Origin of the sequence: Pelagibacterium lentulum (assembly GCF_003992625.1) — a bacterium.
Classification (GTDB): Bacteria; Pseudomonadota; Alphaproteobacteria; order Rhizobiales; family Devosiaceae; genus Pelagibacterium; species Pelagibacterium lentulum.
Genome location: NZ_RZMW01000048.1, coordinates 173015 through 230685, shown reverse-complemented (window position 1 = coordinate 230685; position 57671 = coordinate 173015). Strand labels below are relative to the sequence as shown.

Sequence of the window (57671 nt, the reverse complement as noted above, 5' to 3'; positions counted from 1 at the left end):
GGAGCCTGCACGACACCTTCCGCGGCACCTTTCAGCCGTTCTACCATCCCGGCACGATCCTGCTCCTGGGCTTCGTTTTGGGCGGATTGGCAACGGGCCGTGCGTCACACCTCCTGCCGGCGGCTGTCGCGGCGGCTGCGCGTGTCCTTCCTGTGGCCGCCGCGTTGCTGGCCATGCTGGCGATGGCACGGCTGATGGTCCACTCGGGCATGATCGCCACACTCGCCGAGGGGGCCGCCAGCAGCGGCGCGGTCTGGCCACTGCTGGCACCGGCAGTCGGTGTGCTCGGCACCTTCGTCACCGGCTCCGCGACGGCATCCAGCATCCTGTTCGCTCACTTCCAGCTGACGACGGCGGGCGCGCTGGCGCTGCCCGCGACGACGATGGTTGCAGCGCAAGGGTTCGGAGCCGCCATCGGGAACATCGTGGCGCCACACAACATCATCGCCGGCGCCGCTACGGTCGGCTTACACCGCCGCGAAGGTGATATCCTTGCCCGGACAGCCGTCACCTGTGCCACCTATGCGGTCGCGGGCGGGCTTCTGGTTATGGTCCTGGTAACGTTTGCAACTGTGCCACTGTGAGCGCTGCTCTGTTGGAGCGGTCGCCTATGACCTTGGGCCGAGACCGGTTGGTGCGCAATTCTGCCCGTGTGAAGCATCGGCAAAAGGCCGCAGAACGAAGAACAAGTGACGCGAGGCAGCGGCCACAAGGGCATGAAGGAGGCCGAGGGAATCCCAGTCCCCTTAGAAACACCGACAGGCATTTTTGCGGCTTTGCGCCCCAATTCTGGACATTCACACGGCCAACTTGATTCCCCGAAAGCGGCAGGTCCACTAAGCGAGCTACAACGTCTTGATGGCGGTGGGTTCCGGCCCAACAGCTTTTGGCGCGTTTGCGGCCAAATCTGCCGTCCTTCTCGCAGATTTGACTTCAGACGACGGCGTTCCCGACCTCTATGTCGAGCAAGCCCTAAAGGCCAGTGAGGCGCAGGTGTGAATCGGGATACCGTGCACCTGCTACGGGTGTTGTGACCTTGCTGTCAGTTAATTCTTGCAGCTCTTCCGACTTGAGGGTTACGCCCAGGGCGCCAACGTTCTCCTCGAAGCGATCTAGCCTTCGCGTACCGAACAGGGGCACGATCCAAGGTCTCTGGGCGAGCAGCCACGCCAGCGCCACCTGAGCCGGTGTCGCCTCGTGCGCGTCACCAATGCGGCGGATCAAGTCAACCAGAAGCTGATTGGCTTCACGCGCCTCAAGGGCAAAGCGCGGAATGTTGGCGCGGAGATCATTGCTGGCGAATGTCGTGCTGTTGTCGATCTTCCCGGTCAGGAAGCCCTTGCCCAAAGGGCTGAACGGCACAAGTCCAATCCCAAGTTCCTCCAAGGTGGTCAGCACTTCGCCTTCCGGATCCCGAGTCCATAGTGAATACTCGCTTTGAAGTGCTGCCACCGGCTGCACCGCATGTGCCCGGCGGATCGATCCCGCTCCTGCTTCCGACAATCCGAAATATCGCACCTTGCCCTGGGCGATCAGGTCCTTGACCGTTCCAGCGACGTCCTCCATCGGCACGTCCGGGTCAACGCGGTGCTGATAATAGAGGTCGATGTAGTCGGTCCCAAGGCGGCGTAAACTGCCCTCGATTGCCTGCCTGATCTGTTCGGGCTTGCTGTTCACCCCGCCGCGATGTTCGCCGGTCTGCTGGTCGATATCCCAGCCGAACTTTGTAGCGATGATGACCTTATCACGCATACCTGCGAATGCCTCGCCGACCATTTCTTCATTGGTCCAGGGCCCATAGACCTCAGCAGTATCAAAGAAATTCATGCCGCGATCGACCCCTGCCCGCAGCAGAGTAATCATCTCCGCCCGGTCGGGAATATCACGGGACTTCCCGTAACCCATGGCACCGAGGGACAACGCAGAGACTTCAAGACCTTGACCCAGCTTGCGATAATGCATGTTCGTTTCCTTTCAGTTGATCGGCTGACGGAGCCTCGTCATCAACCGGAACGCCTCGACAGGCAACACGACCGGCGTCAGTAATAGTACGAATGGGCGCCCGAAGCTTCCCTTTGAGAATTGTGCGCTGAGATGCCCGTCAAGGGACGACCGCAGCTTGTCAAAAGGTTCACGTCGTCTGGTGCAGGGCTCTGCGACCGGATGATAACGGGCCCTCCTGGTGTTGATTTCCGCCGAGGAGTGACCCAGTGGGTGAGATTAGGCACAACGTGTCTTCTTGAAATCAAAGTTCCTGAGCAGTGGGCCTGAAGAGAATCTCGTTGATGTCAACGTCTTCTGGCTGGCTGATGGCAAAGTCCACCAGCCGAGCGAACGTCTCGGCCGGAACGCCAACTTGGCCGACATAGTCCTGGTTTGCCTTCTGAACATCCTGCTCGGTGATGTGGTCAAGCAGTTCGGTCTTTACCGCACCGGGAGAAATGATTGTGGTGCGAATGTTGTATGGCTTCACTTCCTGCCGGAGTCCCTCACTGATGGCGCGCACGCCAAACTTCGTGGCAGAATAAACGGCGGAACCACCGAAGAGCTTGTGTCCCGCGATGGACGACAGATTGATGATATGGCCCGCCTTTTGCTCCTTCATGTAGGGAAGTGCGGCAGCAATGCCGTAGAGCACGCCCTTCAGGTTGACGTCGATCATCTGGTCCCATTCGTCAACCTTGAGCCGCTCGAGGGGGGACAGTGGCATTATGCCTGCATTGTTGATTAGCACGTCAATCCTACCGTAAATCTTGACGGCTGTGTCCACCAGCTTTAGCAGGTCCGCCCGTTTTGTTACGTCGGTCGCCACGGCAATTGCCTTGCCGCCGGCCTCGGTGATTTCGGCCGCGAGCGCCTCCAGGCGGTTTACACGCCGCGCGCCCAGAACGACGCTTGCGCCCTTTGCAGCGAGGTAGCGCGCTGCGGCTTGGCCCATGCCGCTGGAGGCGCCGGTGATGACGATGACTTTTCCAGTGGTGCTGTCGTTCATTTTTCTCTCCATGGAGGATGTATGGCACTCTGGCTTCCGGCCACGCCAAGGGGATGGCCGGATCAGAAGTGCTGTGATTGAAGTTCTTGGCAGTTGTGTTTGCGGTGAACGCGGTCACCTCCGGCGCATCATGGACGCTATGTCCGGAGTGACGCTTGTGGGCGCCGGCAATGCTGCCGGGTCATTCGAGGTGCGTCAGTTCAACGGTGACGTCGCCGGAGCGATCGAAGATCGATACATCGCCCGTGACCTGCCCGAGGATGATGATCCCCGGATTGGGGACGCTACCGGCGCTGTAATAGATCACGAAGTGATTGGAACTCCACAGACCGAGCGTGCCGGTCGAAAAGTCCCGCTGTCGCGGAAGTTCGGGCAAGTCTGACGGCAGAAATCCTGTTTTTTCCTGACGCAGATGGTCGCGCATATCGATGGTCAGCGGCAGCATCTCCAACAGGGCATCGGCGGCTTCGTTATCGGCAAGCGTGGCGGTCACCTCGCCCCAATCAGACGAGATACGAATCTGTTCTTGTGCCATGGCAGCTCCAGTCAATCCCAGGGCGAAAGCGGCAGCGCCCAATGTTGATTTCCACATGTGACATTCCTTTGTTCAACGGATATGGGCGGGTATGGTTCGTGCTCGCGCACACGACACTCAGCATTGCTCAGGCCGCGAGATGCTCGCCAAAGAACTCGGCCAACCGGTCGAAGGGGATCACGTCCATCTGGTCGTACAGATCGACATGGTCAGCGCCCTCAATGATCATGAGCTCTTTCGGCTCGGCAGCGGCGGCGAAGGCGTCCTCGCTGAGGTAAAGCGAATGCGCCTCGGAGCCCGCGATCAGTAGCATCGGGCGGGGCGAGATTTCCGCGACATAGGTCAACAGTGGCATGTTCATAAAGGACAGCGGATTGGTCACCGTCCAGCCGCCGTTCGAGTTGACCGAGCGCGGGTGATAGCCCCGCTCAGTCTTGTAGTAGGCATGATACATGCGGATAACAGGATCATCGATGCCGTCCAGGCTGTTGGGCAGACCACCGGCCATTGCAGGCTCACCCGTCTCGGCATCCGTCCAGCGCTGACGACTCATCTGCTCGAGGCTCTCGGCCCGCTGCTCGTCCGTCAGGCTGTCGTAATAGCCACGCGCCATGACGCGTGACATGTCATACAGGCTGGTCGTGGCCACTGCCTTGACGCGCTTGTCGGCCGTAACAGCGTTCAGCGCCATGCCACCAAAACCGCAGATTCCGATGACGCCGATCCGCTCGCGGTCAACAGCGCTGTGCAGGCCAAGGCAATCGACCGCGGCCATGAAGTCCTCGGTGTTGATGTCGGGCGAGGCCACGTCACGGACGTCGCCGCCGCTTTCGCCAACAAAGGAGGGGTCGAAGGCCAGCGTGACGAAGCCGCGATCGGCCATGGTCTGGGCATAGAGACCGGCAGACTGCTCCTTGACGGCACCGAACGGCCCGGCGACGGCCAGCGCCGGCAAGGCTGCATCCCCGCGATCGGCAGGAACATACAGATCGCCTGTGAGTGTGACGCCATAGCGGTTCGTGAAGGTGACCTTCTCATGAGTCACAGCGTCACTGCGGGGAAAGGTCTTGTCCCATTCGTCGTTGGTCTGCGCCCGAGCGGGCGCGGCACCCATCGAGGCAAGCCCTGCGGCGGCGAGACTTGCGCCGGTCATCATCAACAGCGTCCGACGGCCCGCATTGGGCAGGTCGTTCGGTGCATGAACAGTTGCTTCGGTCATGTCATTTGCTCCTTTTTAGCAGATGTCGTGATGTGGTGAAAGTCAGGCGAGCCGGTATCGTGATGGCTCATGATTGACTCCTCTGGTGAACCAAGGCGATCAGAGCGCAAAGGGACGAACCGCCCAGGAGCACTGCCGCGAGGCCGAATGTGACCTGCCAGTCGAGCGCATCGAAAATCAGTCCGCCAATCGCCGCGCCGCCCATTATCGCAAGTTGGATCGTCGCAACCTGGAGCCCACCACCGGCCTCGGCATCGGGTCCGAGCGTCCGGGCAAGCCAGGTGCCCCAGCCGACAGGGGCGGCCGTTGCAAAGAAGCCCCAAAGGACAATCAGCACGCCGGCGCCGACTGGCAGTTCCGGCAAGGCGATCATCAAGATTGCAAGCACCGCCATCACAGCGGGAATGGTGATCAAGATGCTGTAGAGACGCGTCCGCAAAAGGCGACTGATCGTCCAGGTCCCGACGAGGCCTGCGAGCCCCAGGGCCAGGAAGCCAATCGAGAGCATCGGGACGGAGAAACCTACCACTCCCTCGAGATATGGTCGCAAATAGGTGAACAGAGCAAATTGGCCCATGAACATCAGAAAGATTGCCGCCATCCCGAGTGCGACCTGTCGGCGCAAGAGCAGACCGAGAGGATTGGCGCGCCGAATCCCGCGAGGTGGTAACGGCGGCATGTGTATCCTCTGCCAGACAAGGGCGAGCACGGCGACCGGAACGATTAGCGCAAAGGCACCGCGCCAGCCGATGATGTCGCCAAGCCATGCGCCCAGAGGCGCCGATATCGTGGCGGCGATCGCATTGCCCGCGTTGAGCGCTGCCAGCCCCTGAGGCACTTGATCAGTTGGCAGAAGGCGCATCACAATAGCAGTCGACATCGACCAGAACCCGCCAATGGCAATGCCAAGCAATCCGCGACCGATCATCAGCACGGGATAGCTCGGCGCGAAGGCGACAATCAGGGTCGAGACGATCAGAAGGACTGCGAAACCAGACTGCACCTGCTTGCGGTCAATGCCGCGGGTCAGTCCGGCGATCGTGAGGCTGGTGATCACCGCGAAGAGACCGGAGATCGAGATCATCTGACCGGCCTGTCCCTCGCTGACGCCAAGTTCGCCCGCAATCGGGGTCAACAGGCTGACAGGCATGAACTCCGACGCAATGAGTACGGCGACACAGAGCGCCATCGACATGACAGCACCCCAGGCGGAGCGCGTGTCGGTTGTTTCAGTTGGAAGTGTCGTGGTCATTCTGCGCCTCGCTTCCGGCTGCAGTGCCGACTTTCGATGGGGCAGAGATAGCAGTAACCGGACAAATGTATTAGACGTGCAAATACGATTGCATTAATCGATAGGCGGCATAAGTGGTCTAGCAACATGGGAGCAGGGTATGGCGCGAGGGCAGTTCAACGACCTGTTGTGGTTCCTTGCCGTTGCCGAGGAGCGCAGTTTCACGCGCGCTGCTGCCAAGCTCGGCATCGCCCAGTCCACGCTCAGCCACACCATCAAGCGCCTCGAGTCTCAGATGGGCATCCGGCTCCTGACCCGCACGACGCGTAACGTCGCGCCGACGCAGGCGGGAGAGCGCCTGCGCCAGGCACTCGCGCCGCGCGTGGAAGAGATAGAGGCAGAGATCGCCTCGCTGACGGAGTTTCGCGACAAGCCGGCCGGGACGATCAGGATAACGCTGTCCGATCACGCACATCACAGCTACGTCTGGCCGAAGCTGCGACCCGTGCTTATCAACTACCCCGACATCAAGCTCGAACTGAACATCGACAATGGGTTTCGTAACATCGTCGAGGAAGGTTTCGACGCGGGCATTCGCCTTGGCGAGAGCGTCGAGAAGGACATGATCGCCGTCCGGATCGGTCCGGATTGGCGCTTGGTGGCAGTCGCGTCTCCCGGATACCTGAAAACGCATCCCGCGCCGGTTCACCCGCAAGAGCTGATCGGACACACCTGCATCAACCACCGGCACCTCAGGGCCGGCAGCCTTTACGCCTGGGAATTCGAGAAGGACGGGCAGAATCTTCGCGTCCGCGTCGATGGCCAGCTCGCCTTCACCGCCTCGCAGGCAATGGTTGATGCCGCGCTGAACGGCTACGGCATAGCCTACATTCCCGAGGATTTAGTCGTACAGCACATCGCGGCAGGAGACCTGGTGCAGATTCTTGACGACTGGTCACCGTTCTTCTCGGGTTACTACATCTACTTCCCGAGCCGAAGGCAGAACCTGCCGGCTTTCAGGGTCATTGTCGACGCCCTCCGGTTCTAAGCGACCTAAGAGTTGCTGGGTCCGGGGAGGGAGAGAATTGACCTCAAGGTCTTTTCTTCCTGGACCGATAACGACAGCCTTTCCGGTCTGGTCAAAGCCGCTATCCAGCAACTATCCCTGCTTGCCCGCGATGGCGCGGATCGACGTCATCTGCTCGCAATAGCAAGCGTTGCGATTGATTCTTAGCCAAAGCCGTTACTTGCCGATGCGTGCTGACAGCACCCCACCAACGTCGGCTCGACGAGCCTAGATCAGGAAGCTGTCTACAAACTTGTAGCCAGGACTGCTTTCAGGAACTCGTTCTTAACGCCTGAAAGGCAGCAATGGCGTCGTCTGCTGAACGGGGGGTTTTTGAGACTTTTGGCCAAAACCAGACCGACTGCTTTCGGCCCCCTTTTGGACGTTCGACCGTAGGCACATGGTTTGCTGCCTTGCCCTATTTCAACGCGCAGGCTACTGGCACTCTAAGGGGATGCCCGACGCAAACCCGCCCTGCTCCATGCACTTGCCCTCTTGGGAGCGCCTCTGATCAAGAGCTGACGAGGCTGAACGAAACGCATCCTTGAACTAAAGTACCGTCAGAACTGGAATACGGTGACGGCACTTTTCTCACGAGCACGACTCCGCGCGAAAATACCGTCGAAAGTACCGTCCGATTGATCTGCTGCCCTATATCAAACACGGCCTCGGTTTATAGCGATTCATTCAAATCAGTAACTTAGGAAGCCGTTGACTTCCGTTGACGATGCGGGCCATCGGTGATTGGAACAAGACGCAAATCGTTGTTTCTTCTGCGAAACACTACGATGGAGTTCTCCAGGCTACGCTAACCCCCTACTCCCACTCGATTGTTCCCGGCGGCTTTGAAGTCACATCGTAAACGACGCGGTTGATGCCCTTGACTTCGTTGATGATGCGCGTGGCCGTGCGACCGAGCACATTCATGTCAAACGGGAAGAAATCGGCTGTCATGCCATCGACCGAGGTGACTGCACGCAGTGCGCAGACGCTTTCATAGGTGCGCCCATCCCCCATCACGCCCACGGTCTGAACCGGCAGCAGGACTGCGAATGCTTGCCAGATGGTGTCGTAAAGCCCGGCCTTGCGAATCTCTTCGAGATAGATCGCGTCAGCCTGGCGCAGAATGTCGAGCTTTTCGCGCGTGACGCCGCCCGGCAGCCGGATGGCCAGCCCCGGTCCGGGGAATGGGTGGCGACCGACAAAATGTTCCGGCAGCCCAAGTTCGCGACCGAGTTTGCGCACTTCGTCCTTGAAAAGCTCACGAAGCGGCTCAACAAGTTCCATGTTCATGCGTGCAGGCAATCCACCAACATTGTGATGGCTCTTGATCGTAACGCTTGGCCCGCCGGTGAAGGAAACGGACTCGATCACATCGGGATAGAGCGTGCCCTGGGCGAGGAACTTTACCCCGCCGATCTTCATGGCTTCCTTCTCGAAGGTCTCGATAAACAAGCGCCCGATGATCTTGCGCTTGGCTTCTGGCTCTACCACGCCTTCGAGTTCGCCTATAAATTCCTTGGAGGCATCTACATGCACCAGCGGAATATTGTATTGATGGCGGAACATGCTGACGACTTCATCAGCTTCATTTTTCCGGAGCAGACCATGATCGACGAAGATGCAGGTGAGCTGATCGCCTATCGCCTCATGGATCAGGACCGCAGCCACCGATGAGTCCACGCCCCCGGAAAGCCCGCAAATAACCTTCTGATCGCCCACCTGCGCACGGATGGCCGCAATAGCCTGCTCGCGATAGGCAGCCATGGTCCAGCTTGCATCGCAACCGCAGATCTTGTGGACGAAATTGGCGTAGAGCTTTGCGCCGTCCGGCGTATGCACGACCTCCGGGTGAAATTGCACCCCATAGAACTTGCGATTCTCGTCGGCGATCATCGCGAAGGGGGCGCCCGGAGACGTGCCGACGACTTCAAAGCCCGCCGGTATTTTGGACACCTTGTCGCCGTGGCTCATCCAGACCTGATAGGAATGATCGAGCTCCCATACGCCATCGTAAAGCGCGCAGTCCTTTTCGATCTTGACCTCGGCCCGCCCGAATTCACGGACATAACCCTGCTCGACAACTCCATCGAGTGCCACGCACATGGCTTGCTGTCCGTAGCAAATGCCGAGGACCGGCACACCATACTCGAGTAGCTTTGGATCAACCTGCGGCGAACCGTCATCAATGACGCTGGCCGGGCCACCGGAAAGAATGATGCCTTTGGGTTGAAGGGTTTCGAGCGCCGCGACAGCCGCGCTGAAGGGGTGAATTTCGCAATAGACCCCGGTTTCGCGCACCCGGCGGGCAATAAGCTGGGTAACCTGCGATCCGAAATCAACGATGAGGATTGTGTCTGAAGGCGCGTGGTTCTGCATGGCGAGGCTTTAATCGGAATCGCGCGTTCAGGCAATGGCAAGCTGCACCGCAGAATAAATTTCCTGACGCTGCAACCGATCCCGCCTTGTCGCGTTCTCTGGGCACATATCAAAAACGGGTCCAGCGCAGTCCCTCGTCCCTTCCTGCGCGTCCCGGACAAAAGGCCAAGTGCGTCCCATGCCCCTAAGGCCTTTTGCTGCCACCCTGGATGTCCCTCGCATCCGGGGTGGTATGGTTTGAAGGCGTCGCAGTTAAAATATATTTCACATAGACTTCTATCAGTTCAGAACGGCAAGCGAACCGTTGAGCAAAGTGGCAAAAGTTACCCACCCAGCATATGGCACAAAGCACAACGCAGCCATCTTATCGCGGGACCAACTGACGAGGATGAAGCCGACAATAGCACCGAGCATGGGTATGATAATTGCCAAGGCGCCCCATAGCATCTGCGCCTGAAAGAAGGTTGGTGACCATGCCCAGTTCAACAGAATCTGACCAATCCACAAAGCCATCGCGATGCCGATGGGCTCGCGCAACGCTGTTCGCCAGCCGGCTATCGCAATCAGGATATATAGGAAGAACCAAACCGGCCCAAACACCCAGTTCGGCGGATTAAACGGCGGCTTTTCTAGCGCCTCATACCATGCGCCGGGCGCGGTTTGCGTTCCGATCAGTGTGCCCACGCCAAGCACCACCATCAAAAAGGCAATAAGGGCTATCAGTGGACCCGGTTTACGAAGGGAATCGAGCGTTGCTTCCATGTCGGTTTTAACGCCCGAACGTGATCGTTGGTTCAGTCGCCCACGCAATCGCGCGTAAAATCGAGGCTATATGTCATTTCCCCGCTGTCTGCCGTCGCATAATGAATGTCGACCGCATTCTCATCATCGGCCCACTCAACATCGACCTCTTCAAAGACCGGACGCTCAGCAGCGATATCGAGACCACATCGGATCTGCACCCTCGGCCCCTCCACGCTCGGCAATTCAAGAATTGCCTGATGGACGCAGGATTCCTCAAAGCAGACCTCGAAAAGATGAAGCGTGCGCTCGGTCGATGGGGAACTCGAGGCATGGCGTGTCGCCGGTTCCGGTATTGCGGTCCAAATAGCCCATCCAATTGCTGCAAAAATTGCAAAGACGACCGCAATGCCAGCAAATATCGCTCCGATTGCCCAACGCGCATTCATCAGCGTGCCCTCTCCAGCAACGCGCAATAGAACCCATCGGTGTCTGTTGAGGCGGGCGTCAAGGTCAAAGTCTTGCCGTTGTTGCTGACAGGTCTGGCCGAAGAACGTGCAAACAGTTCATCCCAGCGCACGACCAGATTGCCGAGTGCAAAGTCCTCGTGGCGTTTCAGGAACGCCTCGATTTGATCGTCGTTTTCTTCGGGCAAGATCGAGCAGGTAATGTAGATCAACGCGCCGCCCGGCCTGACGAACCGAACGGCCTCATCGAGTACGGCAGCCTGTTCTGCCATACGCGCCTCGAGTTGATCCGGTGTGAGCTTCCACTTGGTATCTGGCCTGCGTCGCCATGTGCCGGTGCCGGTACAAGGCGCATCTACGACCACCCGGTCCATCCGCGCAGCAAGGTCATCAAGCGCGCCGGCGTCAGGGTTGCGCACCTGAACATTGCGCACGCCGTTACGCTTGAGCCGTTCATGGATCGGTGCCAGCCGGTTTCGGTCCGCATCATAGGCGAAAATTTGACCGGAATTGCCCATTGCGGCGGCCATGGCCAGCGATTTTCCGCCAGCACCTGCGCAAAGATCCAACACCTGCTGTCCCGCCTTGGCACCCGAAAGCAGCGCCACAAGCTGACTGCCTTCGTCCTGTATTTCGAACCAGCCTTTCTGGTAGCCCTCGTCCGCCTGAACGTTTGCCGTTCGCGCATCACGGGGACCGGACACAATGCGCAAGCCTTCGGGAGCAGTCGCACAACTGAGGGGTGCGAAGCGGGCCAGCGATTTTTTTACACGATCGGCGTTGGATTTCAGGCTATTGACGCGCATATCGAGTGGCGGGCGCGTCGTCATGCCCTGCCCTTGCGCGATCCAATCGCTGCCAAAGCCTCGCGCCAGCGAGGCGGTCAGCCATTCGGGAACATCGGCCTTGATGTGATCCGGGGCGCCATCAAAAGCGGAGTCAGAACAAAGGCTTGCTGCCTCTGCCTCCGAAATCGATTCAGGGGCGAAACGATCGGAGCTAAAGTCCTGATTCAAGGACTTCAGATCCTGATGCCAGTCATTGACCACGACCGAAAGCACGAGCGCGCGCGGACTATCGCTTCCCATCCTGTGGGCGTGGCTCGCCCGCTTTCTCAGCGCGTCATAGACGAGATTGCCGATGGCGGCGCGATCCCCTGCCCCGGCAAATCGATGATCGAGTGCCCAGCCCTTTAGTGCTTCGGATGCAGGGCGCTTGCGCCGCTCCATATCTTCGAGAATTTCGATTGCGGCCGCTATCCGCCCTGGTAGCCGCATCAGGCAAATCCCGCTATCATCAGGCGCACGCCCAGTGTCAGCCACAGCGCGGCCATAACAACAACCCCCACAGCATAGGCCTTGAAGCGGTTGAAAACGTGATTTTCCGTTACGTGGATATAGGCGTGAGCGGCGCGGCTGAGGACAAATATCCAGCACAACGCCACTTCCCACCACGTCGCGCCGAGCCAGAGGGTCAGGCCGCCCGCAACGAAAAGCAAGACGGGCAACTCGAACTGGTTGGCATAGGCGTTTGCCGCCTGCTTTGCGTCATTTGGCCAGTTGGACGTATCAAGTGCAATGTCTCGCACCTTAACCTCGCCGCGCATGACGCGCGGAATGCGGCGCTGATAGAGCACGGGAATGATCGCAAAAACGATCAAACCCTGTGCCCATAGCGCCAGCGCCAGAGCTAGGCCGGTGGCCGTCATCAGTTTCCTCCACGATAGTTCGGGCTTTCGCGGGTGATTGTCACATCGTGGACATGGCTTTCGCCGAGCGCCGCACTGGAAATCTTGACAAAGGTAGCCTCGCGCCGGAACGTTTCGAGGTTCTTTGCTCCGGTATAGCCCATGGCTGCCCGTAAGCCGCCTGCAAGCTGATGCAGGACCCCACCAGCAGGCCCCTTGTAGGGCACCTGCCCTTCGATGCCCTCGGGAACGAGCTTCATCTGGTCGTTGACCTCCTGCTGGAAGTAGCGATCCGCCGAACCGCGTGCCATGGCACCCACCGACCCCATGCCACGATAGGACTTATAGCTGCGACCCTGATAGAGATAAACTTCGCCGGGGCTTTCGTCTGTGCCTGCCAGAAGCGAGCCAACCATGGCGCAGGAGGCGCCACCAGCCAGAGCCTTTGCCAAATCGCCCGAAAACTTGATACCCCCGTCAGCGATAACCGGCACGCCCTGCCTGCCGGCTTCCTCGGCGCAGGCCATGATGGCGGCAAGCTGCGGAACGCCAACACCTGCGACGATGCGGGTCGTGCAGATCGAGCCCGGTCCGATGCCGACTTTGATGGAATCCGCGCCCGCGTCGATCAGCGCCTTTGCGGCTTCGGCCGTTGCAACATTGCCTGCAACGATGCGGGTAGAATTGCTCTCGCGCTTGACGCGCTCTACGGCCTCGGACACGCGAACCGAATGGCCATGTGCGGTATCGATCACCAGAAGGTCGACGCCAGCATCGATAAGCATCATGGAGCGCTCAAAGCCCTGATCGCCTGTGGTTGATGCTGCAGCAACTCTCAGCCGACCCTGGGCGTCCTTGATGGCTTCTGGGTGAAGCTGGGCCTTTTCGATGTCCTTGACGGTAATCAGCCCGATGCAATTCTGGTAGTCGTCGACGACCAATAGCTTTTCGATACGGTGGTGGTGCAGAAGCCTCTTGGCTTCATCCTGGCTTACGCCCTCACGCACCGTGACCAGTTTTTCGCGGGTCATGAGCTCGGAAATCTTCTGAGCGGTATTTGAAGCAAAGCGCACGTCACGGTTTGTCAGAATGCCGACCAGCTTGCCATTGTTGCGGCCGCCCGTTCCCCCGTTCGAGACCACCGGAATGCCCGAAATCCTGTACCGATCCATCAGCGCGTAGGCATCGGCCAATGTCGCATCTGGCCCGATGGTGATGGGATTGACCACCATACCGCTCTCGAAGTGTTTGACCTGCTTGACCTGCTCGGCCTGCTGCTCGGGAGTCAGGTTGCGGTGAATGACGCCCATGCCGCCAGCCTGCGCCATGGCAATCGCCATCTTGGATTCGGTCACCGTATCCATGGCTGAGGACAGAATCGGCAGGTGGAGTTCGATGTCCTTTGTCACCCGCGAGCGAATATCGACATCGGTGGGCAGAACGTCGGACCGGGCCGGCTGAAGCAAAACGTCATCGAACGTAAGCGCGGCATCACCAGTGATAGAGGAAATAATCTTCGCCAAGGCCAGACCCTTTCGTGCCCTTCATCAAAATCAGATGAATGTGAATGGTTATTGACCGGTCGGGGAGACTCAACCCGCCGGTTTGGGTTGGCGAGGGTCAATAACACCGGAAAGCAGGTTTGGGAAGTGGGAGACGCGTGATCAATTTGCGATACGGATCCGCCTCACTGGCTTTACTCTGCCTCACGGACCGCATCGCTCCGCGCATGACAGCGCTAGGTCGGCGCCTATGCGCTACGCTGGCCCTCCGGCGGGGCGCGCGAAGGCACGGAGGTTTGCTGTTCACATATCGCGTCAGGCGGCTTCTTTTGCCTTTTCACGCGTAATCCAGCCGCCGTCGCGCCATTCGCGCACATCGATCACGATTTCACCCTTGTCGATATCGATCACATTATAGGCGTTGGGTTCGCCGCGCAGGCGCGTGGAGGTCGATGACGCGGCTTGTGCAACAAGAATTAGAGCGACAGCGGCGCGGCGCACGCCTGTCGGCATATCCTCGGCCACTTCCTCCGGGGCATCACCATGCTTTCTGACGTAAGCGAGATGGAAATGGCCGGATAACACAAGGCGCACGCCGATCCGCGCAAAAGTCTCAAGCGCGAGGTCGGCCCGCTTGACCCGGCGCTGATGCCGGGCCATCGGCTCCTCAGGATGCATAAGGGGATGATGGGCAACGACGACCTTGACCGTATCCTCGGGCACATTGGCAAAGCGCTGTTCCAGCATTTGCAGCTGACTCTTGCTGATTGTACCATCGGACCAGTTCAGACTCGCCCTCGCTCGGCGTGACGTCCGAAGGCCGGACAGCGCAACATTGTCATAGACCGCAAAAGGCTCAAGATCGGCATCGATATAGCGCTTGTAATGGCCATAGGGATTTATGAAGCGCTTGATCAGATTGCGTTCGGGCACATCGTGGTTGCCGGGGACCGCAAAAACCGGCGCCGGCAAGGTTTTGATGAACTCGCGTGCCTTTTGAAATTCCTTTCGACTGCCAATCTGGGTGAAATCGCCACTGACCACGATCAAATCGGGCTTTTGCCCGGTAATCTCATTGGCAAAACTTTCGACCACGGCATCGTCATGCTTGCCAAAATGCAGATCCGACAGGTGAACCAGCCGCATATGATCAGACCTCCCCGGCTTGAAGTTCGTTGAACGTTGCTCGTGGTTCATCAGGCGCCGGTGGCGCAAGCACAGTGAGACTGCGTGGCCGAATAGCAAAGTTGAGCGGCGTGGCGATGCTCTCCACCTCGCCATCGATCATTACTTGAAGCCGGGGCTTTTTCGACCTGATGGAAACGGCCTGCACCGCCTCGATCTCCAGTTCCTCATCCTGCTTCCAGTTGCCGATCAACATGCCTGCGGCCAGCTTTATCATCTTTCCCAGAGTAAGATGCCGCAGAACATAGAGCGTCAGAAATCCGGCATTGAGCCTTTCGCGCGAGAAGAAATGCCCCGGCGCTTCGTCATAGGCATTGGAAGCAACCGCAAGTGCCTGCACTCGCTCGATACGTGTTTCGCCCTTGCTTGTGGTTATCTCCAGCGCGAAGCGCCGCGCGCGCGCCACGCGTCGGACGAAATAGCTTAAAAATCCCAGTAATGCACGAAAGCCGCCGCCACGAATACGCTCACGACCTGCGGCCAGATCCGGGATCAAGCCAATGACAACCTTATGCAGAAACGGTTCGCCATTGACGGTGCAGACGTCAATATGATGCTCGGTCATGGTGGGCAAAGCATCGAGCCATTCATTGATATCAAGCGGGATACTAAGATCTCGCGCAAGGAGGTTGGCAGTGCCCAGGGGCAGGATGGCCATGGCCTTGCCACTCTCATGCATTGCGGCACCAAGGCCTGTGACCGTGCCATCGCCTCCTGCTGCAACAACAACCTCGGTATCGCTCGCAAGAGCGCTTTCGACACGTTCGGCAAAGCCTGCCTCGGGGTTTTTTTCGATTACCACATCAAGCCCGCGCGCAACAAACGCGTCGTAAAGCATTTTTTCGGTGATCCCGGCGGCCTGCACCGTTCCCGATTGCGTATTGAGAAACAGATGATAGCGCCGCGGCGTCATGGTACCCCCAAATGATGCGCTTTATGATTTTGCCATTTGTCTGGCCTATGGATCAACGCGTCAGACGCCAATTAGTTCGATTTTCTCTACTAAATGCAAGATGGCAAGCGGGTATTTGCCAAAGCCGTACTCAAAGTTCACTATAGCGCAAACGACTCACAGATTTGCCCGGACTGGCCCAGTTCCTTGACCCGTATTGTTCCGCTTGTGCTGGCGGTCGCCCTGTTCATGGAGAACATGGATGCGACCGTTATCGCTACATCCCTGCCTGCAATCGCAGCCGACATCGGCACTACGCCGGTGGCCCTCAAACTTGCTTTCACCGCTTATTTCGTGGCACTGGCGATTTTCATTCCCATCAGCGCATGGATGGCAGACAAATACGGCGCCAAGCGCGTCTTCATGGCTGCCATCGTGATTTTCGTTCTCGGGTCGGTCGCCTGTGCCTTTGCCGGGTCGCTGCATGAATTCGTATTCGCCCGCTTTTTCAAGGGAGTCGGCGGTGCGATGATGAGCCCGCTCGCGCGGCTTATCCTGTTCCGTTCGACCCCGCGCACCGAACTGGTCAATGCCATGGCGTGGCTGACAATTCCTGCGCTCGTCGCGCCAACGGTCGGGCCGCCGGTTGGAGGGTTTTTGACAACCTTTTTCAGTTGGCACTGGATATTTTTGATCAACGTACCGATCGGGCTTGCCGGACTTGTGATGATCCAGCGCTTTTTGCCTGAGATTGAATCCGGACCATTGCGCCGCATGGATTTTCCCGGCTTCATTCTCGTTGCAATTGCGTTTGCCGGAACCCTGTTCGGGCTGTCGCTGCTGAGCCTGCCGGTACTGCCGCTGTGGGTGGCCATCGTTTCGACCGTTGTTGGGCTCAGTGCCGGTGTTGCCTATTGGCTTCACGCGAACCGAACTGAAACGCCGCTGCTCGACCCGAAAATGTTCCGCGAACCCGCATTTCGCGCGTCTATTGTGGGCACGGCCATCTTTCTTGTCGGGGTGGGTGCCATTCCGTTTCTGCTGCCGCTAATGCTCCAACTCAGTTTCGGCATGACCCCGTTTGAATCGGGCATGATTACCTTTATCGGGGCGCTCGGAGCACTGATTACGAAATTCTTCGCCAAGTCGATCTTTTCGGCGTTCGGTTTCAGAAACGTCCTTTTGATTGGCGCTGTCGTTTCAGCAATCGCCATTGCCATAAAGGGCACCTTCACGCCCGAAACGCCGGTGGCGGTGATGATGACGGTAATCCTGTGCGCGGGGCTTATCCGCTCATCCTATTTTACCGGCCAGCATGCTCTTGGGCTTTCCCAGATCAAGGAGAGCGAAGCGGGTCAGGCCACCGCCATTTCAACAGTGGTCCGCCCTCTGGCCACGGCACTGGGTGTCGCGCTCGCAGGTGGCGTTCTGGAGATCAGCGCGCACAGGCATGGCGGGCAAATCCAGCTTGAAGACTTCCACATCGCCTTTTTTGTCGTGGCAATCGTTTCGCTATTTGCCGCCCTGCCCTTTTTGCGCCTGAGCAAAGATGCAGGCGCCGCGGTTTCGGGCCATCTTACCAAAGAGCAACGCGAAGCGGCGCTCGAACGGTCCCGCAGCGAAGGCAGCGAAGGACGCGCGCCAAGATTTTGAATGCCTAATCCTGCCGCGTACCTTTGAACCCGCGCGCCACCAGGTAGGTCTCCGCTGAATCGGACCGGCTGGCAGGTGGTTTTGCGTGAAAAGTCGATGTAAAATTGCGCTTGAGCATGCCGAGGATTTCATGCTCGGTGCCGCCTTGAAAGACCTTGGCGATAAAAGTGCCGCCCGGCGCCAGAACGTCGAGCGCGAAATCTGCGGCGATTTCGACCAGCGCGATAATCCGCAAATGGTCGGTCGGCCGGTGGCCTGTAGTCGGCTCAGCCATGTCGGATAGAACGATATCGGCCTTGTGTCCGCCAAGCGCTGCGATGAGCGCCTCGGGAGCGTCGTCCTCGGTAAAGTCCTTTTGCAAGAGCCTGGCCCCGGGAACAGGGTCCATCTCCAGATAATCAATGCCGATAACGGTCGGGTTTTCCGGGTCGGACTTGACCGCCTTTACCGCAACCTGGCACCAGCCGCCCGGCGCCGCACCAAGATCGACAACACGCATACCGGGCTTGAGCAACTTATATTTTTCGTCAAGCTCGATAAGCTTATAGGCCGAGCGCGCACGATAGCCTTCGGCGCGTGCCTTGGCAACATAGGGGTCGTTGAGCTGGCGCTGCAGCCAGAGGGTCGATGAGGTTTTGCGCTTGCGTGCCGTCTTCACGCGGGTTTTCAGGTCGCGCTCGCCCCGGCGGCCGCTCCCCTTGCCGGTTGGTTTATTTGGCATTGCGCATGCCTCCGCGTCTTGTACGGCGGTTGCGTGCGCGCAGCCACACCCTGTCTTCCGACATCATGGTCACCAGAATACCTTCGCGCAAACCACGATCTGCGACGCGAATACGTTCGCATGGCCATTCGCGGCGGATTGCCTCAAATATGGCGCAGCCGGGGATTACAAGATCCGCGCGCTCACGCCCGATACAGGGATTGGCCATGCGGCGCTCATAATTCATCGACAGCAGCACGCGCATGGTCGCGTCCACATCCTCAGCGCGCATCCATAGCCCATCGACCTTGGACCGCTCATAGCGCTCAAGCCCCAGATGAAGGCCTGCAAGCGTGGTTACAGTTCCCGACGTACCAAGGAAATGCAGTGGATGGGACTTGAGCATCTCGCGCAACTTGTCCCGCCCGCGGAAATGGCGCAACTGATCGCGCACATGGGACACCATGGCCTCGAAAATCTCCGGCGTCACGTCGATGCCGCCGAACTTTTCAGCGATGGACACCACACCCACGGGAAGCGATTGCCAGGACCGGATAGAGGCTGCCGTCTTGCCCTGGTTCTTGGGGCGCCCGCCACGAAAATCGAGCCAGGCCAGCTCCGATGAGCCGCCGCCGATGTCGAAAAGCAGTGCACCGGGTGCTTGCGCATCGATCAGATCGGCGCAGCCGGTGACAGCGAGTTGGGCTTCGGTCTTGCGATCCACGACCTCAAACTGCAGCCCGGTTTCCCGCTTAACGCGACTGAGAAACAAGGCCGAATTTTCCGCCGAACGGCACGCCTCGGTTGCGATAAGACGCGCCTTCACCCCATCGTGGAGCGCGAGCTTGTTGCTGCACAGCTTGAGCGCTTCGATGGTGCGTTTCATGGCCTGTTCGGACAAGCGCCCCGATTGGGACAAGCCTTCGCCAAGCCGCACAATGCGCGAAAACCCATCAAGTACCCGAAAGCCGTTTTCGGATGGGCGCGCAATCAAAAGGCGACAGTTGTTTGTGCCAAGATCTAGGGCGGCATAGGTCGCGACGCGACGCTTTCGCCCTTCCTTCGCCAGTTGAGCGGGAGTCCGCCTTTGGCCTGTATTGGGCCCATTACGGGCCTTTGCGGCAACCTCGGCGCCACGCAACGGCTGGCTTTCGCCAGCGGCGCGAAGGCGCGATTGATCGCCCGCAACAGGCGCGGCAACGGACCGATCGATATCGGTCAAGATTCTTTATCTCCAGCCTGCCCGGTCACATGTCCGAAGCATTGTGCCACCAGCAAAACCAGAGGTTCTTCCCGGCGGCAAGTGCCCGACGCTTTGCGCCCCTGGCAGAATTGTTTCAGTTTCGACGTCAAGTGTAGAGCAAGGCTGCCCACCGCGCAATCTTTGCGTAGCAACGACTTACTCGGCGTCAATGTTCTCTTAACCCTGGAGCCATTGTTTCGCCACTTTGCTGCAGTTTATCCAGCGCCCGGCAGGGAGGGGCGCAAATACAAGGGACCTCTCCGGCTGCGAGTGCCTGATAGTCCTGCGAGGCGCTCCAGACTTGCCAAGACGGAAATTCGTCCGTTTCCGCCGTGTTGTTGGAACACGCGCATTTTCCATTGCGCAAGGGATACACTTGATTGACCCGATAGTGCGCACAAAGCAAATGTGGGATTAATTTGACTGTGTTACGCGTATTCTTGATTGCTGCTGTTGCAGCAGTGTCCAGCCTGTCTTTGCCCAGCGTTTCGATCGCTCGCGACGCGCAAACCGTTATCAATGTGATGATGGCCGAACTGGGTAACCGCCGCCCGTCGGGATGTCCGGGCCGCTGGTGCGCCTGCTACATGGATACGGTGCTGGTGCGCGCCGGACTTCAGCCTCGCGGTTCCAATCTTGCCCGCGACTTTGCCAATTATGGCGCAGAGACTGAACCGGCAGCGGTTGGGTCAATCATGGTGATGTCAAATCACGTCGGGGTTGTTGTCGGCGAATGCGAAAACGGTCAGGTGATGATCGTTTCGGGCAATTATTCCAATCAGGTCGCGCTTGGCTGCTATAATGAAGGCCGCGCCATCGCCTGGCGCGCGCCGATCTGAGCTGAGCCAAATAAAAGAACAAACCGCACATGAGTTGCCATTTATAGGCTTGAAATCGCCATCATGTGCGGCTAAACAGGCGCCAGTTCGCAGGCGGCCCTGACCGCTCGGCGCTGCTGGGGAATAGGTTAACGGTAGACCCACGGACTCTGACTCCGTTAGTCCTGGTTCGAATCCAGGTTCCCCAGCCAATTCTTTTTCCGCAATAAAATCAGCGTCTTAAAAAGGCCCCGCATCCGCAGGTTGCCCAGCACCATTCAGGATTTGATTGATCATATATCTGACTCGAGCTACCGGCGGCTGGTAGCAATTCTATTGCGCATAACAGCGGCTGCTTTTCCCGCAGACACCAGCTTTCAAGAAGCTAGGGTTTCTTTTCGATCAGCGTAAGATTGCCGAAGAAAGCTGCTGGCGACGGCCGACCCGGAGGGTCGATACGACGGGGCCAGCCCAAGTGGGGGCATAGCCCTCCACTTTTTCCGATGCTGTTCAATCGTACCGGATGCGCGGATCGAGCACTGCATAAAGCAGATCGGTGATCAAATTGACCACAATGATCATGCCAGCGGTGAGCAGCAATATCCCCTGGATCATCGGATAGTCCCGGCGCATCACTGAATCCACGACCAGCCGACCAATACCGGGAAGGTTGAACACCACTTCGACAACGGCCGAGCCGGCCGCAAGCGATCCCACGGCAAGGCCGATGATGGTCACGATGGGGTTAAGTGCATTTCCAAAAGCATGCTTTCCCAGCACCACCGGCACCCTGAGCCCCTTGGCTCTGGCCGTCTGCACGTAGTCCTGCCGCATAACTTCAAGCATGGAGGCGCGCGTCATCCTCGCAATCAGCGCCGCCTGGGAATAGCCGAGAGTGATGGCTGGAAGAACCAGACTGCGGAACGCTTCCCACGGATTGGCCGTATTGAAACCCTGTGCAGGCATCCAGCCAAGCGTTACCGCAAACATCAGAACCAGCAACATGCCTAGCCAGAAATTGGGCATCGAGACGCCCACAAATACAAAGACCGTAGCGAACTTGTCCACCATGCCGTTGGGACGAAGGGCGGAAAACAGACCTACCGGAATACCAATGGCAATCGCGATAACGAGCGAGAAAAATGCCAGCCAGAGGGTCACAGGAAGAGCGGCGAGAAAACCTTCCAGAACGGGCCGGTTCTGATGGAAAGATACACCCAGATCGCCCTGCAATACCTGCCCGAACCAATAAACGAAACGCGTTGCAATGGGCTGATCGAGTCCGAGCCGTTCGCGAACCCGCTCGATTTCCGAGGGCGGAGCATCCGCTGACACATAAAACATCGCCGGATCTCCCGGCGAAAGCTGAACAAGAAAGAACGCAATCGCGCCCACAATCAGCACAATCGGAATGGTCCCCAAAAGGCGACGGATCAGATAGGAAATCATAGTGCAATTCTTCCCGGTTCGTGCGGCAGGGCCCAATCTGGTTTGAGGGCCCTGCCGCCAGATTCAAGCTCTACCTACTGCTCGCGCCACACATTCCAGAATGCAGCCGTGCTGTCATTTTCAGCAATGTTGCGCAGGTCAGACCTGGCGCCCATAATCACGAACACGTCGCCCATCCACATCTCGTTGTTGAACTCGGCGTGCAGGTCGTAAAACGCCGAGGCGACGGCTGCGCGCTCGTCCTGGTCCTCGAGATTGACGGCTTGCTCAAGCAATTCGTACCAACCATCAGGGATACCCGGCCAAGGCTCACCGTTGCGGTCAACCCCGCTGGAGTCAAGATAGGCCAGCCCTACAAGCGAACCGCCACCGGCACCTTTGATATCCCACGCATTGAGGTCGCGCCGCACGGTTCCGAATGTGGCGCTATCGAGATTTTCCATGCGTACATTCAGGCCCAGATCGCGCATGTACTGGTCCATGGCCGGGGCCATTTCAGGACCAGTTGCGCCACCCGGAACAACGAGAAATACGATTTCCTCGCCCTGATAGCCAGATTCCTCAACAAGCTGCTTTGCCAGTTCCATGTCCACGGGGAAGTGGTGCGATTGATCCACCCATGGCCATTGCGGCTCCTGGAAGCGTGGCGTGTTGTTGGCGCGCCAGTACTCGTCCGGACCGAACCCCCACATCATTTCTTCGGTATCGATGCCGGCCCGTATTGCGTCACGCAACAAGGGATAGTCTGCAAACACACGGTTTGCGACGTTGAACTTGAAATAGACACGGTTGCCCGGAGCCGTGGAGACTATATTCACATTCGGATCGTCGATTAACCGTTGCGCTTCATCGCCGGGCACTTGCAGGATCAAGTCGACCTGCCCTGCCAGCAACGCAGAAACACGAGTGGAATGATCGACGATGTTGATGACATTGATCTCATCAAAATATGCGCACCGTGGGCCGGCATTGTAGCTCGCCTCCCCTTCATGCATGGTATAGGCATCAAAGCGCCGCAACGTCGTGCTGACTTCCGGGATAATTTCATGCACCATGTACGGCCCTGAGCCGACAACATGCTCTACCCGATCGGCGCGTTCGGTTCCTAATTCCTGTGCAATGGAAGCGGGCATGATCGCCCAGCTTCCCGACATGGCGGCGATGGACTCAAGCAGAGCGCCATAGGGCTTGCTCAGATGAACGGCAACCGTTCCGGCATCGATCGCTTCAACCGACTCAACATCAGAGAGCTCGAAATTGCGCGAACCGACTTGCTGGAAACGCTCCCACGAGGCCACGACGTCATCCGCGGTCAGCGGATCACCGTTATGGAAGGTGACACCCTCGCGCAGGGTAAATGTCCAGGTCAAAAGATCGTTGCTGATCTCCCATGAGGTCGCAAGGGCAGGCTGGGGCACAAGATTGGCATCGAGCGCAACGAGTTGCTCATAGACGGCATGGCGCGGTGCTGTTGGCTCCTGAGTAATCATCATCTGATCCAGGGTCACGAGCGGCAGCGGGCTCGCGACGTTCAGAGTACCACCGTATTGCCCTTCGTCGCAGGCAGCCTGCACAGCACCACCCCAAACGGCAGTCGCCATTACCGCCGCGGCAAGCGCGCTTCTGCGGGCAAAGTGTCTCGATCTTTTCATGATAACCTCCTTTTTATTGCGTCACACCCTCATGTAACTGCGTTTCATAATGCGGATATAGACCGCAAAGCGCAAGGGACTTATGTAATAAAAATCCGAATTTAACGGAAATTCCGTTGAATTTACCCTCGCTTCGTGAAACAATTATGCAATTTGTGTACCTAAATTACATTACGCAATCGCTCGAACTACACCGCGACCTGAGACGCCAGCACCTGATCCCAATGCCAGCACCGAACTGACTGATCGTTCGACGCATTTTCGAGTGGCGGCTCGTGTTCCCGGCACTTCTGACTGGCAAAGGCGCAACGTGGAGCGAACCGGCAACCCTCCATGTCCTTGAGAGCAGCCAGTGTCGGGACCAGGCCGGGTATGGCGGAAAGTTCGCCGCGCTGCGTGGTCAGGTTTGGCGTCGATCGCATAAGCCCAAGTGTATAAGGATGGGCGGGAGACGCAAACAATGTGCGGACTGGTGCCGATTCCACGATCCGCCCCGCATACATTACTATGACGCGGTCAGCCATTTCAGCGACGACGCCCAGATCATGTGTGATCATAAGGACAGCCGCTCCGGTTTGATCGCGCATGTCGCGCATCAGTTCCAGAATCTGCGCCTGAATCGTGACATCGAGTGCGGTTGTCGGTTCGTCGGCAATCAACAGCGCGGGATTGGCGAGCAGCGCCATTGCGATCATTACGCGCTGGCGCATGCCGCCGCTCAGTTGATGGGGGTAAGCCTTGAGCCGCGACTCGGGATCGGAAATCCCGACACGCTTGAGCATGTCGAGCACCAGTGCCCTGGCCTCGCGCTTGCTCGCCTTGGTGTGGCGCAGGATCACTTCGGACAACTGGTTTCCCACATTCAGAATGGGATTGAGCGCTGTCAGCGGCTCCTGAAAGATCATCGCAGCACGGTCGCCTCGAACATCCTCGATCTCCGATTGACTCATTTCCAGAAGATCGTCGCCATCGAGCAAAATACGCCCTCCCACGATCTCGCCGGGCGGATTTGGAACCAGCCGCAAGAGCGACAGAGCCGTCACGCTTTTGCCGCAGCCGGACTCTCCCACAAGCGCCACGGTTTCCCCAGCGTGGATATGAAAGCTGACGCCATCGACCGCCTTGAGAACGCCGGCCCGGGTGATAAAATGGGTCTCCAGGTTTTCGACTTGTAACACCTTGGCGTTGTTCTGATCTTGAGAACCGAAGCCTGTTGCAGAGTATGTCATCTGTTATTCTCCATGCGCGGATCGAGCAGATCACGCAGCCCGTCACCGAGAATGTTGAGGCCCAGCACCGAAATCATGATGAAAATTCCGGGAAAGGTGGTCATCCACCAGGCATTGTTCAGGAAGGCCCTGCCATCGGCCAGAATATTGCCCCAGCTTGGCGTTGGAGGCGGCGTTCCGGCGCCGATATAGCTTAACCCAGCTTCTGCAATGATCGCCAAAGCGAGAATGAAGGTCGCCTGCACCATAAGAGGCGCAAGGGTATTGGGCAGAATATAGCGGAGGATGATCCTTGTATCGCCTAGCCCGATAGCCCGCGCCGATTCCACGTAGGTCTCTTCGCGCACACTAAGAACCTTGCCACGCACCACACGGGCGGTATGAGGCACAAAACTCACGGTCAGAGCTATGATGACATTTTGCGCACTGGCGCCCAGCGCCGCAATGATCGCGATTGCCAGTAGGATCGACGGGAACGTCATGACGGCATCCATGAAGCGCATCATGGGGCCGTCCATGCGGCGATAATAACCGGCAATCAGCCCGATCAACGTGCCAAAGAACGTCGAGAGAATTACAACCGCACTGCCGACCAGAACCGAAATTCGTGCTCCGTAAACAATACGGCTATAGACATCCCGGCCGTTGTTGTCCGTACCCAGCCAGTTATCAAAGCTGGGCGGCAGCAATCTATCACTCATGCGCACCCGCAACGGATCGTGCGTCGCGAGCAGCGGCGCTGCGATGGCCAGGATAACAATGAACAAGACCAGTGCCCCGCCAAACAGGATACGGCCATTCAGCCCATAAAGCCGATTGAGCAAACTGACCCGTTTGCTGGTTTGCGCTGTTGCACTCACATTGGCCTCCCCATTCTGCATTTGGGCCTTGCGTCGATACTGTTGCTGACCCGATCCGGGTTACTGGCCTGCCGCCGGTACATTTGGCCCTACTCCCTTGAGATCGATTTTTTCGGCGAAATGGCACGCAACCTGGGTACTTGTGCCATCGGGGGCGGCGATCGGGCGCAATTTGGGCGTCTCGACCCGGCACCTGCTTTCGGCAAACTGGCAGCGGGGATTGAAAGCGCACCCCGGCGGCGGGTTTGACGGACTGGGCACATCGCCCTCAAGGATCACTCGTCCGGCCCGCTCGAGACTAGGATCCGGAACCGGAATGGCAGAAAGCAGGGCGGATGTGTAGGGATGGCGCGGAGCAGCGAACAGCTTCGCCGTCTCGGCCATCTCGACAATCGAGCCCAGATACATGACCGCAACGCGATCGCTGATGTAGCGCACGACACTCAAGTCATGGGAGATGAACAGATAGGTCAACCCATTGTCGCGCTGCAACTGCGATAGCAAGTTGAGCACCTGCGCCTGGATTGATACGTCAAGTGCGGAGATCGGCTCGTCGCAAACGATGAATTTCGGTCGTACGGCGAGGCCGCGCGCAATCCCTATCCGCTGACGCTGACCACCGCTGAATTCATGGGGATAACGGTTGCGGTTGGCTGGTGAGAGCCCCACGGTCTCCATCAGACGATCGACCTGCTCATCAATCTCGCTTCGCCCTTTGGCAAGCCCGTGAAACGCAATCGGCTCGGCAATAAGGTTGCGCACCGTCATGCGTGGATGCAGGGACGAAAACGGGTCCTGAAAAATGATCTGCATTTCCCGGCGCATCTCCCGCAACTGACGGCGGTCAAGCTTGCGGATATCCTTACCTTCAAAACTGATATCGCCGCTCGTCGCCTCAAGAAGTCGCAAAAGCAATCGCCCTGTCGTGCTCTTCCCGCACCCGGACTCGCCAACCAGCGCCAAAGTCTCGCCGGATCGGATCGAAAGTGTAACATCTTCGACCGCACGGACTTGCCCTACGACTCGGCGAAGCACACCGGCCGTTATGGGGAAGTATTTCTTGAGCCCCGTGACGCGTAGCAGCTCGTCGCCAGACTTGCCCGGCATCTGCCCCATCGGGTTTACCTGATGTCCCTTTTCGATCAAAGAATCTCCTCCACCATGCCTGCGCCCCGCATGTAACTACATTTCATATAGACGTGAGAATGCCTCCCGTTCAAGTCAAAAATGTAACTGCATTACACATTGATCACATTTGCCAGGCGTGTATCGAACCACTCCCTCAACATAAAGCGTAGCATTGGTGCGCGTTCGGCGCACCTGCCCCCGCGCGGACAGCCGCACAGCGCTATACTCAAAATCACCCCTGACTCGTTCCGCCTTATCAGCATGCGGGGAAACATGGACACGTGAATGAGGGCAATCCGTACCCCGTTCTCTCCCCCACTAACCGCGAACTAGGCTTGGGAAATCTTATGAAATGCGCTTCCAAACGCTCCCGCTGCCAATTACCGCCTTGCCGGAAACGGCAAATTGGACGCCTTTGCATGTGGCCGGCAAGCACAGCTCCCAGCCCTATCGCGGCGCGATGAATCGGCCCTGAGTAGCGAAAATGTGTTGGTCCCGCTCACAATCGAGGCACAAAGGGCATTCATGTAACTTAACTTCACCTGGCCGTCCCACGAAGGTGCTGAAGCCAGCGCAACATGTAATCCGACTTCGTATACAAAGAGCAGTTCCGCGAATTATGCTGGAAGATTCCGGCGTTTCATGTCACCTATGTAGCTTAGTTTCAAGCTAAGGGACAATAATGAGTCAGCCGATCTCAACCAATGCGCGCCGCCCGCACCTGGGCGATCGCGGGCGCGCCGAGGTAGCCGACGTCATCTCTGCTCTAGAGCGCCGCGACGGCAAACTGCCGGCGCGCGAACAAAAGGTCGCCGACTATGTTAAGACACATCTGGGCGATGTCAGTACCATGACGATTGCCCAACTTGCTGGCTTGGCCGGAGTTAGCACGCCGACTGTCGTGAGATTTTGCCGCTCGCTTGGCTGTGATGGATTCCGCGAGTTCAAACTGCGCCTGGCTCAGAATCTCGCCGTCAGCCTGCAATATCTCGATGCCAATCTCAGTCATCATCCGACCGGAACCGAAGCAGCCATAGATAATGTGCTCTCGGGCATTTATGCGTCGGCCAATGTCATGCGAAAGCAACTCGACCATGCACAGATGGAAGCGGCAAAGACAGCAATCCTCGATTGCCGGCAATTGGTAACTGCCGGGCTTGGTGGAGGATCTTCGATGGCCGCGGCCGAAGCGGCCAATCGCTTATTCCGGCTGGGTGTTATCGCCAGTTGCGTAAATGATAGCTACATTATGCAGATGCGCGCTGCCACGCTTGGCAACGCGGATGTATTGTTGCTATTTTCCGCGGTTGGCGAGACCGACTCTGTTATAAGTGCTGCCAAGATTGCCCGCAGCTACGGCGCTGCAACCATCGCCATCACCCATTCGGGCTCTCGACTGGCAGCTGCGGTTGACATCCCGATAACCATTCATCTGCCCGAAGATCCCGATATATTCAAGCCGACCGCCATCCGCTACGCCTTCATGATCATCCTTGATGCCCTGGCGCTTGCCGTAGCTCGCGACCGGCCGGAACACACCAGCGAAAACCTTCGTCGGCTGCGGGCGTCATTAACGGCATATCATGGCCGGACCGGCCCGCAGCCTCTGGGCGACTGAACGGGACGCGCCTGGAGCAAATCCGGATTAATAGACGGGAATGCAGAGCGGCCGTTGGTGGACGGGATCGGTAATGACGCGCGCGCTAATTCCGAACACGTCTGCAATCGTTTCTTCGTTCATAAGAACGCCGGGCGCGCCTCTCGCAACCATCCTGCCCTCCTTCATGAACACGAGCGTATCTGCATGGCGCGCCGCAAGGTTGAGATCATGAAGCACCAGGATGATCGTGCGCCCATAAAGTGCATTGAGATGGGCAACGAGCTTTAGGCACTCGATCTGATGGGCCATGTCCAGGTGATTGACTGGCTCGTCAAGGCAGACAATGCCCGTTTCCTGCGCCAAGACCATTGCAATCCAGACGCGCTGGAGCTGCCCACCGGACAGTGAACCAATACGCCGATGCCGCAAATGGCTGACGCCGGTGCCATCCATCGCGCGGGCAATCGCTTCGCCATCCAGCGCATTCCAAGGCTGCAGCATCGACTGATGCGGATAACGCCCCAGACGCACAAGATCTTCTACAGTCATGTCTTCGGGCGCCGACGGACTTTGAGCCAGCAATCCGATCTGCCGCGCCAGAGCCTTGTGCCCGATGCGCGCGATATCGATGTCATCGATAAGCAGCCGCCCCGCCTGTGGCCTGTGAAGCCGCCGGATGGCGCGCAACAATGTCGACTTGCCGCAGCCGTTCGGGCCTGCCAGCACGGTGATCTTGCCTTCTTCAATGGGCAGCGACAAAGCGTCGATGACTGTCGTCTGATCGTAGCTTAGCGACAACTTATCAATATGAACGGAAGTCTTGGTCAAATCACCCATTGTGAGCCTGACTGCGCATGAGAAGATAAAGGAAATAGGGAGCGCCCACGATTGCAGTCACTGTACCCGCCGGCACTTCAAGCGGAGTGAACAGCACGCGGACAACGAGATCGGCACCGATCAGCATAATGGCGCCAATAAGAATACTGCCCAGGAGTGAAGCGTAAACATTGCGTCCCACCATCAATCGCGCCAGATGCGGGGCAATCAACCCGATAAAGCCAATGCCGCCGACAAAGGCCACGGCACATGCCGTGAGAAGGGCTGCGAGAGCAAAAATGCCGAGGCGGTAAACGGGCAGATCAAGCCCGACGCTACGCGCTGAGCTTTCGTCAAGGTCTGCTGGGGGCAGGCTCCGGATTGCAATGAGAACGAGTATGAGGACCGGGATGAGAACGGCTGTAACGATATGGATTTCGTTCCAGCTTGCCTCATTGACAGCACCCGCAATCCAGCGGGCTGCTTGTGTGGTCCGGTAAATCGGCCCGACAATCATCAGCACTACGGTTATTGCCTTGGCGATGGCGGCGATGGCAATGCCGAACAAGAGCAGTCTAATAGCGGATACCGATTGTCTTCCTGCCAGGCCAAAAACCAGGCTGATCGCTGCAATGGCGCCCAAAGCCGCTGCGAGCGGCTGATATGTAATGGGGATCGAGAGCTGGTTGCTCTCGTTGGAAAACAGGGTCAGCATCAGCACGACGCCAAGTGCGGCACCATCGATTACCCCCAGAACCGCGGGCGATGCCAGTTCGTTGCGCGTGATCCGCTGAAGCAGGAAACCGGCAGCCGCAACGGCGCCTCCGGCCAAAGCCGCCAAAACGACACGCGGCAACCGCAGATTCATGATGATGATCGTCTGCGTTCTTTCGCCGAGTCCCGCAAAGGTTAGGGCAACCTGTTCGGGCGGTATCCAAGTGGAACCGAACGCGACCCCGAGCACGAGGCTTGCCAAGAAAAGCAGCAATAGTGTCGAAAGCAGTAGTGGCATTCGGGCGCCGGGATGAGCGAGACTTATCATGCCGCACGCCTCTTCAAAAGCGCAAGAAGCACGATACCGCCGACAACGGCGGTGATAGCGCCCACCGGCGCTTCCGAAGGATAGATCACGAACCGCGCAGCAATGTCGGCCAGTGTGACATAGATCGCGCCAACGAGCGCTGCCACGATCAGTTGGCGGCGGTGCCGCAACCCTGCAAGGTGGCGCGCGGCATGAGGCACAACGAGTCCCACGAAACTAACCGGCCCTGCCATCGCGACAGCCGCGCCCGTCAAAAGGGAAATGGCAACGAAGGCCCCTGCCCGAACAAGCCCCAGCGGCACCCCCACGCCCGCCGCTGTCGTGTCATCGGCCTGTAAAGCGTCAAGCGCCGGAGCTAAAATTGCGGCCAGAACGGCCCCGGCGGCGACAAAAGGGATGCCGTTGGCAACAAGTGAGATCGGCCTATCGACGACGGCCCCGGCCAACCAGAACAAAAGCTGCTCGAAGACGGCTTCGCGGGTCGTCAGGATGACCTCGACAAACGCATGCCCCAGCCCCGCAATGGTGACACCGACCAGAACGATCTTGACGGGCGAAAGGCCGCCTGCCCCGGCTGCAATTCCAAAAACCAGCAATCCCGCGGCCAGCGCGCCAAGCGCCGCCGCAAGCGAAAGTCCAGGAAGGGACGTCACCCCCAAGGCAAAGCTCGCAAGAACGACAGCCAGCGATGCACCTGCATTGAGTCCCAAGGTATCGGGTGAAGCGATGCGGTTGCGGGCAAGCGTCTGGACGACAACCCCCGCCATTCCCAAAGCCGCTCCGACCAATGGAGCCATAAGCGCACGGGGCAATCGCAGATTGGTAATGACAATGGCAGCCTCGCTGGCATCGGGCCGACTGAATGCTGTCCATATCTGAAGCGGTGAATAGGCTTTGAGACCGATCATCAGGCTGGCCGCAATGGCAAGCGCAAGCATTGCCGAAAGCGCTACATAGATGACTGGCATCCGAAAGGTGCGATCGGGAGCGGCGTGCGCGGTCAAAGCTATGGTGGTCACGGGCGAACCTTAAAGTGGATATTGACACTCACCATTTAATGGGTGCATCTGCAAATCATTTTCTGACTAACAATGTCAAGTTAAAGGTGCTCCGATGCTCAACTTCCGCTTTACTCTTGCCGGGCTTGCGCTGGCCGCTCTTATGTTGCCTTCTGCGTTACAGGCGCATGAAGTATCCCATGCAATGGGAATCACTGACGTCCCGGACAATCCGCAGCGCGTTGTGGTTTTGACCAACGAGGGAACCGAAGCGGTTCTTGCACTTGGCATTACCCCTGTCGGCGCCGTGCGGTCATGGCTGGGCGATCCCTGGTACGATCACATCGCCGAGGCGATGGCCGATGTTATGGTTCTCGGCGAGGAATCGGCGGTCAATCTTGAATTGCTGGCAGCACTCGAACCGGACCTGATTCTCGCCAACATGTCGCGTCAGGAAGGCATCTATGAGCAGCTTTCGGCGATTGCACCCACAGTTGTCTCAGAGCGGTTGCGCGGCGACTGGCGGATCAACTTCACCCTATATGCGGAAGCGCTCGGAAAGTCGGAGGACGGCGCGGCGGTTCTCGCCCGATATGATGCCCGTATTGCCGATCTGTCCGAAGCTCTCGGCGAAAGCCTCGAAGAAGAGATCTCACTGGCGCGCTTCATGTCCGGCCAGACCCGCATGTATTACAACGACACCTTTGCCGGTCTCGCGCTCAGGCAGCTTGGTTTTGCAAGGCCTCAAACCCAGGACAAGGAAGAGTTTGCCGATGCGATTACAAAGGAGCGCATTCCCGAACTCGAAGGCGACCGACTGTTCTACTACGTTTATGAAACCGGCAACGATGAAGGCAATGCCCAGGCGCAGGACTGGCTGAACGATCCGCTCTGGCTTGCCCTGGATGTTGTCAAGAATGGGAACGTACATCCGGTATCGGACGCCATCTGGAATACCGCCGGCGGCGTGATCGCCGCCAACCTCATGCTGGACGATATTGCCAGCATTTATGGCGTTCAAGACTGACAAGGTTCCGCAATTGCCGCATGGCCACCCTGAGCTGGGTGGCCATCGCCTTGCTGTGCAAGTGCGCTTTGTTACGCGCTGATCAACCCCGAACGCGTCACCCCCTTTCCAGAGGGCATGGTGGACGGTAATGACAGTGAAACTGGGTTAAACCAGATCGTTGAAGCGAGCTTTCCCCGTCTGGCTAGCGACGGCGTGCTATGGGTTAATGCGATATATCCGCTCAGCGTTGCGATGCAGCAGCTTGGCCTGCTCATCCTCCGATGCACCGGCAATCAGTTGCCGCGTGGCCGTAACCCAGTCCGTCAGCGACGCTGTGGTGGTGCAGACCGGATGGTCACTGCCCCAGACCACACGGTCCCAGCCGAACGCCTCGATTACGTGTTCGACAAAGGGGCGTAGCGTTTCAACGCTCCAATCCTTGCCAGCATAGGCGATGACGCCAGAAATCTTGGCAGCGACATTGGGGCGGCGCGCCATGTCGGTGATGTAGGCCCTCCACGGATCGAGCGCTTGCGCTTCGACATCGGGCACACCGCAATGGTCGAGAATGAACTGGGTGTCGGGATGCGCGTCGGCCAGCGCCATGCCCAAGGGTAATTGCCGGGCCAGGAGGCATAGATCAAAGCTCAGATCGTGACGCTTCAGATGCGTCAGATTTTCCACGAAAAGCCGCGTTTGCGATACTTCATCAGGCACCACATGCAATACGCGACGAATACCCTTTACATTCCCGATTTCCATCAGGCGTTCGAGTTGTGCAGGAAAGTCCTTATTCTCAGGCCGAGCCGACGAAATTGCGCCGACGACGAATGGGTCAATGCCTGTCACAAAGGCAGTTTCGGCTTCGATGTCGCTTTCAGCCACATCGACTTCCATATGCAGCGCCGACTCAATGTCCAGCCCGCGTGCCTCGGCCAGATAGCTCTCGAGCGTGAAGTCATTATCCAGACCCCCTGCTCCCTTGACCCATGGATAGGAAATCCTATCGCGATAGATCAGATGCAGATGCGTATCGAGAATGCGCATATTTCCCCTCCCGGTTTGACACTTGTTGCTTTTGCACCGCCCTATAGAGTTGCAGCGTTGACGGCACTAACATGTCATGATTACATACGAATTAAAGTTTCATATATGCACAACAGTGTAAAGTCATCGCGCGCCGCATTCGGGAGGAGCATCGATCGTGCAGGCACAGGCAAATCTTTCAGGCTGACGGTCTGTGCGAATTTGGCTGTCATTCTCCTTACAATATCGCGGTTGTTTTACGCTGGTGCGCGAACCAGTTCACAGTCAAAGGCATAAAAGATGGGAAGACTTGAGGGCAAAACAGCCTTGATAACGGCCGCGGCGCAGGGAATCGGCCGCGCTTCGGTCGAACGATTGGCGCAGGAAGGTGCGCGTGTCATTGCCACCGACATCAATACTGCCGCTCTCGCCGAGCTTGAAGGCATTGTAAATGTGACAACGCGCAAGCTCGATGTCCTGAGCGCACAAGATGTTGCCGCTGCTGCCAGTGAAATCGGCCGGATCGACATTCTCTTCAATTGTGCGGGCGTGGTTCACGGCGGCACAATATTGGAGTGCCCCGATGCCGATATCGAATTTGCCTATGACCTCAACGTCAAGGCCATGATCCGCACCATAAAGGCGTTTCTGCCTGCCATGCTCGAACATGGCGACGGCACGATCATCAACATGTCCTCAGTGGCCTCGTCGGTTAAAGGCGTGCCGAACCGGTTCATCTATGGCACCACAAAGGCCGCTGTTATCGGCATGACCAAGGCTATTGCCGCTGACTATGTGGCGCAGGGGATTCGGTGCAACGCGATCTGCCCCGGCACGGTGGATTCCCCGAGCCTGCAGGAGCGATTGCGGGCGCAAGGCGACTATGAGCAGGCGCGCGCTGCATTCGTTGCACGTCAGCCCATAGGACGGATCGGCACACCCGAAGAAATCGCCGAACTGGTACTGTATTTGGCTACGGCCACCTATACGACCGGACAAGCGCTCAATATCGATGGCGGCTGGACCATCTGACACGATCGACGCTCGATTTCACATCATCTGAAAATGTTCTGAGGAAGAAACATATGAAACTGCTTCGCTACGGGGCCAAGGGCTCGGAAAAGCCAGGCCTGCTCGATGCTGACGGCAATGTGCGCGACCTTTCCGGTATCGTTGCCGATATTTCCGGCGACGCACTCACTCCTGAAGGGCTTGCGAAGCTGCAAGCAATCGATCCGGCGAGCCTTCCGCTTGTCGAGGGCAAGCCGCAAGGCGGCTTGCGCGTTGGCCCCTGCGTGGGCCAAGTCGGAAAATTCATCTGCATTGGCCTGAACTATGCCGACCATGCCGAAGAATCCGGCCTTCCTGTTCCGCCTGAACCGGTGGTGTTCAACAAGTGGACCAGCGCGATCGTCGGCCCCGATGATGATGTTGAAATCCCGCGCGGCTCAAAGAAAACCGATTGGGAAGTCGAACTCGGTGTCGTGATCGGCAAGCCGGGTCGCTATATCGCGGAAAAGGACGCCCTCTCGCATGTGGCAGGCTATTGCGTTGTCAATGACGTGTCCGAACGCGAGTTCCAGATCGAGCGCAGCGGCACCTGGGACAAAGGCAAGGGCTGCGATACGTTCGGCCCTATCGGCCCCTGGCTCGTGACGGCGGACGAAGTTACCGATCCGCAGAACCTCAAGCTCTGGCTGGAGGTCGATGGCAAGCGCTATCAGGATGGCACAACGGCGACCATGGTGTTTACGGTTGAAAAGATCGTTTCCTATCTCAGCCAGTTCATGAGCCTGCAGCCGGGCGACATCATCTCCACCGGCACACCTCCAGGCGTTGGCATGGGCCAGAAGCCCGAGCCGATCTACCTCAAGCCCGGACAGGTGATGACGCTCGGCATCGAAGGGCTGGGCGCACAGCGCCAAAAGGTCGTGGCTGCTCAATAGCGGTTACAGTCTGTACGACTCCGAACAATTTTGCTTTAGAAATTACCGTAACCCGCAAGCGCTTCGCTTGCGGGTTATTTCTTTCACTAACATTTTTTAATATATATATCAATATGTTACGTAAAAACCAGGCAGAACCATGCACTGTTGACATAGCACGCGCCTATCGTTACGAATGTTCGATAATGAACATTGTGCATCGCCTAGAGGCATGATGATCAGTAATGCTCACGCCCAGGCGCCGGGGAGGTCGATAGACATAGCGGTGATTATTGTGGATTGTGAGTAACGAGGAGCGCGCCGAATGCGAGGCGCAGATTTAGAACCGGGAGGACATTGCTTATGTCATTTGCTTTTACCCGCCGTGGACTGATGGCTTCCGCCGCTGGCCTGGCCCTTTCCGCCGCTGTCGCAGGCACAGCTCTGCCTGCCTTTGCGGATACCGTCACCCTGCGCATGTCCGCAGTGCAAACCCCAACCGACGTCCGCTCGGTCGTGATCGAAGAAATCTTCGCGCCGGCTATCGCGGACTTCGCGACCTATGAGCCACACTATAACGGGACGCTTTTCCGCCAGGGCACCGAACTTGAAGCCATTGCTCGCGGCAACCTCGAAATGTCGATCACCTCGGCGCAGGAGCTCTCCAACTACTTCCCCGAGTGGAGCATGTTCACCTCCGGTTATCTGATGCGTGACGGTCGCCACCAGATCAACGTGTTCCAGAGTGATATTGGCGAGGAAATGTACCAAATTGTCGAGGACGCGATGGGCATCAAACTGCTCACCGTGATTTATCTCGGCCAGCGCCACGTAAACCTGCGTGGCGACCGTGAGGTGACTACACCAGAAGATCTTTCCGGTGTCATCCTGCGCATGCCCGACGCCGACTCCTGGCAGTTCCTGGGGCGGGCCCTCGGCGCAAATCCGGTGCCTATGGCTTTTGGCGAAGTTTACACCGCACTGCAGACCGGCGCCATCGATGGGCAGGACAACCCCCTGCCAACTGTACGTGACTCCCGCTTTTATGAAGTCACCGACCAGATCGTTCTGACCAGCCACCTTGTGGACATGAACTTCCTTTCGATCAGTGCCGATGTCTGGAACAGCTTTACGCCGGAACAGCAGGACGTCATGCAGCAGGCTGCCTATGACGCAGCGGAAGAGATCTACGTACGTCAGAGCGGACTTGAAAACGAGTTGGCAACGTACTTTGAATCCCAAGGGCTTCGTGTTTACACGCCTGACGTCGATGCGTTCCGCAGCCACGTACAGGCCCTTTACCTTGATAGCCAGTATGCTCAGGACTGGCCTGAAGGCATGGTAGATCGGGTTAACGCGGTTCCCGGCGAAGAATAAGACATGAAGCTGCGGTCCATTTCCAATTGGCTGCAGAACAGAGCAACGGACGTGGCGGTGGCAATGCTCACCGTCATGTTCCTGTCGTTCATACTGCAGATCTTTTTCCGATACGTGATGAGAAACCCGTTGGGGTGGACACAGGAAATCACCCTGACCATGTGGCTATGGCTGGTTTTCTGGGGCGCAGCCTTCATGCTGAAGGACCGGGACCATATCAGCTTCGACATTCTATACTTGGCCGTCAGCCAGAAAGTCCGGCGCATTTTCGCGCTGGTTTCGGCCGTGGCGCTTGTAGCTGGCTTCGTCGCTTCACTTCCCGCAACCTATGACTATGTTGAGTTCATGTCGATCCGGCGCAGTTCGTCCCTGCGTATACGTCTTGATATTGTCTTTTCCGTCTATCTGATTTTTGCCGTTGCGATCATCGCGCGCTATAGCTTGCGGGCCTTTTCCCTGGTCCGCGGCGCTGACCCCGATGCAGATGCCGGGCCGGAGCCGAAAGTATGACCTTACCGTTTTTTCTCTGCCTGCTGACCTTGCTCTGCCTGGCAGCAATCGGCACGCCGATCGGGCTGTCCATGATCGTCAGCGCCGTTGTCTATCTGTTCATGCGCGGCCAGGATCTTGGTCTTGCAGCAGAGCAGATCCTGCAAGGAATCTATTCGAGCTTCATCATTCTTGCGGTGCCGTTATTTATCGTCGCTGCCAATATCATGAACGCCGGCACCGTGTCGGAGCGGCTGCTAAATTTCTGTATTGCGCTTGTGGGCCGGTTCCGGGGCGGGCTCGGACACGTAAACGTCGTCGCCTCGCTCATCTTCTCGGGCATGTCCGGCTCGGCGGTCGCCGACGCAGCCGGTATCGGCAAAATTATCATCGACATGATGACCAAAGCCGGGCGCTACGCTCCGGGCTATGCCGCTGCGATCACTGCCGCGTCGGCGACGATTGGCCCCATCATTCCGCCATCGATCCCGATGGTGATGTATGCGCTGGTTTCCGATACGTCAATTGGCTACCTCTTCCTTGCCGGCATTGTTCCGGGACTGCTGATGGGCGGCGTTATCATGACGATGAACGCCTATATTTCTCACAAACGCCAGTTCGCGCTGGAAGATCCGGTACCACTTCGCGAATTCCCGCGCGTCACGTTCCGCGCCTTCCCTGCTCTCTTGATGCCGGCCATTCTGCTCTACGGCATTTATGGCGGCGCCACGACACCCACAGAAGCGGCAGCGGTAGCAGCAGCCTATGCGCTTGTTCTGGCGGCGCTCGTATATCGCGCCCTGTCGTGGCGCGCGCTTTACAACCTCATGGCCAACAGCGCCCGCGACGCGGCCTCGGTGGGTCTGATCATTGGCGCAGCCCTGATCTTTAACTACATCGTGGCGAGCGAAAACATTCCGGCCCAGATTTCCGGCCTCCTGGCAGATCTCGACATTCATCCGCTCGTCTTTCTTCTGGCAGTCAATATTCTTCTGCTTGTGCTTGGCTGCCTGCTGGATGCAACGACGATCATCCTGATCATCCTGCCATTGTTTATCCCGGCCTGCCGCTTGCTGGGCATAGATCTCGTGCATTTCGGGGTTGTGGCTGTGGTAAACTGCATGATCGGCCTGATCACACCGCCCTATGGGATTTTACTCTTCGTTATCAACGGGGTAACGGGCATTCCATTGGGCCGGATCATCGGTGCCATCTGGCCGTTCTTCTTTGCGTTGCTCGGTGCGCTGGCGGTCATGATCCTCAGCCCCGACCTCGTGTTGTGGCTGCCAAGACAATTTGGATACCAAGGATAAATCCATGTCGACTACTTCCAATACGCCGTCCAAGCCTGTACGGCTGCGCGAAATTCTTGGGCTGAGCTGTGCCATGCTCACGCCTTTCACCAAGGCCGGCGCCATCGACTGGCAGCGTTTTGGCAGCCATGCGAGCAATCTGCTGGCTTCGGGCGTGAAAGCCGTGACGGCTTTTGGCACGACAGGCGAAGGCATTTCGCTTTCACGCGCTGAACGCGCTCCGCTTTATGCCGAGTTTGCCAAGCATGGTGTTCCGGCCGACAAGATTGTCGAATGCGTCTATGGCCCCTCCTCCCAGGATGCAGGCGATCATGTTCGCGCGGCACTCGATGCCGGTTGCGCCGCAATTCTTTTGACGCCTCCCTTTTATTTCAAGGGGCCGAGCGAGGAAGGTGTCTTCAACTGGTTCTGCGAGGTCTTCGACCGGGCCGGCGAAGGTGTGCGCGACATCATCGTCTATAACATCCCCAGCCTCACGGCCGTCACTATTACCCCTGAACTCGTCTCCCATTTGCGCCAGCGCTACCCGGATGCAATTGGCGGGGTAAAGGATAGCTCGGGCGACTGGGACCAGACACAGGCCTTTATCAAAACCCATCCCGATCTTGCCATTCTGGTTGGCCACGAAGGCTATCTCGCACAGGCCATCAAACTGGGCGCCAGCGGCTCGATCAGCGGTCTGGCCAATCTTGCGCCCCAAACCATGGCGAAGCTTGTCGAGGGCACCCATGAGGCGGTTATCGATGAAGCGCTCGACGTCATTCTGTCGCGCCCAATCGTTCCTGGCCTCAAGGTTGCGATGGTTGCTCAGACCGGCGACCCCGAATGGGCTCGTGTCCGCGCACCGCTGGTTTCATTCACCGACGCAGACGACATCGCGCGTTGCAAGGAGCTGGCTGGTAAACTGGCCTGATCCTGAAAAATGCTCAGCATCCTCACCATAACAGGCCCGATCTTCATTCTGATCGGGCTTGGTTTCGGCGCTGTGCGAGGCAAGGTTCTTTCCAAGCCCGACATGCGTCCGCTGAGCCTTTTCGTTCTGCACTTTGCAGTACCGGCTGTGGTGTTCAGGACGGTTTCCAGCCGTCCGGTCTATGAGGTTTTCAATCCCGGCTTTATCGCCGCATATACACTCGGCTCATTGGCGGTCTTCTTTTTCGGCCTGTTCATTGCGCGCGCGGTTCTGAAAAAGGACCTTTCCACTGCAGCGATCATGGGGCTTGGCGTATCGCTCTCCAACAGCGCCTTTATCGGCTATCCGGTCGCGGCGGGCGTTCTGGGCGAGCAGGCCGCCTCTATCCTGGTTCAGTGCATGATCGTAGAGAACGTTCTGATGATGCCACTGGCTCTCGCCTTGGCGGAAGCCGGCTCAGGCAAGAATAGGCGCTGGATCGCCATGCTCTCCGATACGGCACAAAGGTTGGCCCGCAATCCGATAATCATTGCCATGCTGCTAGGCGCGATTGTATCGATGGTTGGCTTTGACCTGCCTGAGCCGATCACAGTTTCGGTCAACATGCTCGCATCCGTCGCCGCGCCGGCCGCGCTGTTCGTGATCGGCGGAACGCTGGTCGGATTGCCGCTCAAGGGAATGGCCGGCGACGTATCCAAGATCGTGTCCGGCAAATTGCTGCTCCATCCTCTGCTTGTTTTTACAGCACTTTGGTTCATGCCGGGCATACCAAACGAAATGATGATTGCCGGGGTCTTGTTCGCAAGCGTGCCCATGCTTTCGATCTATCCAATTCTTGGCTTGCGCTACGGGCTGGATGCCTTGTGCGCGACCAGCATGCTGGTAGCTACAGTCGCCGCATTTTTCACAATCAGCGCCCTCATCTTCGTTTTGACGATGATTGGCGCCACAGCCCAATAAAAGGATATCTACCATGCACAAGCCATTGGAAGGCCAGATTGCCATTGTTACCGGCGGCGCACGTGGCATCGGACTCGCCATAGCGAGAAAACTGGACGCGCTGGGCGCACGGGTTTCGATATGGGACATCAACCCCGATCTTTTCGACAGGGATAAAGCTGGTTTTACGCCCGGTGCGCTGCGCGCCGTCGACGTTTCCAACTTCGAGAGCGTGACCAATGGGTTTGCTGCCGACGTCGATGAGTTTGGCCGGGTCGACATCATGGTCAACAACGCCGGGATCAACGGCCCGGTAACGCCGAGTTGGGAATACAGCCTTGAGGATTGGGACCGGGTTATTGCGATCGATCTCACGGCCGTATTTTACTGCTGCCGGACCGCGATTAATCACATGCGCGAAAAGGGTGGAGGACGCATCGTCAATGTGGCTTCGATGGCGGGCAAGGAAGGGGTCCAGTTCATCTCCGGCTATTCGGCCGCGAAAGCTGGTGTGATCGGCTTCACCAAGGCCGCAGCCAAGGAACTGGCACAAGACAATGTCTATCTGAACTGCATCGCGCCAGCGATGGTCGAGACAGAGCTCTTTTCCGAAATGACCGAAGAGCATATCCGCGCATCGAAAGCGAAAATCCCGATGGGCCGCTTCCTGCAAGTCGAGGAAATCGCATCGATGGTCGGCTTTATCGTTGGTCCAGAGTGTACCTTCACCACCGGTTTCGTGTTCGATCTTTCCGGCGGCCGGGCGACCTATTGATGTTTCCTCTCGCGCTTGCTCATCTCACGGCGCTAGACCTGCCGCCCCCTGCCCTTGTGCAGGCCGCAGCAAAAGCTGGCTTCGCCAAGGTCGGCTTGCGGCTGCATCCGGCGGCGCCAGGGGCTATCGAGTACTATTCGGTGCCTGGAACACCAGACTTCGCGGAATTGAAGGCTGTGCTCGACGGCGAGGGGATCCGCATCCACGATATTGAGATTGTATCGATTGGGCCCGGCTTTGCTGCAACCGATTATCTCTATTTGCTGGAGGCCGGTCAGGCGCTAGGCGCGGCCACGCTCAATGTATCGGGCGACGATGAAGACAGAAGCCGACTGACAGACAATTTTGCCGCTCTTTGCGAGCAAGCCCGAACCTTCGCCATGCGCGTGGATCTGGAGTTCATGCGCTGGCGTGCCATCGGCACGCTGGAGCAGTCCGCCGAGATCGTCACCGACGCCAATGCTGGAAATGGCCGCATATTGCTCGACGCGCTGCACCTTTTCCGTTCCGGAGGCAGTATCGAAACGCTCAAGTCAATCGACCGGTCGCTGATCGGATCGATACAGCTTTGCGATGGCAGGGGCCCGATACCTTCCGGCGATGAGGCCGTTATCTTTGAAGCGCGCCAGAACCGATTTGCGCCTGGCGATGGCGAATTACCCCTGAAAGAACTTGTTGAGCATCTGGCCGATCTTCAAGGCCTGCAATGGGGTGTGGAAACGCCAATGCTCGACACACCAGCACCCGATTGCATTGCCCGTGGCCATGCAGGCGCATCAGTCCTTCTTGGCCGTTTTTAGCGATACTCGGTAGAAAACCCATCGTCGAGTTTCGTATCGAGCCTGCCTAATACCGCCAGCAGGATCTCCTGTTTACGGGCGCGGCAAACGGCAGGCGATTTCATATCGATATCGAAAATGGCAGAAAAGGTTGCCTGGTTCGACACATTGAAAAAGCTCAATGCGGTAATCGTCATATGCATTTCAACGGCGGTACATGTGCGGCCGAAATAGCCGTTCTCGTAACCTTTTCTCAAACATTTCTCGATCCGCTGCGTCAGCGGAAAATGAAGATTCTTGATCTCGTCGGAAGCCGATACGAACCGGGCATCGTTAAGGTTTTCACCCATGACCATCTTCACAAAGGATGGCCGCTCGAAGTGATAATCGAAACAGAACTCAACAAGGTTCTTGATCGACTGCCGCGGATCGTCCTCATCGAGGCGAATGCTCTCTTCAGCCACGCGAATGCCCCTATAGGCATTTTCCAGAACGGCCTTGTAGAGCTTGGGCTTTGAAGAAAAGTAATAATAGATCATGCGCTTGGAGCGCTTGGTTTTTGCGGCGATGGAGTCGATTGTGGTGCCGGCATAACCGTGGCGCGCAAACTGCTCCTGCGCGACAGCCAGAATGTCGGCGCGCGTTTCATCAGGATCGTTTGTTGCTTTCAAACGCACGTATTTGCGCTTGCTTCCGCCCTGCGTGGCCATGCCTTGATCGTTCATCTTGCCTCGATTGCCGCTTCCTGTGCCTCCTTTATCGCCGCACGGCGAACCATTCGCAAGGCAATATACCCAATAAACGTTCGGTTTGGTACATTTTCAAGACCATATTGGCACGTTCATTGCCTGGCGACTTTCTCGTACAATTAGCGCAAAAACATATCGAATATGCGGATCGCACGGTGTAGGCTGCGCGAAAAGAAAAATGTACCAACTAGAACATTATGGGAGGATTCCATGCTCAGTATCGGCGTAATTGGCGCGGGTCTGATTGGTCGCAAGCACATTGCGCGAATCAAAGCACATCCCGATTTCAATCTGACAGGCATTGCCGACATGGCGGTGGAGGCTGTGTCCAGAGATTTTCCCGGTGTCGCAGTATTCACCGACTACAAGGAACTTCTGGCACAACAGGATCTTGATTGCGTAATCATAGCCTCACCCAACCAACTTCACGCGGATATGGGCATCGCTTGCGCAGAAGCGGGCATTCACACGATCATAGAAAAGCCTGTGACCGACAGCCTTGCCTCAGCAAACGCGCTGATAGAGGCCGTATCGAAGTCAGGCATCAAAACGCTGGTCGGCCATCACCGCAGGCACCATCATCAGGCCGATGTGCTCAAGGCAGAAATGGCCCGCCCGGAATTTGGCTCCCTGGTCGGAGTCTCCGGGGTCTGGGCAACGCATAAGCCCCGATCCTATTTCGATGCCGCGCCCTGGCGCTCCCAGCCGGGCGGCGGCGTTATCCTTATCAATCTCATCCATGAAATTGACTTTCTTCGCTTTACGGCAGGTGAAATTGCCTCCGTCAGTGCGGTGGCATCAAGCACTCGCCGGGGCTTTGCTGTCGAGGACACGGCCGCGCTGCTGATCGAGTTTGAAAGCGGCGCGCTTGGCACCTTCCTTTTGTCCGATAGTGCGGTGTCGCCCTGGACCACCGAGCAAGGCGTGGGCGAGTCGGTGGAATTCCCCTTCTCTGGCCAATCGAGCTATCGTTTTCTGGGCTCGCATGGAGCGCTGGAATATCCCGAGGTTGTTCGCTGGACCCAAGCTAACGGCGTGCAGAACTGGAACGAACCCGTGCTCTCCAGATCGATCTTCACCCAGCGGATCGATCCCTATGTCGCGCAACTGAACCATTTCCGGGACGCTATCGAGGGCAAGGTGCAATCGCGGCAGCCTGTGGAAGACGGCGTTCGTACGCTTGCTGCAACGCTGGCGGTTTCGGAAGCCGCCCGCACCGGCGAAAAGATCGAAATTAGCGAGTTCTATCCGACAAACTAATCCAGATGCCGGTCCATTATTCCTCTGGTCGTTTCAATAAAGCGCTCGGCGAAGCCTGAAAGTGCGGTGTCCCGCCGGGTAGCAACATAGGTTTGGAAATGCGTGTCCTCCTTGATCGGGATGACCCGGAGCCTGTCATTGCGCATCCCGGCAATCGAAAAGGAATCCAGCACGGCCACGCCCGCCTGCCGTTCGACAAGCGCGGCGACCGTGGTTCCGAAACGTGCCTTTATAGGGATATTCATTTGCAGACCGTGCTGCCGGAACAGGTCAGCCATGATCCGCCCGTAAGGGTCGTTGGGGTCGATCCCGATGAGCGGATAGCGCGCAATCTCCCGTACGGAGATGCTGTCACGCCCTGCCTCCGCATGGCTGGGCGGCGCGATGAACACGAGCTTGCCACGGGATAACGGCTCGAACACGATAGACGGATGATCGAGCCGGTAGCTCATGAAAATCACCTCTCCGCGCTCGAGCATAAGGTAGTCAATCGCTTCTTCGATCTTGAGCAGTTCGATATTGAAATGCAGTTCGGGATAAAGCTTTTGCATTGCCACGACTGCGCGGGGCACCATGACCTGCGCAAGCGAGGGCACCGAGCCGATGCTCAATTCCACATCATGTCCGCGATTGAGCTTTGTCAGCATGATCTGCAGGTCATCGACCTTGCGATGCACATCGTTGATCTGCCTGAATACCCCTTGCGCTTCTTCCGATGGCGTGTAGCGCCCTGACCGCTTTACGAACAGCTTGATACCAATGCTGGCTTCGATGTGCTTCATTGTCCGGCTAATGCCCGGTTGGGACACATTGAGCAGTTTGGCGGCTCCCGCAATGGACCCGGCCACCATAATGGCGCGCACAATTTCGATCTGGCGCAAGGTCAACATCAAAAACACTCCCATTCCGATCCAAAATCATAACATCTTGTTATATGAAGCGCCAGAATGGGTATTTGTGTTAGCGCTCGCCGTTCGCTAATGTCTCTTTACATGTATGGCAAGAGGCTCTGCCAACTGAGGTTACAAGCCGATCAAAGAGTTAGCTTAACACTCTGGCTGAAAAGACTTTTTGGGGAGATCGCAAGCGAGCGCACATTTCCGGCAAGGGGAGCAGCCGCTTGGCATACATTCTATCAGTTTCAAAATGGATTACGGGAGGAACACTTATGATCCGCAAATATGTAATCGCTGTCGGCTTTGCTGCAACGGCTTCCGTTGCCTTCGCGCAGGATTACCCTGAGCGTGAAGTGCTTGGTGTCATCATGTGGGGCGCCGGTGGCGCAACGGACGTCGTGGCACGCGCAGTTACACCTGCTGCCGAAGAAGCCCTTGGCACCTCGATCGTCATGCTCAACCGTGCAGGCGCCAGTGGCGCAATCGCCACAACCTATGTGGCGACCGCACCTGCCGACGGATATACCTTGCTCTACGGCGCAGAAAACCCCCAGCTTTACGGTGTCACCGGCCTTTCCGATCTCGATTATCGCGATTTTTATCCGGTCAATATTCTGGGTCGCGGCATCGGCGTGATCGTCGCCGGACCGGATGCTCCATGGGACAGCATGGCCGATCTGATCGAAGACGCCCAAAGCCGTCCGGGTGAAATCCGCATGGGCTCGACCGGTCCGGGCGGCATTCCGTTCACCATTGGCGCCATGATGAATTCGGTTGTCGATTATGACGTTACGGCAGTTCCCTTCGAGGGCGAAGGCCCCGGCCTTACCGCGCTGCAGGGCGGCCATGTCGACTTCATGCCTGTCGGCGCCTCAGCCGCTGCCGACCTGATCGCTGCCGGAACGGTCAAAGCACTGGCTGTATTTGATACCGAAGAAGTCGATGCGCTGCCGGGCGTACCACCCATCACCGACGACTTTCCGGAATTGGAAAGCCTGCTGCCATGGGGACCGTTCTATGGCGTCTGGGTGCGTCAGGACACACCCGACGACATCAAGACCACGCTGACTGAGGCTTTTGCAACGGCAGCAGCGGGTGAAGATTTCCACCGCATCATGTCTGCACGCTCCAATATCGTGATGAATATTTCCGGTGACGAAGCGCAAGCGTTCCTCGACCAGTGGCAGTCGGCAACCACTTGGGCGCTTTACGATGTCGGCGCCGCAGAAAACTCGCCGGAAGATTACAACATTCCGCGCCCGTAAATACTCAGAGCATTGCCCCGGTGCCCTTGCTTGGGCGCCGGACCTTTTTTGGTGAGGAGATCGACCATGACATCGCCAAGCGAAAATCCGGCTATCGATCCGCTGCTTTCGACCGAACGCGGAAGACTGCCGGGCGAAATCATATTCGCTTTTCTGGGATTGGTTCTCAGCCTTGTGCTCGGCTATCAGGCCTGGACGATTTCGGGCTTTTCAGGCCTGTCGACGGCAGGCATCTTTCCCATGCTCGCCACCGGCACCATGGTGATAAGCGCGCTTTTCGTTGTCATGGGCAACGTCAGAAACAATCCTGAATACCAGGACAATTGGCTGACCATGTTCTTTGCCGATGTCCTGGCGCCGCGCATTATCGTGTTTGCCGTCTTGATGACGGCATATCTCTTTGCCCTGCAGCCTCTTGGCTTTGTCATTTCGTCCTTCCTGTTCCTCTTTGCAGGCATGGCGTTCCTTTATCGCCGCCGTTACCTCATGCTGCTTGCGCTGAGCGCCGCTGCGATTGCCGTCGTTTATCTGTTGTTCCGCTATGTCTTTGTCGTGATCCTGCCACGCGGGATTTTCCTCTGATGGACGCCCTCTCCTATTTCTTCATGGCATGGCTCGACCCGCGCCTTCTTATGCTCACGGCAATCGGGACATTTGCCGGCATCTACGTTGGCGCAATTCCGGGCCTGTCGGTAACGATGGCGGCCTCGATCCTTATTTCATTCACCTTCACCTGGGACACCAACAGCGCCCTGGCTCTTATTGCGGGTGTTTTTCTGGGAGGCGTTTACGGCGGCTCGCGCACGGCCATCCTGCTTAACATTCCCGGTGCGCCGAGTGCTGTCGCAACGGCTTTGGATGGCTACCCTCTCGCCCAGCGCGGCGAGGCTGGTAAGGCCATCGGGCTTGGCACGGTCATGTCCGTTATCGGCGGGTTTGTCGGCATTATTGCGCTGGCCTTTGCAGCGCCGGTGATTTCCAGCTTCGCACTCATGTTTGCGCCACGCGATTATCTGCTGATTGCCATTATCGGCATCCTGCTGGTGGGTTCGCTTGCGTCGAGTTCTCTGGCAAAAGGGATATTCGCGGCAGCCCTTGGCGTCGTGATCGGTCTTGTCGGCATGGACCCCATGACAGCGCAGGCCCGGTTCACGTTCGGCAACTTCAACCTCATGGGCGGCATTTCCTATGTCGCGGCCATGATCGGCTTTTTCGGCGTTGCCGAAGTGCTCTATCAAATGCGCACCATCGACGCCGCCTCGGTCAAGCAGAAGATCGGCCGGATGCTGCCGGAATGGTCGCTGATCCGGAAATATATTCCACTATCGCTGCGATCTTCGGCCATCGGCGTAACCATTGGCGCCCTGCCCGGCACCGGCGGCGACATCGCATCGCTCATGGCTTACGATCAGGCCAAGCGAACGGTCAAAAATCCTTCCCGCCCCTTTGGCAAGGGCGCATATGAGGGACTTGTGGCCCCGGAATCGGCCAACAACGCTGCAGTGGGCGGCGCCTACATCCCCATGCTGACTTTGGGCATACCGGGCGATGCGGTGACGGCAATCATCATCGGCGCACTTTACATTCATGGGCTGCGGCCCGGTCCGTTGCTGATGGTGGAAACGCCACACCTATTCTGGTTCGTTGTGGGCAGCCTGACTCTGGCGAACATCTTCCTGCTCATTTTCGGACTGGGTGGTATCAGGCTGTTCGCAAAAATGGTGGAATTGCCCAAGGGCATAATCCTGCCGCTGATTGTGGTTCTGGCGGTGGTTGGCACGTTCGCGGTGCAAAATAGTATCACCGACGTTTACTGGATGCTGGCCTTCGGGATCGTGGGCTATTTCCTCAAGGTTTACGGCTTCCCTGTGGCTCCGATCATTCTGGGCATTATCCTTGGCCCCTTGATGGACCTCTCCTACAGACGCGCCATGATTTCGGTCCGCGACGATCCGGGGCGCTTCTTGCTTGAATTCATCACGAACCCGTTGTCGCTGGTCCTTACGCTGTTTTTCCTTCTGATTGTGATCAGCCAGACGCCTATATGGAAAAGGCTGTGGCAGTTCAGGGCAAAGAGCGCATGACGATAACCGGCACGACACGCTTTTATCCCCTGATCGGCTACCCCATTGTGCAGGTCAAAACACCTCCGCTCATAAACGGCTATTTTGCCGAAAAGGGGATCGATGCGGTCATGATCCCGCTAGAGATCGACCCGCAAGGTGCGAGATCGTTTTTTGAAAATCTCCGGCATTGGTCCAATTGCGGCGGATGTTCGATCACAATTCCGCACAAGCAGGCGGCATTCGAGGCGATGGACACGCTCACCCCGAGGGCGAGACTAAGCCGGTCGGTCAATACCGTGCGGCGAGACGCCGAGGGCCGATTGCACGGCGATATGACCGATGGCGCAGCATTCGTTTCAGCGCTGACAGCCAACGGCTTCGATCCCACCGCAAAGCACGCCGCAGTAATTGGTGCGGGCGGAGGCGCAGGGGCTTCAATATGCGAGGCGCTCTGTGCCGCCGGCGTGGCAAGCCTTGTGGTCATTGAGGCCGATGCGAGGCGGCGCGACACAATTGTTAAAGCGCTAGGTGATCACTACAGCGATGTTACGCTGTCATCGCGCATAGACGATGCGGCGTCCATGAATCTACTCGTCAACGCGACGCCGCTCGGAATGAAGCCGGACGATCCTCTGCCCTTCGATCCGGCAAACCTGCCGCCCGGTGCGATGGTCGCCGACGTTGTGACCAAGCCGGAGATAACACGGCTGCTCGAAGCTGCGCAGGTACGCGGCCTGCCGATCCAAACGGGCATGGATATGGCACGGGCGCAACTCGGGCATCAAATCGATGCCTTAGGCATTTCGTCTCTATCGTGACCAATTGCAAACCAAAGGCCCTGACATGAAAACGTCCATTGCCACCGTTTCGATCAGCGGCGATCTGCGCGAGAAGATCGCTGCAATTGCCGCCGCCGGATTCGATGGCGTCGAAATCTTCGAGAACGACTTGCTGGCCTTTGATGGAACACCTGCCGACATCGGCCGGATGGTGCGCGACCACGGCCTCGCGCTTACGCTTTTCCAGCCGTTTCGCGATTTCGAGGGCATGCCCGAGCCCCAGCGCAGCCGAACCTTCGACCGGGCCGAGCGCAAATTCGACCTGATGGAAGATCTGGGCGCCGATCTTGTTCTCGTTTGCTCCAACGTTTCTCCCGCCGCGCTTGGCGGTATCGACCGCGCTGCCGACGATTTTCGCGAGTTGGGCGAGCGGGCCGCAAAGCGCAATTTACGGGTCTGCTATGAGGCGCTGGCCTGGGGCCGTCACGTCAACGATCACCGCGATGCCTGGGAAATCGTGCGCCGCGCTGACCATCCCAATGTCGGGCTGGCCCTCGATTCCTTCCATACGCTATCGCGCAAGCTTGACCCGGATTCGATCCGCTCGATTCCCGCGGACAAGATTTTCATCGTTCAGCTTGCCGACGCACCCCAAATGGATATGGACCTGCTCTATTGGAGCCGCCATTACCGCAACATGCCCGGCGAGGGCGATCTGCCGGTGCCAGAATTCATGCAGGCGGTCGCCAGCACAGGGTTCGATGGCTATATCTCGCTAGAAATCTTCAACGACCAATTCCGCGCCGGTTCGCCACGCGCCATTGCGCTCGATGGCTGGCGTTCGCTCGTCAATCTCATGGATACCGTTCGCCGTCGCGAACCCGAACTTGCCATTTCGCTTCCCGCCATGCCGCCGCGTATCGAGGCCAAGGGCGTGGCCTTTGTCGAATTCACCGCCAACGAAACCGAAGCCAGCGAACTTGCCGGATTGTTTCGCGGGCTGGGCTTTGCCAAAGCCGGGCAGCACATCTCCAAGGACGTGACGCTCTGGCGGCAACCTGGCGCCGACAGTTCCGGCGTCAACCTCATCATCAACACCGAACGTGAGGGCTTCGCGCATGCGGCCTATTCCGTACATGGCACATCGGTTTGCGCTTTCGGTCTTACCGTGGCCGATGCGCAGGCGACCATCGAGCGCGCACAAGCGCTCGGAGCGCAGTCTTACCAGCAGGCGGTCGGGCCGAAGGAATTGCAGATTCCGGCAATCCGCGGTGTGGGCGGCGGGTTGATTTATTTTCTGGATGAAACCACTGAACTCGCAAAGGTCTGGGATGTCGAATTTACGCCTGTAAACGCCGGGGACACGCCACCGAAACCAGCCGGACTTTCCGGGATCGACCACCTGGCCCAGACCATGAATTACGAGGAAATGCTGAGCTGGCTGCTCTTTTACACCTCGATCTTTGCAACAGGCAAAACGCCGATGGTCGATGTTGTGGATCCGGGCGGCCTTGTGCGCTCACAGGCGATCGAAAACGAGAACGGTTCGCTCCGCATCACCCTTAACGGCGCTGAGAACCGCCGCACGCTTGCCGGCCGCTTTATTGCGGAGAGTTTTGGGTCAGCCGTTCAGCACATTGCCTTTGCAAGCGAAGACATCTTCGCAACGGCAAAAGCGCTTTCTGAAAATGGGATGGCGCCGCTGGAAATCTCGCGCAACTACTATGACGATCTGGAAGCCCGGTTCGGGCTCGAACCGGAATTTGCCGAACGTCTGCGCGAAAACGGCATCATGTATGACCGCGACGAGAATGGCGGTGAATATTTCCAGCTCTATAGCCCCAATTATGGGGAAGGCTTCTTCTTTGAAATGGTAGAGCGACGCGGCGGCTATTCCGGCTATGGCGCCAACAACGCCCAGTTCCGCATCGCGGCCCAGAAGCGGCAGTTGCCGCCCAAGACCATTCCCAAACTTTGAATAAGCGGGTGGCTGGACCCCCGCCCTTTTTCAAAGCGGCAGTTTCAGTCCATCGGCCATAGCCAGAAGATCGTCCTTGGCACCGGGTGCGGCTGCCAGAATGGCATCGCCCTTGGTCAGATCGCCATGCTCGGCATAGGGCATGACGTATCCGCCTGCTTCTTCAATGAGGAGAATAGCCGCAAGGCAATCCCAGGCATTGATGTGGGGCTCGAAATAGCCTGCAAGACGGCCTGCCGCGACGTAGGCCAGCATCAGCGCGCCCGAACCGTTGCGGTAGAACATGCCGCGCGCCGACATCAGCCGCTGGGTGAACGTAACGATGTAGTGCTCGGGGATGCGATAATTGGCGCCCATCCCAATCAGCCCGTCCTTCACGCCGCGCACCGGGTCAACAAAAATCTGCTGGTCATTCAGCCACGCACCGCCGCCCTTTACGCCGTGATAGAAATCGCGCGCCCGCGGCGTATCGATGGCGCTGGCAATGGTTTTTTCTCCATCATGCACGGCAATCGAAACGCACCAGTCCGGCAGGCCCATCACGAAAGGGCTGGTGCCGTCGATAGGATCAATGATCCACGTATAGCCGGTTTTTGTCGGCACCGGCGCGTGTTCTTCGCCCATTATCCCGTCATCGGGAAAGGCGACGGCGATCTGCTCGCGGATCAGCGTTTCCACATTGCGGTCGGCAATCGACACCACATCCTGCGGATTGGCTTTGGCTTCAATCGTCAATACATCGCGGCGCAGGAAATAGTCGAGGGCCAAGGCCCCTGCTTGCTTGGCAATGGACTTTACGGCGATGTGGCGGGCTTGGTGATCGGGATGTATGGCGGATTGGAGCAAGGATATTCTTTCAGGTTTTTGCTTGGTCCAGATCAGTAGCGAACCCGGAAGGTTTCGACAAGATATTCGTCGTCCACGCCAAATTCTCTTCGTTTTCGCCCGAAAATCGCCCTCGCCCCTATTGCATAGACTCGATTTGTCATACTAGCATTTGAAACATGTTAGGTTTCTCCTCGCTGCACTCATAATTTCCAATCATAAATCGCGCAGCAGGACTCGTTCTAATTGGATAGTCCATTGAATAGCGATGCCATAGGCAGCGCGGCAAAACGGCGTGAAAAGTTTGCCGGCAATGCACTCGATCATGTTCAGGCTGCAGGCTGGGGACGTGGTCTCAATACCATTTGGCGCATTACCCGCATGGCGCTCCGCCATCCCTGGCAGGTAAGTTTTGCCATAGGCTCGACATTCATTGCCGCCTCACTGCAATTGCTGATCCCTGTTCTGCTGGGCCGCGCTGTCGACCAAACGCAAACGGTCGTGACCGGCGGCAGTGCCGGGTCCGCAGCGGAGACAGCATTGCTGGTGACAGCCTTGCTGCTTCTGGCCACCAGTGTCGCTCGCGGCATTTTCACTATGTTTCAGAACTACTTTTCTGAGTCAGTCGGTCATCACACCGGCTATGAATTGCGCTTGGCTGTGTACGAAAAAATCCAAAGGCTTAGCTTTTCATTCCATGACAAGGTGCATTCGGGCGATCTGATTACCGTTGGCATGCTGGATCTTGAAGGCGTACGCATGTTCTTCTCCACCGGGCTGGTGCGCATTTTCCTGTTGGGAGTGCTGATCGGCGTCGGAGCATATCTGCTGTTATCCACCGACCCGATGCTCGGATTTCTCGCCCTGAGTTTTGTGCCATTCGTCGCCTGGCGCTCGTCGGTCGCCCAGATCCGGTTGCGTTTGACATGGCGTGAATTGCAGGAGCGCCTGTCTGTGCTCACCCGCATTATGGACGAAAACCTTGGCGGCATCCGCGTTGTTCGGGCCTTTGCCGCACAGGCCTACGAGATGGCCAAGTTCGACAAGGCCTCGAAATTCGCGCTCGATCTCGCCCATAGCCGTGTAGGCATTCGGGTCAGAAATACCAGTGCCATGACCTTTTCCTTCTTTGTTGCAATGGGGCTCGTCCTGCTTGTCGGTGGCAATAAGGTTGTCGCTGGTGAAATTACCGTGGGCACGCTAACAACCTTTCTGACCTTTATGACCATCCTGCAAATGCCTGTCCGGCAGCTTGGCATGATGGTCAACGCATTTGCTCGGGCTTCGACCTGTGGGGGGCGGCTGTTCGCGCTGCTCGATCTCGATATCGCGGTGAAGGATAAACCGGGCGCCAAACCGCTGGCCGTTACTGACGGAATCGTGCGCTTTGACAATGTGACGTTCAAATATCCCGATGCGCCGGAAAAGACCGTGTTGCGCAATATCAGCTTTGAGGCGCGACGCGGCCAGACCGTCGGTATTGTCGGCCCTCCAGGCAGCGGAAAGTCGACAATCGCGCACTTGCTGCCCCGCTTTTATGATGTCGCCGAAGGCGCAATCACTGTCGACGGCCAGGACATTCGTGACGTGACGCTGGCCTCGCTTCGGCAGGCAGTAACGGTCGTTCAGCAGGATTCATTCCTGTTCACCACCACAATCGAAAACAACATTGCCTATGGCGACCCATGGGCTCAGGAGCAGCGCGTGGAACGCGCAAGCGAATCTGCGCAACTGCACAATTACGTGCTCGGCCTGCCACAAGGCTATACGACGGTTGTGGGTGAGCGCGGCGTATCGCTTTCGGGTGGGCAGCGTCAGCGTCTCTCTATTGCGCGCACGCTCATGCTTCACCCCAGTATAATGGTGCTCGATGACTCAACGGCGGCCATCGACGCTGCAACCGAGCAGCGCATCCGCCATGCCATGCGCGACTATGCGAAGGATCGCGTTACACTGATTATTGCGCATCGCCTCAGTTCCCTGATGCATGCAGATCTGATCCTCTTCATCGAGAATGGCGAAATTGTCGAGCGGGGCACGCACGACGAATTGCTCGCAAAAGGCGGTCGTTATCGCGCTCTGTACGATCTGCAGGTACGCCCAGGCGACGGAATTCTGGAAATAGCCGGAAAGACCGACAATGGCTGAAGAACTTGAAGCCGAACGCAACGATATTCGCGACGATGGCCGGCGACCGCCCCGCGCTACCGTTGGTTCATACCGCGTTGAAGAGGAGATGTTCGGTAAAGTCTTTGACGGCAAGGTTCTTGGCCGCATATGGCAGTTCGTCAGGCCCTACAAGATCCAGATGTTTATCGCGGTTGCAGCGGTTCTGATCTTTACCGGCACGCAACTGCTCATCCCGCTCATCGTCCGCTATGCCATTGACAATGGCATGACCCCGACCGGCATCGACCAGAATGCGCTGCTCATTTCCGTCGGCCTTTTCGCAATCGTCATCCTGATAAACTATGCCGCCAGCTTTGTGCAGGAGTCCGTTGTCGGCAAGGCGGCGGAAAATGTGCTGTTCGACATGCGCCGCGCCATGTTCTCGCATCTGCAGCGCGTTTCGCTGTCCTTTATGGACAAGACAGAGGTTGGCCGGCTGATGAGCCGGTTGCAGGGCGACGTCAATTCCATGCAGGAGTTTTTGGAAACCTCCGTGCTTTCGGTTGGCGACATTGCGCTGCTGTTCGGCATCGTTTTTGTAATGCTGTGGCTGGACTTCTCTCTCGGCCTGCTAACGCTTTCCGTGCTGCCCGTGCTGTTCATCGTTCGCATTTTCTGGCTGCCGCGTGCGCGCAAGGCGTTCATGGCCGCTCATGAAGCCAATTCCGTTACAAATGGTGCGTTGGCTGAAGCCATTCATGGGGTGCGCGCGGTACAGTCGATGGACCGCCAGCATGTCAACTTCACGCTCTATAATGACAAGGCTACAGCCAACCTTCGCGCGCACCTGACCGCATCAAAATACGCTCAGGTCATGGTTCCCATTGTGGACAGCCTGACCGGCCTGGCGATGGCGATGGTCGTTGTGATTGGCGGCTCCATGGTCCTCAATCGCGGATTGGACGTGGGTGTCATGGTTGCCTTTCTCTTTTATATCCAGCGCTTTTTCGATCCGATCCGCTCATTGACGCTGCAATATTCGGTCATGCAGCGTGCTATGGCTTCGGGTCAGCGCATTACCGAAGTCATGGATGTCCGCGTGGACATTACCGATGCAGAAGACGCCGAAGAACTTTCGCCCGACATGGACGGCTCGGTCAGTTTCCGCAATGTCAGCTTCGGATACGAGTTGAACCAGCCGGTCCTCAAGAATGTAAGCTTTGAGGTCAAACCCGGCGAAACCGTTGCGCTTGTCGGGCCCACCGGCTCCGGCAAATCCAGCGCCATGGCGCTGATCCATCGCTTTTATGATGTGCAGTCGGGCCAGATTCTGGTTGGCGGCAAGGATGTTCGCTCGGTCACGCAAGACTCATTGGGTCAGCAGGTCGCAATGGTCCTGCAGGAGCCGTTCCTTTTCACCGGCACAGTCTTTGAAAATATCCGCTATCACAAGGCAGATGCCAGCCGGGAAACCGTCATCGAGGCAGCCAAGGCAGTCGGCGCGCATGATTTCATAATGGCTCTGCCCGATGGTTATGACAGCGAACTGGACGAGCGCGGCGGTAATCTTTCGCTGGGGCAGCGCCAGCTCATCAGCTTTGCGCGCGCTCTTGTTGCCGACGCGAAGATACTCGTGCTGGACGAAGCAACGGCCAATATCGATTCCTATACCGAAATGTTGATCCAGAAAGCACTTGTCAAACTGCTTGAAGGACGCACCGGCCTCGTGATTGCTCACCGGTTGGCAACAATTCGCGGCGCCGACCGGATCATCGTTTTGCAGAATGGCGAGGTGATGGAAACCGGAAACCACGACCAACTCATCGCGGCCAAGGGGCTTTATTCCAAGCTCTACAATCTCAACTATGCCTCGTTTGACGACATACCCGAGAGCGCGCTGGCCGAAGCGCGGGCCGCACAAAGCGCGACCTGAACTCAATCGCCAATCGGGTGCAGCGGGTCGGTAATTTCGGTCGTTGCAAGGCTCTGCCGCACGCGACGGAGGCGCTCCAGCACCGGTGGCCCCAGCGTTTCGGCCGTGGACATGGCGAGAATGTCGAGCACGGCAAGCAGGGCGTACCGGCTCGAAGAAGGCTTATAGAGATTGCCGTCTTCCTGAAAGTGGAACGGTACAAAGTCGTCGACCATCTCGGCCAACGGACTGCCGGGTACAGTTATCGCCAGGGTATGCGCGCCATATTGCTTGCCGATCACAACGGCGTCGGTGACAGAGCGAATACGGCCCGAGATCGAAAAAGCGACAATCACCGATCTGTCCGTAACCACCGACGCGCTCATGCGTTGAAGCTGAGGGTCGGCATAGGCGCATGAATTGAGCCCCAGTCGGAACAGCCGGTTATGCAACTCGGTTGCAGCCATGGAGGACGACCCGCCGGTTCCGTAAATCAGTATCTGCTGGGCTTCTGCGAGGGTCTTGCCCAGCGCCGCGATATCGATGCTTGCAAGCGCCACGCTTATGAGATCGAGCGCTGCGTGGGCACGCCCGCACACGGCTGAAATAATCTCATTGCCATCATGATGCTGCCCTGGCCCCACCGACCCGCCGGGCCGCAAATAGGCCCCGCCAATCGCAAGCGCCTGGGCCATATGCACTTTCATCTCGCGTGTTGTCTGGAAACCGAGTGCTCTTGCTAATCGCGTTACCGTAGGCTCGCTAACTTCCGCGCGGCGTGCAATCTCGGTCATAGAAGCATGGGTAGCAAAATGCAGGTCCTCGAGAATAGTTTCGATAAGGCGCGTTTCCGCACCATGGCCATGTCCCAGCCTGGCTTTGAGCCGCGCAATGATGTCCACGCGCCGATCCGGCTCGGCCTGTATGGTCATGGTCCCAGTCTTTCCCCCGATTCTGCAGCGAACAGATGCACATGCGCCGTGCTCACGGTCAAGCGCATGATGTCATTTGGCCGTATCTCCAGCCGGTCGCGGAAAACGCACCGCACAGGGTGATCTTCCAGCATTCCATAGACAAGCGTTTCCGGCCCGGTGGGCTCGATTACCTCGACATGCAGGCGCAGTGGTCCATTGGGGTCGACGCTGTAGTTTTCTGGACGCACCCCGATCGTGAGCGCCGTTCCCTCCGCTGCATCGATAGCCGCAACAGGCAATACACCGCCGCTTTCAAACCGAACTGCTGGTCCATCATTGTTGGTCACATAGGTTGCGGGTACGAAGCTCATGGCAGGCGAACCCAGAAAACCCGCAACGAAGCGATTGGCCGGTCTGTCATAAAGCTCAAGCGGCGCGCCGATCTGTTCGATGCGCCCGCCATTCATGACAACGATGCGATCCGCCATGGTCATGGCTTCGATCTGATCATGTGTCACATAAATGATGGTTGTTCCGAGCTTCTGGTGCAGCGCCTTGATCTCAGTCCGCATGGCAATCCGCAGTTTGGCATCGAGGTTCGACAATGGCTCGTCGAACAAGAACACCTTCGGATCGCGCACAATAGAACGGCCCATCGCAACGCGCTGGCGCTGGCCGCCCGAAAGCTGGCCAGGTGCGCGGTCCAGATACTGGCTCAAATTGAGAATGTCCGAAGCCTTCGCAATCCGTTCCTTGATTGCATCGCTCTTTTCGCCCCGAATACGCGGGCCAAAGCTGATATTGTCCTTGACGCTCATATGCGGAAACAACGCATAAGATTGGAACACCATCGAAATATCGCGCTTTTGCGGCGGCACATCATTGGCGCGCACGCCACCGATCACAAGATCGCCGCCCGAAATGTCTTCCAGGCCCGCCACCATACGCAAAAGCGTTGACTTACCGCACCCTGATGGCCCGACCAGCACCAGAAATTCTCCATCCTTGACCTCAAGAGAAAGGTCAGGAATGACGGTGACATTTCCATAGCGTTTTGTGATCTGGGTGAGATTCAACTCAGCCATCAGTGTTCCCTCTCTGGTGCGATAGCGTCAAGAAAGCCAAGGTTGGAGGCCATCAGCCCGCAATCGACGGCAAGTGTGGTTCCAGTAATGCCACTGGCAAAGGGCGAAGCCAGAAATGCAGCAGCATTGGCCACTTCAACCGGCTCGACCATGCGCCCCAGTGGATAGAGTTTCGATACCGCCTTGCCGATGCCCGGATCGCGC

53 protein-coding genes and 1 tRNA gene (2 of these 54 running past the window's edge) are annotated in these 57671 nt (G+C 57.7%); 24 read left to right on the top strand and 30 right to left on the bottom strand.

Going from position 1 to position 57671, the window contains the following annotated elements; translation table 11 throughout:
* Positions 1–584: the end of an L-lactate permease gene (locus tag EO133_RS19565; protein ID WP_127074327.1), read on the top strand. 919 nt of this gene lie to the left of the window's left edge; only the last 584 of its 1503 coding nucleotides appear in the window; its start codon lies beyond the left edge, outside the window; the stop codon is at positions 582–584.
* Positions 585–972: 388 nt separating this feature from the next.
* Here the strand turns inward: EO133_RS19565 and EO133_RS19560 are convergent, their stop codons facing one another.
* The 5 genes from EO133_RS19560 to EO133_RS19540 all read right to left on the bottom strand — a co-directional run bounded on the left by EO133_RS19560 (position 973) and on the right by EO133_RS19540 (position 5998).
* Entirely contained in the window at positions 973–1962 is a 990-nt protein-coding gene (locus EO133_RS19560; RefSeq protein ID WP_127074326.1) for an aldo/keto reductase, read from the bottom strand.
* Between the two features lie 283 nt (positions 1963–2245).
* Positions 2246–2992: an SDR family oxidoreductase gene (locus EO133_RS19555; protein WP_127074325.1), complete on the bottom strand. Its 747-nt coding sequence runs from the start codon at positions 2990–2992 to the stop codon at positions 2246–2248.
* A 181-nt stretch (positions 2993–3173) separates the two neighbouring features.
* Positions 3174–3527 (bottom strand): cyclophilin-like fold protein, encoded by a 354-nt coding sequence (locus EO133_RS19550; RefSeq protein WP_244640752.1) that lies wholly within the window; start codon positions 3525–3527, stop codon positions 3174–3176.
* 127 nt (positions 3528–3654) lie between these two features.
* The gene (locus EO133_RS19545) at positions 3655–4746 is read right to left on the bottom strand and encodes an alpha/beta hydrolase (RefSeq protein ID WP_127074323.1); all 1092 of its coding nucleotides are present in this window, start codon (positions 4744–4746) and stop codon (positions 3655–3657) included.
* Positions 4747–4813: 67 nt separating this feature from the next.
* The gene (locus EO133_RS19540; RefSeq protein ID WP_127074322.1) at positions 4814–5998 is read right to left on the bottom strand and encodes an MFS transporter; all 1185 of its coding nucleotides are present in this window, start codon (positions 5996–5998) and stop codon (positions 4814–4816) included.
* A 139-nt stretch (positions 5999–6137) separates the two neighbouring features.
* On the opposite strand from EO133_RS19540, the gene EO133_RS19535 reads away from it, so the two are divergent.
* The gene (locus EO133_RS19535; RefSeq protein ID WP_127074321.1) at positions 6138–7025 is read left to right on the top strand and encodes a LysR family transcriptional regulator; all 888 of its coding nucleotides are present in this window, start codon (positions 6138–6140) and stop codon (positions 7023–7025) included.
* Between the two features lie 834 nt (positions 7026–7859).
* Here the strand turns inward: EO133_RS19535 and guaA are convergent.
* From guaA to EO133_RS19495, 8 genes are all read right to left on the bottom strand, one after another.
* Positions 7860–9422: a glutamine-hydrolyzing GMP synthase gene (guaA, locus tag EO133_RS19530; RefSeq protein ID WP_127074320.1), complete on the bottom strand. Its 1563-nt coding sequence runs from the start codon at positions 9420–9422 to the stop codon at positions 7860–7862.
* 279 nt (positions 9423–9701) lie between these two features.
* The gene (locus EO133_RS19525) at positions 9702–10184 is read right to left on the bottom strand and encodes a TspO/MBR family protein (RefSeq protein ID WP_127074319.1); all 483 of its coding nucleotides are present in this window, start codon (positions 10182–10184) and stop codon (positions 9702–9704) included.
* Positions 10185–10216: 32 nt separating this feature from the next.
* Positions 10217–10612 carry a hypothetical protein gene (locus tag EO133_RS19520; RefSeq protein WP_127074318.1) on the bottom strand — a complete coding sequence of 132 codons (396 nt, stop codon included), beginning with the start codon at positions 10610–10612 and terminating at the stop codon, positions 10217–10219.
* Positions 10612–11907, bottom strand: a complete 1296-nt coding sequence (locus EO133_RS19515) for an RsmB/NOP family class I SAM-dependent RNA methyltransferase (RefSeq protein WP_127074317.1) — start codon at positions 11905–11907, stop codon at positions 10612–10614. The genes EO133_RS19520 and EO133_RS19515 overlap by 1 nt, the downstream gene beginning before the upstream one ends.
* Positions 11907–12338 (bottom strand): MAPEG family protein, encoded by a 432-nt coding sequence (locus EO133_RS19510; protein ID WP_127074316.1) that lies wholly within the window; start codon positions 12336–12338, stop codon positions 11907–11909. The genes EO133_RS19515 and EO133_RS19510 overlap by 1 nt, the downstream gene beginning before the upstream one ends.
* Positions 12338–13840 carry an IMP dehydrogenase gene (guaB, locus tag EO133_RS19505; protein ID WP_127074315.1) on the bottom strand — a complete coding sequence of 501 codons (1503 nt, stop codon included), beginning with the start codon at positions 13838–13840 and terminating at the stop codon, positions 12338–12340. The genes EO133_RS19510 and guaB overlap by 1 nt, the downstream gene beginning before the upstream one ends.
* Positions 13841–14134: 294 nt before the next feature.
* Entirely contained in the window at positions 14135–14965 is an 831-nt protein-coding gene (locus tag EO133_RS19500) for a metallophosphoesterase family protein (RefSeq protein ID WP_127074314.1), read from the bottom strand.
* Between the two features lie 4 nt (positions 14966–14969).
* Positions 14970–15917, bottom strand: a complete 948-nt coding sequence (locus EO133_RS19495) for a diacylglycerol/lipid kinase family protein (protein WP_127074313.1) — start codon at positions 15915–15917, stop codon at positions 14970–14972.
* Between the two features lie 186 nt (positions 15918–16103).
* On the opposite strand from EO133_RS19495, the gene EO133_RS19490 reads away from it, so the two are divergent.
* Complete coding sequence (locus EO133_RS19490) at positions 16104–17549, top strand: MDR family MFS transporter (protein ID WP_127074312.1); 1446 nt, start codon at positions 16104–16106, stop codon at positions 17547–17549.
* 4 nt (positions 17550–17553) lie between these two features.
* Here EO133_RS19490 and EO133_RS19485 read toward each other — a convergent pair whose 3' ends face one another.
* Positions 17554–18270, bottom strand: coding sequence for an RlmE family RNA methyltransferase (locus EO133_RS19485; RefSeq protein ID WP_127074311.1), 717 nt, complete (start codon positions 18268–18270; stop codon positions 17554–17556).
* The gene (locus tag EO133_RS19480; RefSeq protein WP_244640750.1) at positions 18260–19471 is read right to left on the bottom strand and encodes a Ppx/GppA phosphatase family protein; all 1212 of its coding nucleotides are present in this window, start codon (positions 19469–19471) and stop codon (positions 18260–18262) included. Before EO133_RS19480 ends, EO133_RS19485 begins: the two co-directional genes overlap by 11 nt.
* Before the next feature lie 446 nt (positions 19472–19917).
* On the opposite strand from EO133_RS19480, the gene EO133_RS19475 reads away from it, so the two are divergent.
* Together EO133_RS19475 and EO133_RS19470 are read left to right on the top strand one after the other, a co-directional pair.
* Complete coding sequence (locus EO133_RS19475) at positions 19918–20331, top strand: hypothetical protein (protein ID WP_127074310.1); 414 nt, start codon at positions 19918–19920, stop codon at positions 20329–20331.
* Between the two features lie 117 nt (positions 20332–20448).
* Positions 20449–20522 (top strand) — tRNA-Gln (locus EO133_RS19470).
* A gap of 298 nt (positions 20523–20820) precedes the next feature.
* On the opposite strand, the gene EO133_RS19465 is transcribed toward EO133_RS19470, so the two are convergent.
* The 5 genes from EO133_RS19465 to EO133_RS19445 form a co-directional block, all read right to left on the bottom strand.
* Positions 20821–21759, bottom strand: coding sequence for an ABC transporter permease (locus EO133_RS19465; RefSeq protein WP_127074309.1), 939 nt, complete (start codon positions 21757–21759; stop codon positions 20821–20823).
* A gap of 74 nt (positions 21760–21833) precedes the next feature.
* Positions 21834–23411: an ABC transporter substrate-binding protein gene (locus tag EO133_RS19460; RefSeq protein WP_127074308.1), complete on the bottom strand. Its 1578-nt coding sequence runs from the start codon at positions 23409–23411 to the stop codon at positions 21834–21836.
* A 188-nt stretch (positions 23412–23599) separates the two neighbouring features.
* Positions 23600–24640 carry an ABC transporter ATP-binding protein gene (locus EO133_RS19455; RefSeq protein ID WP_127074307.1) on the bottom strand — a complete coding sequence of 347 codons (1041 nt, stop codon included), beginning with the start codon at positions 24638–24640 and terminating at the stop codon, positions 23600–23602.
* The gene (locus EO133_RS19450; protein ID WP_206513552.1) at positions 24637–25500 is read right to left on the bottom strand and encodes an ABC transporter permease; all 864 of its coding nucleotides are present in this window, start codon (positions 25498–25500) and stop codon (positions 24637–24639) included. The genes EO133_RS19455 and EO133_RS19450 overlap by 4 nt, the downstream gene beginning before the upstream one ends.
* 60 nt (positions 25501–25560) lie before the next feature.
* Complete coding sequence (locus EO133_RS19445; protein WP_127074412.1) at positions 25561–26607, bottom strand: ABC transporter ATP-binding protein; 1047 nt, start codon at positions 26605–26607, stop codon at positions 25561–25563.
* Between the two features lie 703 nt (positions 26608–27310).
* Here EO133_RS19445 and EO133_RS19440 point away from each other — a divergent pair.
* Positions 27311–28246: a MurR/RpiR family transcriptional regulator gene (locus EO133_RS19440; RefSeq protein WP_127074305.1), complete on the top strand. Its 936-nt coding sequence runs from the start codon at positions 27311–27313 to the stop codon at positions 28244–28246.
* Positions 28247–28273: 27 nt separating this feature from the next.
* Here the strand turns inward: EO133_RS19440 and EO133_RS19435 are convergent, their stop codons facing one another.
* The 3 genes from EO133_RS19435 to EO133_RS19425 are packed head-to-tail and all read right to left on the bottom strand — an operon-like array spanning position 28274 to position 31105.
* Complete coding sequence (locus EO133_RS19435; RefSeq protein WP_188681884.1) at positions 28274–29065, bottom strand: ABC transporter ATP-binding protein; 792 nt, start codon at positions 29063–29065, stop codon at positions 28274–28276.
* Positions 29058–30086: a FecCD family ABC transporter permease gene (locus EO133_RS19430; RefSeq protein WP_127074304.1), complete on the bottom strand. Its 1029-nt coding sequence runs from the start codon at positions 30084–30086 to the stop codon at positions 29058–29060. The genes EO133_RS19435 and EO133_RS19430 overlap by 8 nt, the downstream gene beginning before the upstream one ends.
* Entirely contained in the window at positions 30083–31105 is a 1023-nt protein-coding gene (locus tag EO133_RS19425) for a FecCD family ABC transporter permease (protein WP_244640748.1), read from the bottom strand. Before EO133_RS19425 ends, EO133_RS19430 begins: the two co-directional genes overlap by 4 nt.
* Positions 31106–31199: 94 nt before the next feature.
* On the opposite strand from EO133_RS19425, the gene EO133_RS19420 reads away from it, so the two are divergent.
* On the top strand, positions 31200–32111 hold the full coding sequence (locus tag EO133_RS19420; protein ID WP_127074303.1) for an ABC transporter substrate-binding protein: 912 nt from the start codon (positions 31200–31202) through the stop codon (positions 32109–32111).
* 198 nt (positions 32112–32309) lie between these two features.
* On the opposite strand, the gene EO133_RS19410 is transcribed toward EO133_RS19420, so the two are convergent.
* Entirely contained in the window at positions 32310–33140 is an 831-nt protein-coding gene (locus tag EO133_RS19410; RefSeq protein ID WP_127074302.1) for an amidohydrolase family protein, read from the bottom strand.
* A gap of 279 nt (positions 33141–33419) precedes the next feature.
* Between EO133_RS19410 and EO133_RS19405 the strand changes: the two genes are divergently transcribed.
* The 9 genes from EO133_RS19405 to EO133_RS19365 all read left to right on the top strand — a co-directional run bounded on the left by EO133_RS19405 (position 33420) and on the right by EO133_RS19365 (position 41650).
* Positions 33420–34151, top strand: coding sequence for an SDR family oxidoreductase (locus tag EO133_RS19405; RefSeq protein ID WP_127074301.1), 732 nt, complete (start codon positions 33420–33422; stop codon positions 34149–34151).
* Between the two features lie 53 nt (positions 34152–34204).
* A complete protein-coding gene (locus EO133_RS19400; protein ID WP_127074300.1) occupies positions 34205–35065 on the top strand; it encodes a fumarylacetoacetate hydrolase family protein in 861 nt (286 codons plus the stop codon).
* Between the two features lie 342 nt (positions 35066–35407).
* Positions 35408–36421 carry a TRAP transporter substrate-binding protein DctP gene (gene dctP / locus EO133_RS19395; RefSeq protein ID WP_127074299.1) on the top strand — a complete coding sequence of 338 codons (1014 nt, stop codon included), beginning with the start codon at positions 35408–35410 and terminating at the stop codon, positions 36419–36421.
* A 3-nt stretch (positions 36422–36424) separates the two neighbouring features.
* Complete coding sequence (locus EO133_RS19390) at positions 36425–36931, top strand: TRAP transporter small permease (protein ID WP_127074298.1); 507 nt, start codon at positions 36425–36427, stop codon at positions 36929–36931.
* Complete coding sequence (locus EO133_RS19385) at positions 36928–38223, top strand: TRAP transporter large permease (protein ID WP_127074297.1); 1296 nt, start codon at positions 36928–36930, stop codon at positions 38221–38223. The genes EO133_RS19390 and EO133_RS19385 overlap by 4 nt, the downstream gene beginning before the upstream one ends.
* Positions 38224–38227: 4 nt before the next feature.
* Positions 38228–39136 carry a dihydrodipicolinate synthase family protein gene (locus EO133_RS19380; protein ID WP_127074296.1) on the top strand — a complete coding sequence of 303 codons (909 nt, stop codon included), beginning with the start codon at positions 38228–38230 and terminating at the stop codon, positions 39134–39136.
* Positions 39137–39145: 9 nt separating this feature from the next.
* Entirely contained in the window at positions 39146–40096 is a 951-nt protein-coding gene (locus EO133_RS19375) for an AEC family transporter (RefSeq protein WP_127074295.1), read from the top strand.
* Positions 40097–40109: 13 nt separating this feature from the next.
* Positions 40110–40850, top strand: a complete 741-nt coding sequence (locus EO133_RS19370; RefSeq protein WP_127074294.1) for an SDR family NAD(P)-dependent oxidoreductase — start codon at positions 40110–40112, stop codon at positions 40848–40850.
* The gene (locus EO133_RS19365; protein WP_127074293.1) at positions 40850–41650 is read left to right on the top strand and encodes a sugar phosphate isomerase/epimerase family protein; all 801 of its coding nucleotides are present in this window, start codon (positions 40850–40852) and stop codon (positions 41648–41650) included. The genes EO133_RS19370 and EO133_RS19365 overlap by 1 nt, the downstream gene beginning before the upstream one ends.
* On the opposite strand, the gene EO133_RS19360 is transcribed toward EO133_RS19365, so the two are convergent.
* Positions 41647–42354 carry a TetR/AcrR family transcriptional regulator gene (locus EO133_RS19360; RefSeq protein ID WP_127074292.1) on the bottom strand — a complete coding sequence of 236 codons (708 nt, stop codon included), beginning with the start codon at positions 42352–42354 and terminating at the stop codon, positions 41647–41649. The genes EO133_RS19365 and EO133_RS19360 overlap by 4 nt on opposite strands.
* Before the next feature lie 234 nt (positions 42355–42588).
* Here EO133_RS19360 and EO133_RS19355 point away from each other — a divergent pair, with 234 nt between their 5' ends.
* A complete protein-coding gene (locus tag EO133_RS19355) occupies positions 42589–43638 on the top strand; it encodes a Gfo/Idh/MocA family protein (protein WP_127074291.1) in 1050 nt (349 codons plus the stop codon).
* On the opposite strand, the gene EO133_RS19350 is transcribed toward EO133_RS19355, so the two are convergent.
* Positions 43635–44531: a LysR family transcriptional regulator gene (locus tag EO133_RS19350; protein WP_127074409.1), complete on the bottom strand. Its 897-nt coding sequence runs from the start codon at positions 44529–44531 to the stop codon at positions 43635–43637. The two genes, EO133_RS19355 and EO133_RS19350, sit on opposite strands and share 4 nt — an antisense overlap.
* 275 nt (positions 44532–44806) lie before the next feature.
* Here EO133_RS19350 and EO133_RS19345 point away from each other — a divergent pair, with 275 nt between their 5' ends.
* From EO133_RS19345 to EO133_RS19325, 5 genes are all read left to right on the top strand, one after another.
* Positions 44807–45799, top strand: coding sequence for a Bug family tripartite tricarboxylate transporter substrate binding protein (locus EO133_RS19345; RefSeq protein ID WP_127074290.1), 993 nt, complete (start codon positions 44807–44809; stop codon positions 45797–45799).
* A 66-nt stretch (positions 45800–45865) separates the two neighbouring features.
* Positions 45866–46381: a tripartite tricarboxylate transporter TctB family protein gene (locus EO133_RS19340; protein ID WP_127074289.1), complete on the top strand. Its 516-nt coding sequence runs from the start codon at positions 45866–45868 to the stop codon at positions 46379–46381.
* Positions 46381–47883, top strand: a complete 1503-nt coding sequence (locus EO133_RS19335; protein ID WP_127074288.1) for a tripartite tricarboxylate transporter permease — start codon at positions 46381–46383, stop codon at positions 47881–47883. Before EO133_RS19340 ends, EO133_RS19335 begins: the two co-directional genes overlap by 1 nt.
* Positions 47856–48683: a shikimate dehydrogenase family protein gene (locus EO133_RS19330; protein ID WP_164735107.1), complete on the top strand. Its 828-nt coding sequence runs from the start codon at positions 47856–47858 to the stop codon at positions 48681–48683. Before EO133_RS19335 ends, EO133_RS19330 begins: the two co-directional genes overlap by 28 nt.
* Before the next feature lie 25 nt (positions 48684–48708).
* Positions 48709–50622 (top strand): bifunctional sugar phosphate isomerase/epimerase/4-hydroxyphenylpyruvate dioxygenase family protein, encoded by a 1914-nt coding sequence (locus tag EO133_RS19325; protein WP_127074286.1) that lies wholly within the window; start codon positions 48709–48711, stop codon positions 50620–50622.
* Between the two features lie 30 nt (positions 50623–50652).
* On the opposite strand, the gene EO133_RS19320 is transcribed toward EO133_RS19325, so the two are convergent.
* Positions 50653–51468, bottom strand: a complete 816-nt coding sequence (locus tag EO133_RS19320) for an inositol monophosphatase family protein (RefSeq protein ID WP_244640746.1) — start codon at positions 51466–51468, stop codon at positions 50653–50655.
* A gap of 237 nt (positions 51469–51705) precedes the next feature.
* Between EO133_RS19320 and EO133_RS19315 the strand changes: the two genes are divergently transcribed.
* Positions 51706–53595, top strand: a complete 1890-nt coding sequence (locus tag EO133_RS19315; protein WP_127074285.1) for an ABC transporter ATP-binding protein — start codon at positions 51706–51708, stop codon at positions 53593–53595.
* The gene (locus tag EO133_RS19310; RefSeq protein ID WP_127074284.1) at positions 53588–55489 is read left to right on the top strand and encodes an ABC transporter ATP-binding protein; all 1902 of its coding nucleotides are present in this window, start codon (positions 53588–53590) and stop codon (positions 55487–55489) included. Before EO133_RS19315 ends, EO133_RS19310 begins: the two co-directional genes overlap by 8 nt.
* 2 nt (positions 55490–55491) lie before the next feature.
* Here EO133_RS19310 and EO133_RS19305 read toward each other — a convergent pair whose 3' ends face one another.
* The 3 genes in view from EO133_RS19305 to EO133_RS19295 are tightly spaced (each overlapping or abutting the next) and all read right to left on the bottom strand, a layout consistent with a single transcriptional unit that may run on beyond the window.
* The gene (locus EO133_RS19305) at positions 55492–56400 is read right to left on the bottom strand and encodes a MurR/RpiR family transcriptional regulator (protein WP_127074283.1); all 909 of its coding nucleotides are present in this window, start codon (positions 56398–56400) and stop codon (positions 55492–55494) included.
* Positions 56397–57467, bottom strand: a complete 1071-nt coding sequence (locus tag EO133_RS19300) for an ABC transporter ATP-binding protein (protein WP_127074282.1) — start codon at positions 57465–57467, stop codon at positions 56397–56399. Before EO133_RS19300 ends, EO133_RS19305 begins: the two co-directional genes overlap by 4 nt.
* Positions 57467–57671, bottom strand: the 3' end of a protein-coding gene (locus tag EO133_RS19295; protein ID WP_127074281.1) for an SDR family oxidoreductase. It continues 572 nt past the right edge of the window; only the last 205 of its 777 coding nucleotides appear in the window; its start codon lies beyond the right edge, outside the window; its stop codon occupies positions 57467–57469. Before EO133_RS19295 ends, EO133_RS19300 begins: the two co-directional genes overlap by 1 nt.

Coding starts and splice junctions, on each gene's coding strand:
- EO133_RS19560 (WP_127074326.1), bottom strand. CDS start 1,962: ATGCATTATCGCAAGCTGGGTCAAGGTCTTGAAGTCTCTGCGTTGTCC.
- EO133_RS19555 (WP_127074325.1), bottom strand. CDS start 2,992: ATGAACGACAGCACCACTGGAAAAGTCATCGTCATCACCGGCGCCTCC.
- EO133_RS19550 (WP_244640752.1), bottom strand. CDS start 3,527: ATGGCACAAGAACAGATTCGTATCTCGTCTGATTGGGGCGAGGTGACC.
- EO133_RS19545 (WP_127074323.1), bottom strand. CDS start 4,746: ATGACCGAAGCAACTGTTCATGCACCGAACGACCTGCCCAATGCGGGC.
- EO133_RS19540 (WP_127074322.1), bottom strand. CDS start 5,998: ATGACCACGACACTTCCAACTGAAACAACCGACACGCGCTCCGCCTGG.
- EO133_RS19535 (WP_127074321.1), top strand. CDS start 6,138: ATGGCGCGAGGGCAGTTCAACGACCTGTTGTGGTTCCTTGCCGTTGCC.
- guaA (WP_127074320.1), bottom strand. CDS start 9,422: ATGCAGAACCACGCGCCTTCAGACACAATCCTCATCGTTGATTTCGGA.
- EO133_RS19525 (WP_127074319.1), bottom strand. CDS start 10,184: ATGGAAGCAACGCTCGATTCCCTTCGTAAACCGGGTCCACTGATAGCC.
- EO133_RS19520 (WP_127074318.1), bottom strand. CDS start 10,612: ATGAATGCGCGTTGGGCAATCGGAGCGATATTTGCTGGCATTGCGGTC.
- EO133_RS19515 (WP_127074317.1), bottom strand. CDS start 11,907: ATGCGGCTACCAGGGCGGATAGCGGCCGCAATCGAAATTCTCGAAGAT.
- EO133_RS19510 (WP_127074316.1), bottom strand. CDS start 12,338: ATGACGGCCACCGGCCTAGCTCTGGCGCTGGCGCTATGGGCACAGGGT.
- EO133_RS19500 (WP_127074314.1), bottom strand. CDS start 14,965: ATGCGGCTGGTTCACCTGTCGGATCTGCATTTTGGCAAGCATGACGAT.
- EO133_RS19495 (WP_127074313.1), bottom strand. CDS start 15,917: ATGACGCCGCGGCGCTATCATCTGTTTCTCAATACGCAATCGGGAACG.
- EO133_RS19485 (WP_127074311.1), bottom strand. CDS start 18,270: ATGCCAAATAAACCAACCGGCAAGGGGAGCGGCCGCCGGGGCGAGCGC.
- EO133_RS19465 (WP_127074309.1), bottom strand. CDS start 21,759: ATGATTTCCTATCTGATCCGTCGCCTTTTGGGGACCATTCCGATTGTG.
- EO133_RS19460 (WP_127074308.1), bottom strand. CDS start 23,411: ATGAAAAGATCGAGACACTTTGCCCGCAGAAGCGCGCTTGCCGCGGCG.
- EO133_RS19455 (WP_127074307.1), bottom strand. CDS start 24,640: ATGACATACTCTGCAACAGGCTTCGGTTCTCAAGATCAGAACAACGCC.
- EO133_RS19445 (WP_127074412.1), bottom strand. CDS start 26,607: ATGCCGGGCAAGTCTGGCGACGAGCTGCTACGCGTCACGGGGCTCAAG.
- EO133_RS19440 (WP_127074305.1), top strand. CDS start 27,311: ATGAGTCAGCCGATCTCAACCAATGCGCGCCGCCCGCACCTGGGCGAT.
- EO133_RS19435 (WP_188681884.1), bottom strand. CDS start 29,065: ATGGGTGATTTGACCAAGACTTCCGTTCATATTGATAAGTTGTCGCTA.
- EO133_RS19430 (WP_127074304.1), bottom strand. CDS start 30,086: ATGATAAGTCTCGCTCATCCCGGCGCCCGAATGCCACTACTGCTTTCG.
- EO133_RS19420 (WP_127074303.1), top strand. CDS start 31,200: ATGCTCAACTTCCGCTTTACTCTTGCCGGGCTTGCGCTGGCCGCTCTT.
- EO133_RS19410 (WP_127074302.1), bottom strand. CDS start 33,140: ATGCGCATTCTCGATACGCATCTGCATCTGATCTATCGCGATAGGATT.
- EO133_RS19405 (WP_127074301.1), top strand. CDS start 33,420: ATGGGAAGACTTGAGGGCAAAACAGCCTTGATAACGGCCGCGGCGCAG.
- EO133_RS19400 (WP_127074300.1), top strand. CDS start 34,205: ATGAAACTGCTTCGCTACGGGGCCAAGGGCTCGGAAAAGCCAGGCCTG.
- dctP (WP_127074299.1), top strand. CDS start 35,408: ATGTCATTTGCTTTTACCCGCCGTGGACTGATGGCTTCCGCCGCTGGC.
- EO133_RS19390 (WP_127074298.1), top strand. CDS start 36,425: ATGAAGCTGCGGTCCATTTCCAATTGGCTGCAGAACAGAGCAACGGAC.
- EO133_RS19385 (WP_127074297.1), top strand. CDS start 36,928: ATGACCTTACCGTTTTTTCTCTGCCTGCTGACCTTGCTCTGCCTGGCA.
- EO133_RS19380 (WP_127074296.1), top strand. CDS start 38,228: ATGTCGACTACTTCCAATACGCCGTCCAAGCCTGTACGGCTGCGCGAA.
- EO133_RS19375 (WP_127074295.1), top strand. CDS start 39,146: ATGCTCAGCATCCTCACCATAACAGGCCCGATCTTCATTCTGATCGGG.
- EO133_RS19370 (WP_127074294.1), top strand. CDS start 40,110: ATGCACAAGCCATTGGAAGGCCAGATTGCCATTGTTACCGGCGGCGCA.
- EO133_RS19365 (WP_127074293.1), top strand. CDS start 40,850: ATGTTTCCTCTCGCGCTTGCTCATCTCACGGCGCTAGACCTGCCGCCC.
- EO133_RS19360 (WP_127074292.1), bottom strand. CDS start 42,354: ATGAACGATCAAGGCATGGCCACGCAGGGCGGAAGCAAGCGCAAATAC.
- EO133_RS19355 (WP_127074291.1), top strand. CDS start 42,589: ATGCTCAGTATCGGCGTAATTGGCGCGGGTCTGATTGGTCGCAAGCAC.
- EO133_RS19345 (WP_127074290.1), top strand. CDS start 44,807: ATGATCCGCAAATATGTAATCGCTGTCGGCTTTGCTGCAACGGCTTCC.
- EO133_RS19340 (WP_127074289.1), top strand. CDS start 45,866: ATGACATCGCCAAGCGAAAATCCGGCTATCGATCCGCTGCTTTCGACC.
- EO133_RS19335 (WP_127074288.1), top strand. CDS start 46,381: ATGGACGCCCTCTCCTATTTCTTCATGGCATGGCTCGACCCGCGCCTT.
- EO133_RS19325 (WP_127074286.1), top strand. CDS start 48,709: ATGAAAACGTCCATTGCCACCGTTTCGATCAGCGGCGATCTGCGCGAG.
- EO133_RS19310 (WP_127074284.1), top strand. CDS start 53,588: ATGGCTGAAGAACTTGAAGCCGAACGCAACGATATTCGCGACGATGGC.
- EO133_RS19305 (WP_127074283.1), bottom strand. CDS start 56,400: ATGACCATACAGGCCGAGCCGGATCGGCGCGTGGACATCATTGCGCGG.
- EO133_RS19300 (WP_127074282.1), bottom strand. CDS start 57,467: ATGGCTGAGTTGAATCTCACCCAGATCACAAAACGCTATGGAAATGTC.